This is a genomic window from Saccharopolyspora hordei (assembly GCF_013410345.1).
Taxonomy (GTDB): domain Bacteria; phylum Actinomycetota; class Actinomycetes; order Mycobacteriales; family Pseudonocardiaceae; genus Saccharopolyspora; species Saccharopolyspora hordei.
On the sequence record NZ_JACCFJ010000001.1, the window covers coordinates 2,723,809 to 2,780,787 of the forward strand.

Genomic DNA, 56,979 nt, shown 5'->3' on the forward strand with positions numbered 1-56,979 from the left:
CTGATCTTGGCCCGGAGGATGAGCACCACGACGCCGATGATGGTGATCGCGGTGTTGGCGAAGACAACGATGTCCGACATACGAGCGTCCGATTCGTCGGGGCCGGCGCGCGGCCGGCTCCAGTTCTGCCGCGGACAGGGCTCGTGCCACCGGGATCGAGTTGTGCTCGCCCGGCGGGGACGGAGACGGACCGGCACAGCATACACAGCGCCCGGACGCGCTCGGGCCGTCGTCGCTGGGTGGCGGTGCGTGACCGCGCCGGTCCGCCGAGTAGTCGCCCCGCGGGAGCCGTGCGGCGGAGTCTTGTGCGGGCGGGGCCGGGCGGTTAGGTTCGCGGGGCCAGATTTGGGAGATGCTTCCCAAACTTTGGGAAACGGGCTCGCGGAGGCGGACACCTCGTGGCCCACGGGCGCCCACATCGCCCTCCACCCACCGCGCACGACAACAGGAGAGGACCCGATGACGTCCACGGGACACGGCCCGCTCACCGGCGTCCGGGTCGTCGAGCTGGGCAACTTCATCGCCGCGCCGACCGCCGGCCGGATCCTGGCCGAGTTCGGCGCCGACGTGATCAAGGTCGAACGCCCCCGCACCGGCGACGAGTTGCGCAGCTGGCGGCTGCACGGCGGTGACGTCTCGCTGCTGTTCCGAGCCATGGCGCGCAACAAGCGCTCCATCACCCTGGACCTGCGCGCCGAGCGCGGGCAGGACATCGCGCGGCGGCTCATCGCCGGTGCCGACGTCGTCCTGGAGAACTTCCGGACCGGCACCCTCGAGAAGTGGGGCCTGGGCCCGGACGACATCCGCGCGGTCAACCCCGGGGCGGTGCTGGTGCGGATCTCCGGCTTCGGCCAGACCGGCCCGTACCGGGAACGCCCGGGCTTCGGCGGTGTCGCCGAAGCGTTCGGCGGGGTGCGGCACCTCACCGGCTACCCGGGCCTGCCGCCGGTGCGCACCGGGGTCAGCCTGGCCGACTCGGTGGCCGGCCTCTACGCCGTCATCGGTGCGCTCATGGGCCTGCTCCGGCGCCGCCAGGGAGAGCGGGGCGAGACCGTCGACGTCGCGCTCTACGAGGCGATCTACTCGCTCATGGAGTCCTCGGTCCCCGACTACGACGCCTTCGGCGTGACCCGCGAACCCACCGGGCCCACCATCCCCGGTGTCGTCCCGTCCAGCACCTACCAGTGCGCGGACGGCAAGTACGTCGTGGTGGGCGGCAACAACAACGCGATCTTCGGCCGGCTCATGCGGCTCATCGGCCGCCCGGACCTGGCCGAGGACCCGCAGCTGCAGACCAACGTCGGCCGCGTCGAGCGCGCCGAGGAGATCGACGCGGCGATCAGCGCCTGGACCGCGACGGCCGACAGCCCGCGGATCCTGGAACTGCTCGCCGACGCGTCCGTCCCCAGTGGACCCATCTACGACGTGCGCGACATCGTGGCCGACCCGCACTACGCGGCGCGCGGCATGCACGAGCGCCACCCGGTGCGCATCGAGCAGGACGAGGTCCGCGAGGTGCTGTTCCCCGGCATCGTGCCCAAGCTCGTCGAGGAACCGGGCCGCACCCGGTGGCTCGGCCCCGAGCTGGGCGAGCACACCGACGCGGTGCTCGACGAACTGGGCGTCCCGCCCGAGGAAGTGGCCGAACTGCGGGCCGAGGGAGTGATCTGATTTGGTGCTCATCACCGAGGTGTCGCTGCGCGACGGCCTGCAGATCGAACCGGTGGTGGTGCCCACCGCCGACAAGGTGCGGTTCGGCGAGATGCTGGTCGACGCCGGGTTCCGCCACCTGGAGGTCGGTTCGTTCGTCAACCCGGAGCGGGTGCCGACGATGGCCGACACCGCCGAGGTCGTCGCCGGGCTCGCCGGCCGGTCCGCGACGCTGCACACGCTGGTGCTCAACGAGCGCGGTGCGCACCGCGCGGTCGAGGCCGGGGCCACGCACGCGCGGCTGGTGATGTCGGCCAGCGAGGGGCACAGCAGGTCCAACTCCGGGGTCAGCACGGAGGAGGCGATGCAGCGGCTGGCCCGCGCGGCCGAGGTCCTGCACGACGCGGGCATCCGCACCGAGGGCTGCATCGCCACGGCGTTCGTCTGCCCCTTCGACGGGGACACGCCGGTCGAGCGGGTGGTGCGGGTCGCCCGGCACTACGAGCGCATCGGGGTCGACGTGCTGCACCTGGCCGACACCATCGGCGCCGCGTCGCCCAGTGACATCACCCGGGCGGTCACCGCGGTGCGCGACGTGTTCCCGGTCGAGCGGATCGGGCTGCACCTGCACAGCACCTACGGCATGGCCGACGCCAACGCCTGGGAGGCCTACCGACTCGGCGTGCGTCGCTTCGACGCCGCGCTCGGGGGCCTCGGCGGCTGCCCGTTCGCGCCCGGCGCCACCGGCAACATCGCCGCCGACGACCTGATCCACCTCTTCCACCGCGAGGGCGTCGACACCGGCATCGACGTGTCGAAGGTCGGCGAGCTGCGCGAGCACCTCGCCGGGCTGGTCGGGCACCCGCTGCCGTCGGCGCTGGCGAAGGTGCCTGCGGTGCCGGCCGAGGTGCGGCGCTAGCCGATGGCCGAACCGTTCACCACGGGAGTCGGGGTGCTGGACCGCTCGGTGGCGATCCTGGACTGCGTCGAGAGCACCCCGATGGGCGCCACGGAACTGGCCAGGACGCTGGGGCTGACCGTGTCCACCACGCACCGCCTGGCCAGCGCGCTGGTCGCGCACGGCCTGCTGCGGCGGGACAGCGCGGGCTGCCTCCACCTCGGCCCCCGGTTCGCGACCTCGGAACTGGCCGAGACCGCGCGACCGGTCCTGGCCGAGCTGTGCGCGACCGCGGGGGAGTCCGTGCAGCTGTGGGTGCGCCGCGCCGACCACCGCCGCTGCGTGGTGAGCTTCGAGTCGGCGGCGGAACTGCGCGCCAGCCAACCCGTGGGCAGCCTGCTGCCGCTGCCCCTCGGGTCCGCGGCGCGGGTGCTGCTCGGCGAGGAGGACCCGGACGGGCACGGGTGGATCGAGAGCGTGGCCGAGCGCGCCCCCGGCGTCGGGTCGGTCAGCGCCCCGGTCCGGCTGCACGGTGACACCGTCGCGGCGGTGTGCCTGTCGGCGCCGGTGCAGCGCCTCGAACCCAGTCCGGGCCGCCGGTTCGGCGCCGAGGTGGTCGCCGCGGCGGCCCGCATCGAGGCCGCGCTGGCGGACTGACCACGCCGGAGCGCGGTCCGGTCAGGGCTTCCCGGCCGCCGGGTTCGCCACCGCCGTCAGCGTGCAGAACCCGATCGGGCCCTCGACGTCGTGGAACGTGCAGCTGCCCGCCGCCACGCCGTCCTGGCTGACCTGTCCGGTCGCCTCGATGCCGATGTCCGCGCTCCGCGGCAGCCGGCTGAGGGTGAGCGTGTAGTCGGCGTTGATGAACTCCAGCACGCCGTCCTGGCCGAAGTTCACCAGCGGGCTGGCGAAGTCGCCGGCGATCGCGACCCGCACGAACGGCGACATCGACTCGCCCGCCACCAGGTCGCACCGATCCCGCACCCAGGCGCGGCGCGGCCCCTCCGCCTGCCAGTCCTCGGTGGGCTTGCCGGAGGCGTCCAGCATCCACACGTCGAACGGTGGGGGCCAGTCCCCGGTCTGGCTGCGGGGAGCGTCGAGCTGGTCCGGCGTCGGCGCGTCCCACGCGGACGTCGCCGGTACCGCGCCGCTGGGCTGCTCGCCGCGGCGCAGCAGCACCGCGCTCCCGCGCGCCACCGGCTGGTCGCCGGCGAACACCGTGGCGTCGGCGACCCGGATGCGGCGGCCGTCGCGGACGCGTCGGGTCTCCACCCGCACCGGGGCGAGCTTGGCGTGGCGGAACAGGTCGACGGTCAACCGGCTGAACTGCAGGTCCGGATCACCGTGCTCGCGCTCCAGCGCGCGGGCCAGCAGACCGCCGAACAGCCGCCCGTGCATCATGTCCGGCGCCCACGGGCTGTTCGCGTGCGGAGCCGGGACGAGGTGGTCCCCGTCCGGGGTGAAGAACGGTCCGGCAGCGGTCGCGTCGACCATCGATCCTCCTCTGCGACGTCCAGGACGGGTGGAACCCTACGGCACGGAACCGTTCCGGAAGTGCGACCCGAGATCGAGCGCACGTTCCCCTCGTCGGGGTGAGCGACAGGTCCCGTTGGCTCGTTCGGTCCGGACGGCGCTTGCGGCCGCGGTGACGGCGTGATCGACTCGATCGTCGATCACTGTCCGGAGCGAGGGGTGGTCCCATGGCGACGTTCTCCGGTCCCGGCCGCGCGCAGTGGCGGGCCGCCGCAGCCGCGCTGGCCCTGTCGCTGCCGCTGCTGGCGGTGCCACCGGCGGCCGCAGCACCTCCCTGCGACCCGTTCACCGAGCCCACCGTGGACGAGTCGGTCCCGACGGCGCGCGACGTGCTGGGCGTGGACCTCGGCGAGCGGGAGGTCACCACCGAGGAGTCCGACACCTACCTGCGGGCGCTCGCCGACGCGAGCCCGAAGGTCGTCGACGACGTGCTCGCCACGTCGGTGGAGGGGCGGCCGCTGCGCTACGCGGTGGTCGGCCAGGAGCGGTGGGTGCGACCGGGGGCGCTGCGCGAGATCGGCAGGCAGCTCAACCGGCTGCGCGACCCGCGCACCCCGGAACCGGTGGCGCAGCGGATCGTCCGCGAGACGCCCGCCGTGCTGTGGGTGGCGGGGAACGTGCACGGAGACGAGGAGAGCGGCACGGACGCGGCGCTGCGCGTGCTGTACGAGCTGGCCGCCCGCACCGACTGCACCGCGCGGACCGTCCTCGACCACGCCGTCGTCGTGGTGCTGCCGACGCAGAACCCCGACGGGCGCGAGGCCGACACCCGCCGCAACGCCAACGGGTTCGACATGAACCGCGACTGGTTCGCCCGCACCCAGCCCGAGACCGAGGGCAAGCTCGAGGCACTGCGCGCGTTGCCGCCGCAGGTGTTCGTCGACGCCCACGAGATGGGCAGCCCGGACTACTTCTTCCCGCCCAACGCCGACCCGGTCTACCACGACATCGGGGAGACCCCGCTGGACTGGGTGTACGACCTGTACGGCCCGGCGATGCAGCAGGCGTTCGAGCGCTTCGGCATCCCGTACTTCAACGGCGAGTCCTACGACCTGATGTACGTCGGCTACGGCGACACCGTGCCGCTGACCGGGTTCGGGGCGGCCGGGATGACCTTCGAGAAGAACTCGGCGGACCCCCTGCCGGAGCGGGTCGGCGAGCAGTACACCGCGATCTGGGCGACGCTCGTGGCGGCCGGGGCGCAGGACGAGCGGCTGCTCGCGGCGTGGCGCGGCGAGCACGTGGAGGCGCAGCGGCAGGGCGCGGCCGGAGAGCTGGAGCCGAACCAGCTCTACTGGAACGACGGGGAGATCACCAACCCGGTGCCCGACATCCGCGTCAAGCACTACTTCCTGCGCACCGACGACCCGGCGAAGGCCGAGGAGGTGCAGCGCCTGGCGCGGCGGCTGCAGCGGATGGACGTCGAGGTCTACCGGCTGACCGCGCCCCTGGAGGTCCCGGACTACACCGAGTACGGACGCGCCGAGCGGTCGACGACGCTGCCCGCCGGGACGCTGTGGGTCCCGATGGCGCAGGGGCAGAAGCACTGGGTGCAGGCGATGCTCCACGAGGACAGCTACGTGCCGTTCCCGTACTTCTACGACGTGACGGCCTGGAGCGGACCGCTGCTGGAGAACGTCAGCGGCGGGCGCTCGGGCGCCGACCTGCGGCCGCGCGCGATGCCGCTGCCGGAGCAACCGGAACCGGCCGCGCGCCCGGTGGCCGACGCACCGCGCACGGCGGTCTGGCAGATCTCCGACGACGGCGCGTCCACCGAGTCGGCGGGCTGGCTGCGCTGGTGGCTGGACGACCGGCGGCTGGCGGCCGACGACGTCACCGCCGAGGGGATCGCCGGCGGTGCGCTCGCGGACCACGACGTGCTGGTCGTCCCGAACGGGTCGGACCAGGAGGCCTTCGACGCGCTCGGCGAGCGGGGCCGGGCAGCGCTGACCGAGTGGGTGCGCGGCGGCGGGACGCTGATCGCGCTGCGGGACGCCTCCCGGCTGGCGGTGCGGCTCGGCCTCACGTCGGCGACCTACGTCGAGCCGACCTCGGACGTCCCCGGCGCGCTCGTCCGCGTCCAGCTCGACCCGGACAGCCCGCTGGCCGAGGGCGTGGGCCCGACCGCGTGGGCGATGTACGAGTACGAGGCGGTGTGGACGGCCCCGGCGGAGTCGACGGCCGCGCGCTTCCCCGCTGAGGGCGATCCGGACTGGTACGTCTCCGGCTTCGCCTCCGGCGCCGAGCAGCTGCACGGCCGGACCGCGGTCGTGGACGAGGCCTTCGGCGCCGGCCGGGTGGTGCTGTTCGGCTTCGACCCGAACTACCGCGCCTTCACCAACGGCACGGCGAAGGTGCTGTTCAACGCCATCACCGGGCCCCGGCCGGAAGACGCGCCACAGGCGGTGGCCGACGTCGCCCGAGCCCACCCCACCGCCGCGACGCCCGGACGGATGGTGCTGTCGGTGCGGCCCGCCGTCGCCGACCAGGTCCAGCGGTGGCTGGCCGAGCGGGGCGCGACCGCCGACGTGACGCGGAGCCCGGACGTGGTGCGGTTCAGGGTCGACCTCGGCGGGGTGAGCGCCGACGAGCACCCGTGGGCGCGGAAGCTGGCCGACCAGGTCGCCGGTCTCGGCCGGGACGTGGTGGCGATCAGCCTGCCGTAGTCACCCGCGCGGGGTGGCGAGGTCCAGCGTGGTGGCGGAGTCCTCGCCGACCTCGGCCCACGGCACGTCGACCCCGAGCACGGCGACCGCCGCGGTCTTGAGCTCGGCGGGCTGCCCGGTGAGGAGGTCGACCAGGTCCTCCAGGCCCGGGTTGTGCCCGACGACCGCGGCGGTCATCACCGCCGGCGGGATCTCGTGGACGACCGCCAGCAGCGCACGGGCGGAGGCGGCGTAGACCCGGTCGTCGTGCTTGACGTTCGGCTCGGCCGGGACCTCGGGGGCGGCCAGCTGCCAGGTGCGGCGGGTGCGCACGGCGGGGGAGCACAGCACCAGCTCGATCGCCGCGGCGTGCTCGCGCAGCCAGCGGCCGACCTCGGGTGCGTCGCGGCGTCCCCGTGCGCTCAGCGGGCGGTCGATGTCGTCGACGTCGTCCGGCCGGGCCGCCTTCGCGTGCCGGACCAGCACCAACTTCCGCCGCGCGTTGACCATGCCGTGCTCCACCCGCTCGCCGATGCCGCCCCTCCACCGTAGACGGCGTGCCGGGCCGGTGCCCGATCTCGGCGTGTCCTGTCTGGAGTGGACGGTGCGTCAGGTGCGGTGGAGGGTCCGGCGCCAGACGACCTCGCCGTCGTGGCTGTCCGCGGTCGGTTCCAGGCCGGCGGCCGCGGCGACGGCGGCCGAGGCGTGGTGGTCCGGGTGGATGTGCGCGAGGACGCCGCGCACCGGGACCTGGCGCAACCAGTCGACCAGGGCGCGGGCGGCCTCCGTCGCGATGCCGCGCCGCTGCCACGCGGTTCCCACCGTCCAAGCGATCAGCGCGGCGGGGCCCGGGTGTCCGGGCGTGATCGTCGCCTGCACCGCACCGACGAGCCGGTCCTCGGCGCGCAGCCGGACCACCCAGTTGCACCAGGAGGTCGCGGGGTCCGGTGGGCCCGCCAGCACCCGCTCGTAGCGGGCGCGCAGTTCCGGTGCGGTGAGCGGGGCACCACCGATGAACGCGTAGAGCTCGGGGGAGCCGAGCACCTCGGACATCTCGTCGGCGTGCTCGGTGCGCAGGGGTTCCAGGTCGAGCCGGTCGGTCCGGACCGGCCGCGCCACGACCCGCCCGGTCAGCACAGGACCTTCTCGAACCAGTGGTCGGCGTACGGCCCGTCGTTGTGGGCCGGGACCTCCCGGTACCCGTGCTCGGCGTAGAGGGCGCGCGCCTCCACGAGGTCGTCCCGGGTGTCCAGGCGGATCGCCCGGTTTCCCAGCAGGCGCGCGTGCCGCTCGGCCTCGGCCAGCAGCCGGGCGCCCACCCCGCGCCCGCGGACCCGCGGCACGACGTACATCCGCTTGAGCTCCCCGAGACCCGGCTCCAGCTCGCGGACTCCGACGCACCCCACCGGGGTGGTACCGTCAGCGGCCACCAGGAACACCCCGGTCGGCGGGCGCAACCCGACGTCGGGGTCCTCGGCCATCGCCGCGTCCACCTCGGCGTCGGTCGCCGGGCGTCCGTAGTACCGGCTCGCCACCTCGCCGGTGTACTCGCGGAGCAGCCGCGCGGCGGTCGGTCCCGCTACGTCGGTGGGTTCGATGCGCCATTCGCTCACGCCCCCATCCTCGCCCGCCTGTCCACCGGATATAGGACGGGCCTACGGATCCGTTCACGAACCGGACTTTGACCGGTTCCGCGCGACGTGCCTTGAATGAGCCGAACCTACCGGTGTGGAGAGGATCAGCGCATGCGTCTGGAAGGCATTTCGGCGGCGGTCACCGGCGGCGCGTCCGGTCTGGGCTTGGCGACGGCGCGGGAGTTGGTCGCGGCGGGGGCGACGGTCACCATCATCGACCTGCCCACCTCGAAGGGGGCCGAGGTCGCCGAGGAGCTCGGCGACGCCGCCCGGTTCGCCGCCGCCGACATCACCGACGTGGACCAGTTCGCGGCCGCGCTGGACACCGCCGACGAGGCCGGACCGCTGCGCGCGGTGGTGCACTGCGCGGGCCGCGGCGCCCGCATCCGCGTGGTGGAGAAGGACGGCGAACCCGGTGCGCTGGAACCCTTCGAAGACGTCATCCAGCTGAACCTGATCGGCTCCTACAACGCGCTGCGGCTCGGGGCCGCCCGCATGGCCAAGCACGACACCGTCGACGACGAGCGCGGGGCGATCGTCATGACCGCCTCGGTGGCTGCGTTCGAGGGCCAGATCGGCCAGATCGCCTACACCGCCTCGAAGGCGGGCATCGTCGGCATGACGCTGTGCGCGGCGCGCGACCTGGCGAGCAAGGCGATCCGGGTGAACACCATCGCCCCGGGGATCATGGACACCCCGCTGCTGGGCCTGCTCCGCGAGGACGTCCGCAAGGCCCTGGAGGACTCCGTGCCCAACCCCAAGCGCCTCGGCGACCCCGCCGAGTTCGGGGCGCTGGCCCGCCACCTCATCGAGAACCGCTACCTCAACGGCGAGACCGTCCGCCTCGACGGCGCCATCCGCATGGCCCCCGCTGACGGAGCCCCGCTCCGGAGACCAGGTGCGGGGCACCACCCGCCGACCCGGTTGGTGGGAGGTGCCCCGCACGCCGTTCCGCCGTGGGAGCCCGGCGCTCCGGAGAGGCTCAGTCGAAGGAGATGCCGAAGACGTTGAGCAGGCTGTAGACGCCCAGCAAGCTGATCGCGATGCTGCTGATCACCAGCAGCGTGTTGAAGGCGGTCGAGCCGTGCAGGCGCCGGTCGACCTGGGTGTTGCGCAGGTACCAGGTCGCCACCACCACCGCCGGCAGGAAGATGCCGGTCATGATGCCGCCGATCTGCACCATGACCACCGGGGAGTTGATGAACAGGTAGGCCGAACCCCACAGGATCGGCAGCGCCACGGTGAACCCGCGGACCCACTTCTGCCGGGACCGCGCGTCCGACCAGTCCAGCGCGCCCAGGGTGGCCAGCACGTTGACGTACATCCGGGACCAGCTGGGGATCGAGGCCCACAACGTCGAGCCGAGCACCGCGATCGCGCCGACGAGGAAGCCGACCGCAGCCCACTCGCCGATCACGTCGGTGTACATCTGCGACAGGGTGGTGATCATCTCGTTGCCCTCGAGCACCAGGCCCTGCGGGTGGAGCACCGCCGCACCCATCACGAAGAACGCCAGCGTGCTGACGGTGTAGATCACCCACGACAGGAAGACGTCCTTGTACATCACGCGGATCCAGCCCTGCGCCCGCCGGTGCCAGTCCTCGCTGCCGTCGTTCGGCCCCACCCAGCGGGCGTAGCCCTTCTCCACGCACCAGTAGGTGTAGAAGGTGATCTCGTCCGCGCCGACGCCGGTGATGCCGAACATCGCCACCGCGGCGCCGATCGCCCCGGCCGGGATGCTGAAGGTCAGACCGGACAGCAGGTCGTCGCCGCCGTAGCCGAACGGCGTGAACGGCAGCCCGAGGGCGATCACCACGGTGGCCACGGAGAAGACCACCACCAGGACGAACGCGCCCCGCTCGATGAGGCTGTAGCTGTTGGTGTACAGCAGCGCGATGCTGCCCGCGACCACGATGACCGTCCACACCGCCAGCGAGGTGAAGCCGAGCGGATCACCGCCCACCGGGACCAGCATGCTCAGCGCCACCACCGCGCCGCCGACGACCCCGCCGACCTGCAGCAGCTTGGACAGCGCCATGAGCATCCACAGCAGGTTGATCCAGCCGACCCGGCCGATCTTCGGCGGGACCTCGTTGAACCCGGTCAGGGCGGGCTTGCCGGTGATGATCGTCCACCGGGCGAGCTCGGCCTGCACGGCCACCTTGACCGCCGTCGACAGGATCACCATCCACAGCAGCGCGAAGCCGACCTCGGCCCCGAGCGCAGTGGTGGCGATCAGCTCTCCGGAACCGACGATGGAGGCGCTGACGATCAGCCCCGGCCCCAGGTAGCGCAGGCTGGCCTTCCAGCCCCGAGGTGGTTCCTTGACGCCGTCCTCGGTGAGGAGGTAGGGGTCGTCGCTGGTCGTTCTGGGTGCACCCATCGGGCACTCCTCCGTGCAGCAGGAAGTTTCACATCTGTGAAGGCCTTGTAGTGGGCGTGAAAACTACAGATGCGGACGGGGTGGGTCAACGGGGTGAACGGAGGTTCCGTTCCCGCTCTGCCCCGGCCCCCGTCGCGGCTCGGCCGCGGGAGCGCCGTCGCCGAGTTCCTCCCGCCCGGGCACGAACTTCGCTGCTTCGCGACCGCGCGGCGGATAAGGTTCCGCACATGGTGGGTTCATTGCTGGGGACCGAGGTCCAACGGGTCGAGGACCCGGAACTGCTCCGAGGCCGGGGCACCTACGTCGGCAACCTCGACGTCAAGGGCGCCCTGCACCTCGGCTTCGTCCGTTCGCCCGTGGCGCACGCCCGGGTCACCGGGGTCGACGTCGCGGCCGCCGCGGCAGCACCGGGCATCGTCGGTGCGTTCTCCGCGGCCGACCTCGAAGTCCCGATCCCTCCCCCGTTCGTCGAGCTCAACCCGAAGTGCGCGCGTCCGCCGCTGGCCACCGACCGGGTGCGCTTCGTCGGCGAGCCCGTCGCGGTGGTCGTGGGGGAGAGCGCCACGGCGGTGGCCGACGCGCTCGAGCTCGTCGACGTCGACTACGAACCGCTGGACGTGGTCGCGGACCCGGAGCAGGCGCTGGCGCCCGACGCCGAACTGCAGTTCCCGGAGCTGGGGTCGAACATCGCCGGCGGGTTCCGCGACCCGGCCGGTGACGAGGTGCTCGCCGACGCCGAGGTGGTGGTGCGCGCCCGCATCGAGAACCAGCGCGTCGCGGTGGTGCCGCTGGAGGGCAACGCCATCGCGGTGGAGCCGGGCGGCCCGGACCAGGAGCACGACGTCACGGTCCACGTGTCGACGCAGATGCCGCACGGCCTGCGCGACGGGCTGGCCAAGGCCTTCGGCTGGGAACCGCACCGGATCCGGGTGATCTCCCCGCACGTCGGCGGCGGGTTCGGTGGCAAGGCCGGGCTGATCTCCGAGCACGCCGTGGCCGTCGCGGTCGCGCTGCGCCTGGGCCGCCCGGTCCGCTGGGTCGAGACGCGCTCGGAGAACATGCAGGGCATGCCGCACGGCCGCGCGCAGGTGCAGTACGCGGAACTCGGCCTGCGCCGCGACGGCACGATCACCGGGCTGCGCTGCCGCGTGATCGGCGACTGCGGTGCCTACGCGGGGTTCGGTGGTTCGCTCGCGCTGAGCTCGACGCGGATGATGTCGCAGGGCGTCTACCGAATCCCCAAGATCAGCTACGACGGCGTGGCGGTGCTGACCAACACCACGCCGGTCGGCGCGTTCCGCGGCGCCGGGCGACCGGAGGCCGCCGCGATGCTGGAGCGGATGGTGGACCTGGCCGCCGCGGAGCTGGGCGTGGACCCGGCGGCGTTGCGGCGCAAGAACTTCCTCGTCCCGGAGTCCTTCCCGCACAAGACGCTGACCGGCGCCACCTACGACAGCGGTGACTACGCGCTGCCGTACGAGGAGGCGCTCCGGCTGGCCGACTACGACGCGCTGCGCGCCGAGCAGGCCCGTCGCATCGAAGCCGGGGAGAAGGTGCTGCTCGGCATCGGCACGAGCGCCTACGTGGAGATCACCGGTGGCGGTGCGGGCGAGTACGCCGAGGTCGAGGTGCACGAGGCGGGCGCCCGGATCAAGGTGGGCACCTCCGCGCACGGGCAGGGGCACGCCACCTCGTTCGCCATGATCGTCTCCGACACCCTGGGCATCCCGCTGGAGGACATCGAGTTCGTCCAGTCCGACACCGCCGAGGTGCCGCGCGGCAGCGGCACCGGCGGGTCGCGCTCGCTGCAGATCGCCGGCAGCGCGGTGCGGGAAGCCGGCGACCTGGTGCTGCGCAAGGCCAAGGAGCTGGCCGCGGCCCGGCTGGAGGCCTCCGTCGACGACATCGAGCTCACCGACGGCGGGCTCGGCGTGGCCGGCGTGCCCAGCACGGTCATCGCGTGGTCGGAACTGGCTCGCGCGGCGAGCGAGGACGGCGACCGGTTGGCGGCGAACATCGACTTCGCGCCCGGCGGTGCGACCTTCCCGTTCGGCGCGCACGTGTCGGTGGTCGAGGTGGACGTGGAGACCGGTTTCGTCCGGCCGGTGCGGCACATCGCGGTGGACGACTGCGGCCGGATCGTCAACCCGATGCTGGTGCGCGGCCAGCAGCACGGGGGCGCGGCGCAGGGCATCGCGCAGGCGCTGTGGGAGCAGGTCACCTTCGACGCGGAGGGCAACCCGGAGACCGGGACGCTCGCCGACTACACCATCCCGTCGGCGGCGGACCTGCCCTCGTTCGAGGTGACCAACACCGTGACCCCGAGCCCGCTGAACCCGTTGGGCGCCAAGGGGATCGGGGAGTCGGCGACGGTCGGGTCGACCCCCGCGGTGCAGAACGCGGTGATCGACGCGGTCAAGCACCTCGGTGTGCGGCACATCGACATGCCGGCCACGCCGGAGCGGGTCTGGCGGGCGATCCAGGAGGCCGCCTCGGCGACGTGCTGGCAGGAGCCGTCGGCCGCCTTCGCGGACCTCCCGGTCCGCGGCGACTCCGCCCCGGAGGACGCCGAAGAAGCGGTCGTCTGACCGCGGCGGGGCGTCTCCGGCGGAGTCCGGGGACGCCCCCCGCTCGGCGGGCGCGTTCCGGCCCGGCGAGCTCGACTCCCCCTCGCCCGACGGCGGTTCCGCTCGCGCGGGTTCTGCCGGGGAACGTCCTCCCGTCAGGAGTCCCGGCGGCGCGCGCGGTAGGCGCGCATCTTGTGGCGGGCGCCGCAGACGTCCATGCTGCACCACACGCTGTTGCCGCCGGGGGAGCGGTCGTAGTAGAGCCAGCGGCAGTCCTCGGCCTGGCAGACCTTGAGCCGCCCGGCCGTCCCGCTCAGGTCGGCCACCGCGAGCGCCGCCACGAGCTCGCCGACCATCCGCTCCGCCGCGGTGTGCCCGCGGACCGGGACCCCGACGCGGCCGCGCTGCCACTGCGGCACCCCGAGCAGGCGGCGGGCGTGCTCGTTGAGCTCCTCGGAGCCCGTTCCCGCGAGGTGCTCGCGGATCGCCTCCCGTGCCTGGACCAGCTCGCGCCGGGTGCGGTCGTCCAGCTCGTCGGCGACGTCGGGCCAGCCGTGCTCGCGCAACCACGCCCGGGCGTCCGCGAGGTCGGCCAACGCGTCCTCGTCGTGGAGGAACCGGGCGGAATTGCCGAACACCTCCACCGGTCGCAGCTCCTCCGGTGCGGGCGGTCGGTCGTACGCCATGCGCTCAGGTTACCGGCATGGCGGATTCGGTGGTAACGTTACTGGCATCGGATAGAAGGCGGTAACGGAGGTCGGGCGATGGGTGGGGAGCTGCCAGAGCGGTTCGAGTCGGCGCACGGGACGGTCCGCTGGGCCGCCTTCGGGCGGGGGGACCCGGTGGTGCTCATGCACGGCACCCCGTTCTCCTCCTACGTCTGGCGGGACGTCGCCGCGGCGCTGAGCGGTCGGTTCCAGGTGTTCGTCTGGGACATGCCCGGCTACGGGCGGTCGGAGATGCGTGCGGGGCAGGACGTCTCGCTGGCCGCCCAGCAGGAGGTGTTCGCGAGCCTGCTGGAGCACTGGGGGCTGGCGGAGCCCGCCGTGGTCGCCCACGACTTCGGTGGGGCGGTGGCGCTGCGGACCGCGCTGCTCAGCGGGGCGCGCTACGCGCGGCTGGCGCTGGTCGACGCGGTGAGCGTGCGGCCGTGGGGCTCGGAGTTCTTCCGGCTGGTGCACGACAACCCGGATGTCTTCGCCGCGTTGCCGCCGCTGCTGCACGAGGCCCTGGTCCGTCGCTACATCACCACCGCCGCCCACCGGGAACTGCGCGCCGAGGTGCTGGACGCGCTGGTCGCGCCGTGGCTCGGTGACGCCGGCCAACCGGCCTTCTACCGCCAGATCGCCCAGGCCGACGAGCGCTACACCCGCGAGGTCGAGGACCGGTACGCCGAGCTCGACCTCCCGGTGCTCATCGCGTGGGGCGACCAGGACCAGTGGCTCCCACCGGACCGCGCCCGAGCCCTCGCCGACCGCATCCCCCACGCCGACCTGACCTGGATCCCCGACAGCGGCCACCTCGTCCAGGAGGACAACCCCGCCCACCTGACCGCCCTCCTCACCGACTTCCTGACCGCACCCCGCTGACCCCACACCCCAGACAGGACCGCAGCAAGGGGGTCGTGAGTGCGAAAGCCGCCCCCAACCGGCTTTCCCACTCACGACCGGTGGCGCGCTGGGTGACAGCACTCGGGCTCGGGTCTGGTTGCGTGGGTGGGGTCGTGTGGGCGGGGTGGGTCGTGAGTGGTGAGACCGGCTCTGGCCGGTCTTCGCGCTCACGACTGGTGATGTGGCGGGAGCGGTGAGCGGGGGCCGGGGTGGTCAGAGCTCGACGTGGAGGGTCTGGCCTGCGGTGAGGGTGAGGGGTTCGGGGAAGGTGAAGAGCGGTCGTCCGGAGTCCTCGGCGCGCACCGGCACCTCGGTGCCGTCGAGCCACGCGCGCGGTCCGGTGCTGGGGGTGTCGAGGGCGAGAGTGCTCAGGTGCAGGCGGCCGTGGCGGAGTTCGACCGTGCTGGACCGCTCGGCGTCGGTGCGCCGCTGCCGGTAGAGGCCCCAGCCCTCGGCGGTGGTGAAGGCCGCCGCGAAGGCCTCGGGCGTGATCTTCGGGGCGAAGCCCAGGTGCCCGCGCGGGCCGTGGTGCTCGTAGCCCAGCAGGCTCGTGTACACCCCGAAGCTGGCCATGGAGCGCGCGTAGTGGTCGCTGCACTCGATCTCGTTGTACGGGTTGCGGCGCCGCGGGTGGTAGCGGTCGTGCACCGAGCGGGCGATCGCCAGGCCCTCGTCGACCATCCCCTCGGCGATCATGTGCGCGGCCACCTGGTACTCGATGCCGTGCCAGGCCTCGTTGAAGTAGCTCGTCGACCAGTTGTCGCCCACCTCGTCACCGCCGCCCGCCGGCCAGGTGCACATCACCAGCGCCGGGACGTCGGCGTCGTAGAAGATCCGGCCGCCCTCGATCGGGCTGCTCTCCCGGTGCTCCAGCGGGCGCGGCACGAAGTTGTGCCGCCAGATGCTGCGCAGCGCGGCACGGGTCTCGGCCTCTGGCAGGACGCGCGGCAGCCCCAGCTGCAACGCCCAGCTCTGGCCCAGCACCTGGTCGGCGAAGCAACCGCGGTTGGTGTTCACCGACCCCGGGTGCGCGGGATCGACCTCGTGCACGAAGTAGTCGCCGTTGAACAGGTCACGCACCACGACCTCGGCGCCGCGGTCGGCGATCTCCCGGCAGCGCCGCGCGAAGTCGTCGTCGCCCACCTCCGCGGCCATCGCGGCGGCCGCCCGCAGCGCGGCCAGGTACAGCCCGGAGAGCCAGCTGTTGCGGCCGAACCAGGTGGCGTCCTGGGTGTTGGGCTGCGGCCCGTCGAGCACCCCGTCCGGCTCGGCGTCCGAGGCGATCAGGTACTCCACCGCGCGCCGGGTGCGTGGCCAGACCCGCTGCAGCCATCCGGGGTCGGCCGACATCTGGTGCTCGCGGTAGATCCGCAGCACCGTCCCGGCTTGGCCGTCCACCGCCGGGGTGCGGTCGGCCTCGCCGCGCATGCTCAGCTGCCCGGTCGCGGCGTGGAAGCCGATGCCGAGGTCCACCCGCTCCCGGGTGTCGCGCTCCACCTCGGGGAACAGCCGTGCGAGGGCGTGGGCGTAGTGCCAGACGTGCGTGCAGGTGCCCGCGCAGCAGTAGGCGCCCTCCCAGCCGTAGAAGCGCCCGTCGTCGAACCGGTAGCAGGTCGAAGTGGACAGGGTGGTGGTGCCGGTCGCCACCCGTTCCAGCAGCCAGTGCGGCAGCGTCGACTCCTCGTACCAGGTGCGCACCCAGGTCGAGGTCCGCTCCAGCAGGTGCTCGTGCTCGGCGGCGAGGTGCGCCACGACCCCCGTCGCGCTGTCGAACCGGGTCGCGTAGTGGCGGAGCAGTTCGCGACTGCGCTCCAGGAAGGCCAGTCCTTCCCGGTCCGGCACGGGGAAGTACCACGCCAGCACGAACCGGACGGTCCGCTGCTCGCCGGGCCGCAGCGTCACCGCCGCGCGCACCACCCCCGCGGTGCGCTGCGCGATCCCGTCCACCTCGGCGGGCCCGGGGACGGGGTCGAGCACGTCCTCCGGCCGGTCCCACGCGGTTGCGGCGGGGCAGGTGCGGACCTGGTCGGCGCCGAGCACCGCCAGCGCGGCGCTGCCGTGGTCGGGCAGCTCCGGCAGCGGCGGGTGGCTCGGGGCGTGGTCGGTGAGCACCAGCTGGTCGACCCCGATGTGGCCCCACGGCCCGGTCTCCTCGTCGACGATCTCGATGACGGCCTCCCGGCCCTGCCACGGGCCGAGGTACAGGACCTGGTCGGACAGCCGGTCGCTGACCGACCCGGTGGCCGACCCGACGACCTGGCCGTCCACGACGACGTTGAGGCAGCAGGTCCCCGGGTAGTTGCCGCCGCTGATCCGGAACCGGAGGTAGGTGCGCTCGATGCGGAAGGGCGTGCTGCGCAGCGTCCCGGTGGCGCTGTCGCGGGTCCGGGCGTCCGTGCCCGGCGCGCTGGCGTGCGAGTCGACCATCCGCGTGCCGAAGGCGCCCGCCTCGCCCTGGTAGTCGGGGCGGTCGAGGGTGCGCACCGGCCCGGTGCCGAACGCGTTGCCGGTCACCGTCCAGCCGTCGTAGCCGGGACGTTCCCAGTCCTCCAGCACCAGGTCGGGGCGCATCGGGTTCGCCGCGGGGTCGTCGGAGGCGGAGAACCGCACGCCCGTCGCGCCGTCGACGGCGAACGCCTCGGCGCGCAGCCGCAGCGGCCGGGTGTGCCGGCTGCCCACGCACACCGGGTTCTCCAGGAACCCGGCGATCTCGACGTCCACTGTGGACTGAGAAGTGTTGGTCACGGTGTGGTCGAGGAACACCGCGGGGTAGGAGCTGTCGTCGATCGCGGTGGGGACGAACGGCGAGCACGCGCGCAACCGGACCGGCACCTGCGGGTCCGGGTAGTCGACCTCGGCCACCGGCGGGCGTCCGGTGAAGGCGGCGTCCGGGAACCCGCGCGCGTCCAGCCAGCGGGCGGGCCGCCCGCCCACCCGCACCGCGAACCCGTGCGCGAACGGGGAACTCGGGGTGAGCGGGCGGGTGTAGTGCAGGTCGTTGATGGTGGCGGGCGGAGTCCGGTTGTCGACGTCCCAGAGCCACAGCCGGCCGTCCCCGCCCAGGTAGAGCTGGCCGCAGCCGACGCCCCCGATCGGCAGCCCGACGTACCGCAGCTCGTCACCGCTCAGCCGGCGCGGTGCGCCGCGGGCGGACAGGTCCGGTTGCGCTGCTCGGGTCACGGCGCGCTCCTTCGGCACGGAGTGTGCGGAGAAGAACTCGGTGAGTGATCGAGTCTAGGGCGCCGCTGCGGCCGTCGGTCGCGCCTCGCCGTCGTGATCGACCGGTCGGACGAGCCCAGGTCCCCGCCCCGGGGCTCGAACTCAGGTGAGGGCGCCCACGATGCGGGAACCCTGTCTCGGCACGTGGTCGGGGTCGGATTAGAGTGCGGGAGTCCGATCGTGTTGACCTGGAGGTTGCGCCGCGATGGCTGTCGACCACGTCCCGGCACCGGAGGTGCGGGACACCGGAGCATCGGGGGATCCCACCCCGCGGAACTCGACCCGGAAGGTCGTCGTCGCCAGCCTCGTCGGCACGTCGATCGAGTTCTACGACTTCTACGTCTACGCGACCGCGGCCGTGCTGGTCTTCCCGCGGCTGTTCTTCCCGGCCGGTGACGCCACCGCCGCGACCCTGCAGTCGCTGGCCACCTTCGCGATCGCCTTCGTGGCCCGCCCGGTCGGTTCCGCGCTGTTCGGCCACTTCGGCGACCGCATCGGCCGCAAGTCCACGCTGGTCGCCTCGCTGCTGACCATGGGCATCTCCACCGTGGTGATCGGGCTGCTGCCCGGCTACGAGCAGATCGGCATCGTCGCGCCGCTGCTGCTGGCGCTGTGCCGGTTCGGGCAGGGGCTGGGCCTCGGCGGGGAGTGGGGCGGTGCCGCGCTGCTGGCCACCGAGAACGCCCCGCCGCGCAAGCGCGCCCTGTTCGGCACGTTCCCGCAGCTGGGCGCGCCGATCGGGTTCTTCTTCGCCAACGGCCTGTTCCTGCTGCTGTCCGAGCTGATGGACGACGAGGCGTTCCTGTCCTGGGGCTGGCGGGTGCCGTTCCTGGTGTCCGCGGCGCTGGTGGCCGTCGGCCTGTGGGTGCGGCTGAGCATGCACGAGACCCCGGCGTTCTCCAGGGTGGTGGCCCGCAACGAGCGGGCCAAGGTGCCGTTCGCGCAGGTCTTCCGCAGCGACCTCCGGGGCCTGGTGCTGGGCACCCTCATCATGCTGGCGACCTACGTGCTGTTCTACCTGATGACGGTGTTCTCGCTGTCCTACGGCACGGCCGAGGACGGGCTGGGCTACGAGCGCTCCTCGTTCCTCGTCCTGCTCATGATCGGCGTGGTGTTCTTCGGGCTGACCGTGCCGGTGGCGGGCCTGCTGGCCGACCGCTACGGGCGGCGGCCGACGCTGGTCGTCACCACCCTCGCGATCGTGGTGTTCGGCCTGCTGCTGGGCCCGTGGTTCGGCACGAACTCGGTGTTCGCGTCGCTGTCGTTCCTCGTCGTCGGGCTCGGGTTGATGGGCATGACGTTCGGCCCGATGGGCGCGGTGCTGCCGGAGCTGTTCCCCACCGCGGTGCGCTACACCGGCGCCTCGGTGTCCTACAACCTGGCCAGCCTGCTGGGCGCCTCGGTCGCGCCCTACGTCGCCACCTGGCTGGCCAGCTCCTACGGGCTGGGCTGGGTCGGTGTCTACCTGGCGGTGGTCGGCGTGATCACGCTGGTCGCGCTCCTGGCCAGCAAGGAGACCAAGGAGACCTCGATCGAGGACTGAGCCCGCGCCCAGCGGCCCCCAGTCGGGTGCGGGGCACGCGGTTCCGAGGGAGATCAGACGTCCGTTCTCCCTGGGAGTCGCGTCACCCGCAGCAGCCCGTGGTCAGGCGAGGCGGCCCGCGTCGCGCAGCAGGTCGAGGAGGCGGTCGACGAAGGCGGCCTGCGCCGGGTTGAGCTTCGCGCGCGCGGTGGCCGGGTCGAACCACTCGGCGCGGTCGACCTCCGGGAAGGACTGGCGGCGGCCCGACCGCGGCGGCCACTCCACCTCGAACTCGTTGCTGCGCACGGACGTCACGTCGACGTCGCCCTCCACCGCCCAGGCGGTGACGACCTTGCCGTTGCGCTGCTTCACCTCGCCGAGCGGCAGCAGGTCGCGGCCGGACAGCTCGGTGCCGGTCTCCTCGGCGAACTCCCGGACCGCGGCCGCCTGCGCGTCCTCGTCGGGGTCGTGCTCGCCCTTGGGCAGCGACCACGCGCCCGCGTCCTTGTTCTTCCAGAAGGGACCGCCCGGGTGGACCAGCAGGACCCGCGGCTCGCCCTCGACGACCCGGAACAGCAGGATCCCGGCGCTGCGCTTGCTCATGGGCGCCAGTGTCGCGCACCGCGCCTGGCGGAACCGGGGGAACCCGCCGATGCTGGCAGCGTGGAACGGGTGGTGCTGCACGTGGACCTCGACCAGTTCATCGTGGCCGTCGAGCTGCTGCGCCACCCCGAGCTGCGGGGACGGCCGGTGCTCGTCGGCGGCAGCGGCGACCCGACGCAGCGGGGCGTGGTCGCCGGGGCGTCCTACGAAGCCCGCGAGGCCGGGGTGCGCTCCGGCACCCCGCTGCGCACGGCGGCGGCCCGCTGCCCGGACGCGGTGTTCCTGCCCGCGGACAACGAGACCTACCTCGCCGCCTCGGCCGAGGTGATGGACGCGCTGCACGAGCTGGGCGGGATCCTCGAAGTGGCCGGGTGGGACGAGGCCTTCATGCTGGTCGACACCGACGACGCCGAGCAGACCGCGCGCGTGGTGCAGCGCCAGGTGCGCGAGCGCACCGCGCTGGCGTGCTCGGTGGGCATCGGGGACAACAAGCTGCGCGCCAAGCTCGCCTCGGGCTTCGCCAAACCGGCCGGGGTGTTCCGGCTGGACGCGACGAACTGGGTGGCGGTCATGGCCGAGCTGCCCACGGACGCGCTCTGGGGCGTCGGCGCCAAGACCGCGAAGAAGCTGGCCGCGCGCGGCATCGCGACCGTCGGCGACCTGGCCCGCGCCGAGATGGCCGACCTGGCCGGGGTGTTCGGCCCCAACATCGGTCCGTGGCTGGTGGCCCTCGCGCACGGCTACGACTCCACCCCGGTCACCGACGAGCCCTACCGGGCCCGGTCGCGCGGTCGGGAGGTGACCTTCCAGCGCGACCTGCGCGACGTCGAGCAGGTGCGCGCCGAGGTGCGGCGGCTGTCGCACGTGGTGGCCGCCGACCTCGCCGCGGAGGACGCGCTGGCCCGCCGCGTCGTGGTGAAGGTGCGCAACTCCAGCTTCGCCACGCACACGCACGGCGTGTCGCTGCCGAGCCCGACGCGGGACGCCGAGGTGCTCGAACGCGCGGCGCGGTCCGCGCTGGACCGCTTCCCGCTGGACCGGCCCGTCCGGCTGGTCGGTGTCCGCGCCGAGCTGGTCGCCGACTAGTCGCCCGTCGCGAACCCGGCCGCGATGGCCAGGAAGACCTCCGTGCAGTGGGCGACGAGCTCGTCCTCGTCGACCCGCAGCGTGCCGTCGAGCCACGCGGTGAGCGCCTGCGCCAGGCCGCCCACGATGAAGTGCGTGGTCAGCTCCAGGTGCGGGCTCTCGGTGATGCCGTAGTAGTCCTGCGCCTGACCGCCCAGCAGCGCGGCGAACAACCGCGAGGAGTCCATCCGCCGCCGGGCGAGCAGCGGGCTGTGCAGGCTGACCGAGAACAGCAGCCGACCGCGCCGCGGGTCGTCTGCGATGGTCCGCACGATGTTCTGCAGTCCCGCCCGGACCTTGGACCGCTCGTCCGGTCCGGCGCCGTTCACGGCCTCGAGGGTGGTGGTCGCCAGGCCGTCCACCACGTGGTCGTAGACCGCGGCGGCCAGCGCGTCCCGGTCGGCGAAGCTCTCGTAGAAGTAGCGCGTCGCCAACCCCGCCTTCTGGCACGCACCGCGCACCGTCAGGGCCGGGCCGTCGCCGGCGGCGCCGAGCAGGTCCAGCCCGGCTTCGAGCAACTGCGCCCGGCGCTCGGCCTTGCGGTCATCGCCCTGCACCCCGCCGTAGACCCGCAGTGGAGACGAGCTCATGGGCACATCTTGACAGATCGGCTGGACCGCTGGTTCGCTAACTGAAAACGGTCGTGTGCAGAATTGGGCGGAGGGGTGGCGGACGGTGACGGCATCGGTGAGCACGGCCACCCGGGTCAAGGACGCGGTGACCGGGGCCGGGCTCCTCGCGGGCAACGCGAACGTGATCATGCAGCTGGCTCGGCCCGGCGTCGGCTACGGCGTGGTGGAGAGCCGGGTGGAGAGCGGCCAGCTCTTCCGGCACCCGATCAAGCGGACCCGCACCACCCTGACCTACATCGCCGTGGCGGCGATGGGCACCGAGCGCGAGCGCACGCTGTACCGGCGCGCCGTCAACCGCTCCCACGCCCGGGTGCGCTCGACCGAGAGCAGCCCGGTCTCCTACAGCGCGTTCGACCCCGACCTGCAGCTGTGGGTCGCGGCGTGCCTGTACAAGGGCTTCGAGGACCTCTCCCTGATGTTCTTCGGCGAGCCCGACGAGGAGACCGCCGAGGCCTTCTACCGCGACGGCGCCGCGATGGGCACGACGCTGCAGGTGCCGCCGGAGGCGTGGCCGAGCGACCGGGCCGCGTTCGAGAAGTACTGGGACGAGCAGCTGGAGCAGATCTCCATCGACGACACGGTGCGCGAGTACCTGGTGGACCTCACGATGCTCCGCTGGTTGCCGCGCCCGGTGTCGCTGCTGTTCGGCGGTTTCAACAAGTTCGTCACCACGGGGTTCCTGCCCGAGCCGTTCCGGCGGGAGATGCGCCTGCCCTGGAGCGACCGGGACCAGCGCCGTTTCGACCGGATGGTGGCGGTCGTCGCCGCGGTGGTCCGGCGCCTGCCGCCGGCGCTGCGGCAGTTCCCGTTCAACGCGCTCCTGTGGGACCTCCGCCGCCGCATCCGGACCGGCCGCCCCCTGGTCTGACCGACGCGCGTCGGTCCCGAGCGTCGTCGCACCACTCCGTGCCGCCTCCGCGGTGTTGCCGACCGTTCGCGGTCCCGTCACCTGACCGGGGGTGGACTGCGCCCACGAAACATGAAAGATTTTCTGATCAGTTCGATGATCAGGGGCGCAGGAACTGGGGCGACATGGCAGGGATCGACAGGCGCGGCTTCCTCCGGGCCGCGGGCATCACCGGCGCTGTCCTCGGCAGCGGGCTGCTGGGCGCAGCACCGGCGTTCGCGCGGGGCGCGCGGCCGCAGCCGGCGCACGGCGAAGGCACCACGCTGCTCACCGCGGCCACGCCGGAACCCGGCGAGGGCTACCGGCGACTCGTGGCCGGCCCGGGCTGGCCGCAGGTGGTGCGCACCGACCTGGTGGTGGGCCGGGCGGACCGCGTCGACCGCCGGGTCCCGGTCAGCGCGTTCGTCCAGTTCACCGACCTGCACGTGGTGGACGCGCAGAGCCCGGCCCGCTTCGAGTACGTCCACCCGCTCGCCGGTGGGGCGTTCCGCCCGCAGGAGACGCTCAGCGCGCTCGGCGCGGCGCACCTCGTGCGCCGGGTGAACTCGCTGCCGGGAGCGCCGGTGACCGGGCGCCCGCTCGACTTCGCCATCACCACCGGCGACAGCACCGACAACCACGAACTCGCCGAGCTGGACTGGTACTTCGGCGTGCTCAACGGTGGGCGCATCACGCCGAACACCGGTGACCCGACCGCCTACGAGGGCGTGCAGGACTCCGGCGACCCGCTGTACTGGCACCCCGACGGGAGCGTCGACGACCGGTTCCGCGGCCGCGGGTTCCCGGTGCTGCCCGGCCTGCTCGGCGACGCCCTGCGGCCCTTCGACAGCCCGGGCCTGCGCCTGCCCTGGTACGCCGTGTTCGGCAACCACGACAACACCGTCGTCGGGACGGTGCCCGACCAGCTCGTCCCGCACCTGGCCGACTGGTACACCGGCTCCTGCAAGGTCATCGGCCGGGACGAGCGGGAGAAGCGCGAGATCGTCGCCCTGATGCAGGGGCGCAGCCGGCAGCGGACCGCCGACGTCCTGGACACCCGCACCGGGCTCGTCCGCACCGTCACGCCCGACGAGCGGCGTCGCCCGTTCACCACCGAGGAGTTCATCGAGGCGCACCGGGACCCGGCCCACACCGGCCCCGGCCCGGTCGGCCACGGCTTCGGCGACGACCACGACGAGCCCTACTACACCTTCCCGATCGCGCCCGGCGTGACCGGAATCAGCCTGGACAGCACCAACACCGCCGGGTTCGCCGAGGGCTCGCTCGGGCTGGCCCAGTTCCGCTGGCTGGAGCGGGTGCTCACCGCGGGCAGCTCGGTGTACTACGACGAGCTCGGGCGCAAGCAGCGGCAGCCGGTCACCGACGAGCTGTTCGTGGTGTTCAGCCACCACACCAGCGGCACCATGACCGCGCTGGTGCCGGACTTCCGCCGGCCCAGCGAGGTCCGCAAGAGCGGTGCCGCGGTGGTGCGGCTGCTCCAGCGCTTCCCGAACGTGGTGGCGTGGGTCAACGGCCACACGCACCGCAACGCGATCACCCCGCACCCCGCCGACGACCCGGCCTGCGGCTTCTGGGAGATCAACACCGCCTCGCACGTGGACTTCCCGCAGCTGGCCCGCGTCATCGAACTGGTGGACAACCAGGACGGCACGCTGTCGCTGTTCACCACGCTCATCGAGGCCGACAGCCCCTACCAGGCCGACTACGACGACCGGTCCCCGGCCGCGCTCGCCGCCCTGTACCGGGAGCTGTCGTTCAACGACCCGCACGCCGACCTGGCCAAGCTCGGCGAGCTCGGCGACCGCAACGTCGAGCTGCTCGTCCCCGGCCGCGTGCCGACCCGGTAGCGGCGCTCCCGACGAGCGGAGACCGGCGAACTCGCCCACCCTGGTGCTGTCGACCCGCGCAGTGCTGGGAGGCCCAGGATGAGCGACGCCGGACACGTGGTCACCGGGGTGGACGGTTCCGCGGTGGCGCTCAACGCCGCGCGGTGGGCGGCGCGCGAGGCGGTGCGGCGCCAGGCCCGGTTGCGGATCGTCTACGCCGACCGCACCGCCGGCCCGGTGCTGCCGGAGCTGCCCGGCCTGCACCTGCCACCGGAGCACCTCGACAAGGTGCGCGAGCAGGTCGCGCACTGGCTGGGCATCGCCGAGCGAGCGGTGCGGGAGCAAGAGCCCGATCTCGACGTGGAGGTGGAGGCCCTCGGCGGCACCCCGGAGCACGTGCTGATCGGGGAGTCCCGCACCGCGGCGCTGGTCGTCGTGGGCGACCGCGGGTTCGGCGGGTTCACCGGTCTGCTCGCGGGCGCGGTCGCGGTGAAGGTGGCCGCGCACGCGGAGTGCTCGGTCGCGGTCGTGCCGGACACCGGGGACCCGCTGACCTTCCCCGTGACCGGCCCGGTCGTGGCGGGCATCGACGACGACCGCTCCGCCGAGGCCGTGCTGGCGCAGGCGTTCGCCGTCGCGTCGGACTACGGCGTTCCGCTGCACGTGGTGCACACCTGGGACGTGGTCGGCATCGACCTGAAGTGGTTGCGGTCGCGGGTGCCCTCCGGTGTGGTCGCGGAGAGCGAGGAGCGGTTCGTCGCGGAAGCCCTCGCGGGGTGGGGAGAGCGCTACCCGGACGTCGAGGTGCTGCGGTTCGTCGGGCGGGGCTCGCCGACGGCGGAGCTGCTGTCGCGCGCCAAGGAGGCGCAGCTGGTGGTCGTGGGAGCACGCGGCCGCGGCCGGGTCGCCGGGGTGCACCTGGGTTCGACGAGCAGCAAACTGCTGCACCACTCGCCGTGCCCCGTCTTCATCGTCCGCCCGGCTGGGCAAGCCGCCACGTCGTGAGGCGACCGGTGCGCTCGGTGCGCGTCGCGCTGCGGTGTCCACGTGAGACGGACACCGGCGGTTCTCGTCCCCGTGCAACGCGTCCGATGCAGACGGTCGACTGTCCACTGAGGTCCGTTCAACGCGCTTGAGCGCGGTGTTCCCGATCTTGGGACCAGTCTCGGCACTGCTGCTCACACGATCCAGATCGGCGGACCGGGTAGCGCGGTCGCGGGCACAGGTTCGCTGAGGTGGCTCTTGACTGCGATCACCCGACTTCTCATCCTCAGGAAGCCATGCGTTCTTCGCCGCCCATTCGATGAGGAGTGGATATGAAGACAAAGGCCGCGCTGCTGCACGGTCCGGGCAAGGACTGGGAAGTCGATGAGATCGAACTGGGAGATCCCGTTGCCGGTGAGGTGCAGGTGCGGCTGGCAGCCTCCGGGCTGTGCCACTCCGACGAGCACGTGCGCACCGGCGCCAGCCCGGTGGCGTTCTACCCCGTCGTGGGCGGGCACGAGGGTGCCGGCGTGGTCACCAAGGTCGGCCCCGAGGTCTCGGGGATCAAGGAGGGCGACCACGTCGTCCTGGCGTTCATCCCGGGCTGCGGCACCTGCCGGCCGTGCGCCCGCGGCATGCAGAACCTCTGCGACGCGGGGGCCGGGCTGCTGACCGGCCAGGCGATCTCCGACGGCAGCTACCGGGTGACGCACCAGGGCAACCCGGTCGTGCCGATGTGCCTGCTGGGGACCTTCGCGCCGTACGTGACGGTCAACCAGGCCTCCGTGATCAAGATCGAGGACGACATCCCGCTGGACAAGGCCGCGCTGCTGGGCTGCGGCGTGTCCACCGGCTGGGGTTCGGCTACCGAGATCGGCGACACGCGCGCTGGGGACACCGTGGTCGTCGCCGGCATCGGCGGCGTCGGGATCAACTCCGTGCAGGGCGCCGCGGCGGCCGGGGCGCGGTACGTGGTCGCGGTCGACCCGGTCGAGTACAAGCGCGAGAAGGCCCTGGAACTGGGCGCCACGCACGCCTTCGCGTCGATGGAGGAGGCCGCCGGCCCGGTCAACGAGATGACCTGGGGGCAGAACGCCAACACGGTGATCATCACGATCGGCGAGACGACCGGTGAGCACCTGCAGCCCGCGCTGTCGATGACCGCGAAGGGCGGTCAGGTCGTCGTCACGGGCATGGGGCACTACGAGCAGATCGACGCCAAGGTCAACCTGTTCGAGCTGACCCTGCTGCAGAAGCGGGTCCAAGGCGCGATCTTCGGCGGGGTCAGCCCGCGCACCCAGATCCCGCGCCTGCTGGAGCTCTACCGGCACGGCACGCTGAAGCTCGACGAGCTGATCACCACCACCTACCGGCTGGAGGACATCAACACCGGCTACCAGGACATGCTCGAGGGCAAGAACCTGCGCGGCGTCATCGTCTACGACGAGTCCGACTACTGACCGGCCCGGGGACGGCGGCCGGCCCCCGTCCCCGCGGAGCCCGGACCAGGCCGCCCGCCGAGGACGCGGGCGGCCTCGGTGCGCGGGCTGGGCTCCCGGCGCTCACTCCGCGCGCGCGGCCGGGACCCCGGAGTCGGCGAACGCGTCGGCGAGCTCGCGCATCGCCGCGTCCAGCAGTTCGGTGAGCTCGGCGTCGGCGTCGTCGAGCCACCGCTCGTACGCGGCGAGCGCGACCCCCAGGACCGCGTGCGCGATCGTCTGCGGCGCCAGGGCGTCAGCGGATCGCCCGGTCCGCTCGCCGACGAACTCGGCGATGACCTGGCGCCAGGCCCGGAAGCGCAGCGTCGAGTGCGCCTGCAGCGCGGGCACACCCAGGATCAGCCGCATCCGGCGGCGGTGCGCCGGCACCTGCTCCGGCGGCACCCGGTTGAACTCGACCAGGCAGTGCCGGATGGTGTCCATCAGCGGGACCCCGGTGGGGGAGGCGCGCAGGTCGGCGCGCAGCCGGGCCAGCTCGGCGTCGAAATCACCCCACGGCACGTCGTTCTTCGACGGGAAGTAGTGGAAGAACGTGCGCCGCGCGATGCCCGCGGCGCGCGCGATGTCGCTGACCGTGGTGTTGTCGAAGCCCTGCTCGTCGAAGAGGTCGAAGGCCACCTGTTCCAGCTCGGCGGCGCTGGTCACCCTCCGCCGTCCGCCGGTCCGCGCGGTTGCTCCGGCAGTGTTGCGTCCCAAGAGTTCTCGCTCCAGGTCTTCCAAAGTGCACCGGGTGCAAATACGGTGACGGCGGTGGATGGGTCACCGTCGACAGGAGCATCCCATGGCTGAGGAACTGGACGGAGCGGGAACCACCGAGGCGGTCGTCGAGGAGGAACTCCTCGTCGAAGAGGTCTCGATCGACGGGATGTGCGGGGTCTACTGATGACCACCGCGGCGGAGTTCGACCCGAGCCTGGGCTACGAGTTGAACCCGCAGGTCGCGCTGCGCCCCGAGCCGTTCGGGGCGCTCGCGTACCACTTCGGCAACCGGAAGTTGTCGTTCTTGAAGGTCCCCGAGCTGGTGGAGCTGGTGCGCGGGCTGGGCGAGCACGCCAGCGTCGAGGACGCACTGCTGGCCGTGCCGCGGGAGCGGCGCGCGTCGTTCCGGCGGGCGCTGGCCTCGCTGGCCGCCTCGGACATGATCCGGCCCCGTTGACCGAGTGGAGGCGACGTGACTGCGGTGGAACCGGTGCCCTCGCTGGTCGAGCAGTTCAAGGGGGGCCTGGACGCCCCCATCTGCCTGACGTGGGAGTGGACCTACGCCTGCAACCTGACCTGCGAGCACTGCCTCTCGTCCTCCGGCAGGCGCGACCCGCGCGAGCTGAGCACCGCGGAGATGAAGGCGGTCATCGACGAGCTGCAGCGGATGCAGGTGTTCTACGTCAACGTCGGCGGCGGTGAACCGACGGTGCGCCCGGACTTCTGGGAGCTGCTGGACCACGCCGTCGAGCACCAGGTGGGCGTCAAGTTCTCCACCAACGGCCTGCGGATCGACGCGGAGCGGGCGCGCCGGCTGGCGGCCACCGACTACGTCGACGTGCAGGTCTCGCTGGACGGCGCCACGCGGGAGGTCAACGACGCGGTCCGCGGACCCGGCTCGTTCGACATGGCGGTGCGCGCGCTGCGCCACCTCGCCGACGCCGGTGTGCGGCAGCCGAAGATCTCCGTGGTGATGACCCGGCAGAACGTCGGGCAGCTCGACGACTTCCTGGCCATGGCCGACGAGTTCGGCGCGCAGCTGCGCATCACCCGGCTGCGGCCGTCCGGGCGCGGCGCGGACGTGTGGGACGAGCTGCACCCGACCGACGAGCAGCAGCACCAGATCTACGCCTGGCTGGTCGAGCACGGTGACCGGGTGCTCACCGGCGACTCGTTCTTCCACCTCAACGCGCTGGGGTCCAGCCCGCTGCCGGGGCTGAACCTGTGCGGCGCGGGCCGGGTGGTGTGCCTGATCGACCCGGTGGGTGACGTCTACGCCTGCCCGTTCGCCATCCACGACGCCTTCAAGGCCGGGAACGTGCGAGAGGAGGGCGGGTTCGCGCGGGTGTGGCGGTCCTCGGAGCTGTTCACCGAGCTGCGGCAGCCGCAGTCGGGCGGTGCCTGCCGGTCGTGCTCGGCCTACGACGCCTGCCAGGGCGGGTGCATGGCGGCGAAGTTCTTCACCGGCCTCCCGCTGGACGGGCCGGACCCGGAGTGCGTGAAGGGCCACGGCGCGGCGGCGCTGTCCCACGTGGACAGGTCGGGGTTGCCGAAGCCGTCGCAGGACCACTCGCGTTCGTCCCGGCGCGCGGTCGACCTGGGGCTGCCCGCCGTGCCGGCCAAGCCGTGCGACTCGAGCCCGCTGGCGGCCGGTGCATGAGCCTCGTGGACCGGGTGCGGCTCGGCGCCACCGAGGCGCCGTCCCGAGTGCTGTTCGGGCCGCACGAGACGAACCTCGGGCGCGGACGGGCGCTGTCGGACCGGCACGTCGCCTACTACCGGGCGCGCGCCGCGGGTGGTGCGGGCGTGGTCGTCACCGAGACGGCCAGCGTGCACGACTCGGACTGGCCCTACGAGCGGGCACCGCTGGCCGCCGAGTGCGGCCCGGGGTGGGCCGCGATCGCTGACGCCTGCCGCCCGCACGGCACGGTCGTGCTCGCCGGGCTCGGCCACGCCGGGTCGCAGGGTTCGTCGGCGTTCTCCCAGCGAGCGCTGTGGGCTCCCTCCCGGGTGCCGGACGTGGTCAGCCGCGAGCTGCCCGTGGAGGTCGAGCAGGACGAGATCGACGCGCTGGTGGCGGGTTTCGCCGCCGCCACCCGGTCGGCCGTGCGCGCCGGGTTGCACGGCGTGGAGCTCGAGGCCGGGCAGTTCTCCCTGCTGCGCCAGTTCCTCTCCGGGCTGACCAACCACCGCTCCGACGACTACGGCGAGGACCGGACGCGGTTGCTGCGCGAGGTGCTGTCCGCGGTCCGGGAGGCCGCCGGGGACGGCGTCGTGGGGCTGCGGCTGAGCTGCGACGAACTCGCCCCGTGGGCGGGCATCACCCCGGAGCGGGCGACCGGCGTCGCCCGCGCGGTGGCGGACCGCGTCGACTACCTCGCGGTGGTGCGCGGGTCGGCGATGGCGACCTCAGCGACCCGACCGGACCTGCACACCGAACCCGGTTTCAACGTCGAACTCTGCCGCCGGGTCCGCGACGCCGTGCACGGGTGCGAGCACCCGCCACTCGTGGTCCTGCAGGGCAGCGTCGTGGACCCGGCCCAGGCGCAGCGGGCCCTGGACGACGGGGTCGCGGACCTGGTCGAGATGACCCGCGCGCAGATCGCCGAACCCCGGCTGGTCGAGCTGGTCCGGTCCGGCCGCGCGGAGCAGGTCCGGCCGTGCCTGCTGTGCAACCAGAAGTGCCGGGTGCGGGACGACCGCAACCCGATCGTCTCCTGCGTCGTCGAGCCGTTCAGCGGCCACGAGGCCACCGAGGAGGTCGGCACCGCTGCGGCTCCGCGTGAGGTGCTCGTCGTCGGCGGTGGCCCGGCCGGGTTGGAAGCCGCGCGCGTGCTGGCGCAGCAGGGGCACGCGGTGGAGATCGTGGAACGCGCGGACCGGCTCGGCGGGGCGGTGCTGCTCGCGGCGGAGGTGGCGGGCCGGCAGCGGCTGCGCCGCATCACCGACTGGCTGGAGGCCGAGGTCCGCCGCCTCGGCGTGCGCGTCACCCTCGGCACGGAGGTCACCGACGCGGACCTCCTCGGCCGGGACGCGGTGGTCGCGACCGGGTCGGTGCCGGGGCCGCGTCCCTACCGCGAGCTCGGCGGCACCGTCCTCGACGTCACCGAGGTGCTGGCGGGCGAGGTGCTGCCGGAGGGGCCGGTCGTGGTGTTCGACCCGGTCGGTGACGCGGTGGGCGTCGGGGTCGCCGAGCTGTTCGCCGCGCGGGGCCGGGAGACCGCCCTCGTCACCCAGGACCAGGTCGTGGGCACCCAGCTCGCCCTGACCGGGGACCTGGCCGACGCCAACGCGCGGCTGCAGCGCGCGGGGGTGCGGCTGGAGAAGCGCTCCCTGCTGCGCGAGGTGCACCCCGACCACGTGGTGCTGGAGGACGTCTTCACCGCCGAGCGCCGGGACGCGCCCTGCGCCGTCGTTGTCCACTGTGGACACCGGTTGCCGAACGCGGAGCCGGCCGGTGCGGTGCGCGCCGGGGACTGCGTGGCGCCCCGCACGATCCACGAAGCCGTCCTGGAGGGCCGCCGCGCCGCGCACCGGGTCACCGCGCTGGAGGGGGTGCGATGAGCGAGTACCGCTACCTGTTCTCACCGCTGCGCCTCGGCCCGCTGACCCTGCGCAACCGGATCGTCTTCTCCGCGCACCTGACGAACTACGCCCACGACGGGCTCCCCACCGAGCAGCACGCCGCCTACTACGCGGCGCGCGCCGCGGGCGGTGCCGGGCTGGTCATCACCGAGGAGCACTCGACCCACCCGACCGACTGGCCCTACGAGAAGCTGATCCACGGCTTCCGGCCCGAGGTGGTGCCCGGCTACCGGCAGATCACCGAGGCCGTCCACGCCCACGACGTCCCGGTCCTCGCGCAGCTCAACCACAACGGCGGGCAGGCGTCCTCGATGTACTCGCGGCTGCCGGTGTGGGCGCCGTCGCCGGTGCCGGACCCGATGTTCCGCGAGGTGCCCAAGGCGATCGACGCGCACGAGATCGCCGAGGTCGTCGCCGGGTACGGCACCGTGGCCGGGCACTGCGCGGACGGCGGTTTCGACGGTGTCGAACTGCAGTGCTCGCACTCCTCGATCGTGCGCGGGTTCCTCTCCCCGGCGACGAACACCCGCACCGACGCCTACGGCGGTGCGCTGGCCAACCGGGCGCGGATCCTGCTGGAGATCATCGACGTGGTCCGGGAGGCGATCGGCCCGGAGCGGGCCCTCGGCGTCCGGTTGTGCGGTGACGAGCTGATCGAGGGAGGCACCACCATCGACGAGGCCGTCGAGGTCGCACGGATGGTGGAGGCCACCGGCAAGGTCGACTACATCAACACCTCGATCGGCGTGGCCACCGCCACGCTCCACATGATCGAGGCGTCCATGACCGTGCCGCCCGGGTACGCGCTGTTCATCGCCAACGCCCTCCGCCGCGCGGTGGACCTGCCGGTGGTGGGCGTGGGCCGGATCAAGGACCCCGCGCAGGCCGAACGCGCGCTGGAGGAGGGGCACTGCGACCTGGTCGGCGTGGTGCGCGGCCAGATCGCCGACCCGGACTTCGCCGCCAAGGCCCGCTCCGGGCACCGCAACGACATCCGGACCTGCCTGTCCTGCAACCAGGAGTGCGTCGGGCGGATGGGCCTCAACCGCTGGCTCGGGTGCATCGAGAACCCGCGCACCGGCAAGGAGGCCACCGCGCTGCCCGTGCCGGGCGTCCGCAAGCGGGTGCTCGTCGTCGGCGGGGGACCGGCCGGTCTGCAGGCGGCGGCGACCGCCGCCGAGCGCGGCCACCACGTCACCCTGTTCGAGCGCGCCCCCACCACCGGCGGCCAGGTGGCGGTCGCGGCGAGCGTGCCCAGCCGCGCGGAGTTCCTCGACGTGGTGCGCAACCTCCGCGCGGAATGCGAGCGCAACGGTGTCGACGTCAAGACCGGCGTGAGCGCCACCGCGGAGATGCTGCGCGAGGAGCACCCCGACGTGGTCGTGCTGGCCACCGGCGCCCGCCCGCAGCCGGTCCACTGGGCCGGCGGTGCGGACCGGGTCGTCGACGTCCGCGACGTGCTGGAGCGGCGCGCCGAGCCCACGGGCGACGTGCTGGTGGTCGACGAACTCGGTTTCCACCAGGCGGCGTCGGTCGCCGAGTGGCTGGCCGACCGCGGCTGCCGGGTGCAGATCACCACCCCGGGCATGGTGGTGTGCCAGGACCTGGGCGTGACCCTGGACATGGAGACCTTCCAGCTCCGCGCGCACGCCAAGGGCATCGGGCAGCGCACCGACGAGGTCGTGGTGTCCGCCGTCGGCGAGCCCGGCGGCGTGGTCCTGCAGGTCCTCAAGCACACCACGGGGGAGACGACCGAGGAGCGCTTCGACTGGGTCGTCTGCGCGGTGCACCAGGAGCCCGAGGACGAGCTGTGGCACGCGCTCAAGGGCTCGGCGTTCGCGGTCCACCGCGTCGGCGACTGCGTCACGCCGCGCCGCGCGCACGCGGCGGTGGTGGAGGGACATCGAGTGGCGGTGGGACTGTGAGCGAGCTCCCCGACGTGCTGGCCGTCGTGGTGGTCCGCGACGGCGCGCTGCCCAGCGGCGCGGACGAAGCCGCCGCCGAGTGCGGGGGAGCGGTGCTGCTGGCCGGCACCGGAACCCGGTCGGCGGCCCGTGCGCTGACCGCAGCGAGGACGGTGTGGACGAGCGAGGTGCCGCGGGTGGCGCTCGGCGCGCTGGCCGCGGCGCTCGCCCCGGTGCTGCGCGACGTCGGCGTCGTGCTGCTCCCCGCGTCCCCCGACGGCCGCGACCTCGCGCCCCGGCTGGCGTTCTGCGCGGACCGCCCGCTGTTCGCCGGTGCGACCCGGTGCACCCCGACGCACGTCGAACTGTCCAGGGTGGACGACCGATTGGCGGTGGAGGTGCGGATCGACGGCCCGGCCGTGGTGACGCTCGAGCCCGGTGCGCGCGGGGTACCCGCCCCGGTGCCGCCCCCGGAACCGCGGGACCTGCCCGTGGAGCTGCCCGAGGACGTCCTCGACGCCGAGACCGTCGCGGTCCTCGACCCCGACCCGGAGACGGTCGAGCTCACCGAGGCGTCACGGATCCTCGGCGCGGGCGCGGGCCTGGTGCGGCCGGGCGAGGACGGCACCGCGGTGATGCGCACCCTCACCGAGGTCGCCGCCGCGCTCGGGGCCTCCGCCGGGGCGACCCGGGTGGTCACCGACGCCGGGTGGGCCGACCACGACCGCCAGATCGGCACCACCGGGGTGCTGGTCGACCCCGACCTCTACGTGGCGTTCGGCGTCTCGGGCGCGCCCCAGCACGTCGGCGGGCTCGGTCGCCCCCAGCACGTGGTCAGCGTCAACACCGACCCGTCGTGCCCGATGACGGCGATGGCGGACCTCGGCATCGTCGCCGACGCGCCCGAGGTCCTGCGCGAACTCGCGCGCCGACTGGACGGAGCCGCCGATGAGCGTTGAGCGGGTGGACGCGGTGGTCGTCGGCGCCGGACCGGCCGGTTCGGCGGCCGCGCTGGAGCTGGCCCGCGCCGGGCGCAGCGTCGTCCTGCTGGAGCGCGGCCCGTTCCCCGGCAGCAAGAACGTCTACGGCGGCGTCGTCCACGGTCGCGTCCTCGACGAGGTCCTGCCGAACTGGTGGGAGGAGGTGCCGGTGCAGCGCTGGGTCACCCGCCGCAGCACGGTGGTGCTCACCGACACCCAAGCGCTCAGCGTCGACTTCCGCACCCAGGACTGGGCGCACGCGCCGCACAACGGCATGACGACCTACCGCGCCGACTTCGACTCCTGGCTCGCGGGCAAGGCCGTGGCGGCCGGGGCGCAGCTGGTGACGTCCACAGTGGCCACCGAGCTGCTGCGCGAAGGAGGGCGTGTCGTCGGGGTCCGCACCGACCGGCCGGACGGTGACATCCGCGCCGAGGTCGTCATCGCCTGCGACGGTGTCAACTCGTTCCTGGCCAAGCAAGCCGGTCTGCTGCCCACCACCGACCCCGAGCACCACACCCTCGGCGTCAAGGAGACCCTCGCGCTGCCGCGCCGCAGCATCGAGGAGCGGTTCGGGCTGCGCGGCGACGAGGGCGCGGACTTCGAGGTCCTCGGCTGCACCGGCGGCATCCCGGGCGGCGGGTTCCTCTACACCAACCGGGACACCGTCAGCATCGGCGTGGTGCTGTCGCTGACCGGGCTGGCCGAGTCGGGTCGCCGTCCCGAGGACGTGCTCGCCGACTTCAAGGCCCACCCCGCGATCGCGCCCTACCTGCGCGGCTCGGAACTCGAGGAGTACTCGGCGCACCTCATCCCGGAAGGCGGCTACCGCAGCATGCCGCCGCTGAGCACCGACGGCATGCTCATCGCCGGGGACGCGGCGGCGATGTGCCTGGCCGCCGGGATCTGGCTGGAGGGCGTCAACTTCGCCATCGGTTCCGGGCTGGCCGCCGGGCGCGCGGCCGCCGACGCGATCGCCGCGGGCAGCCGCGACCTGAGCGGCTACCGCACGCGGCTGGAGGACGGCTTCGTCCTCACCGACCACCAGAACCTGCAGCGCGCACCCCGCCTGGTGCTCTCCGACCGGGTCCAGCGGCAGTACCCGAAGCTGCTGTGCGACCTGGCGCAGGAGGTCTTCACGGTCCGCAACCCGGAACCGAAACCAGGGCTGCGCAAGCTGTTCCGCCGCACCATCGCCCGCCACGGCCTCCGCCTGCGCGACCTCGCCGCGGACGCCTGGGCGGGGTTCCGGACCTTCGGCTGAGGAGCACGCATGTACCACGAGACGTCCTTCGCGGACCGGATGTCCACTGTGGAGTTCGACGTCGGGGAGCGCCCGCACATCACGGTCGACACCGAGGTCTGCCGGTCCTGCACCACCAAGGCGTGCGTCCCGGCGTGCCCGGCGAAGCTGTTCGTGCCCACCGACGACGGCGGGATCCTGTTCAACTACGAGCAGTGCTTCGAGTGCGGCACCTGCTACCAGCTGTGCAACTCCGCGGGCGCCATCACCTGGACCTACCCCGACGGCGGGCACGGCGTCGTGTTCCGGAAGGGCTGACATGCACATCGTCGCAGCGCTGAGCTGGTCCTGGCAGCGGGTCCGCGTGGACCCGCTCACCGGTGACCTCGACGCCGACCACCGGGGCGCCGGGGCCGCCGAGCTCGCGGCGCTCGAGCACGCCCTCCGGCTCGCCGACGAGCTGGACGGCTCGGTGCTGGCGGTGGTGGTCGGGCCACCGGAGGCGGACGAGGTGCTGCAGACCGCGCTGGCCGCCGGAGCCGACGACGCGGTCCGCGTCGAGCGCGACACCCCGCTCGAGCCCCGCTGGCTGGCGGCGAACGGGGCGGACACGGCGCGCGCGATCGCCGGCGCGTTGCCCACGACCCCGGACCTGGTGCTGTGCGGCGACCGGTCGTCCGACGGGGCGACCGGTGCGACACCGGCGTTCCTGGCCGCCCGCCTCGGTGCCGCCCAGGCGCTGGGCGTGGTCGAGCTGCAGACCGACGGGCGCGCGGTGCTCGCCCACCGGAGGCTGGACGGCGGCCGTCGGGAGGTCCTCCGCCTGCCCACCCCGGCGGTCGTCTCCGTCGAGGGCGGTGTGCGCCTGCGCCGGGCGAGCCTGCCTGCGGTGCTCGCCGCGCAGCGCGCCCCGATCCGCTCGGTGCCGTTCCAGGCCCGGCCGCAGCCGGTGGTCTCCGCGCGCCCGCGCCGCCCGCGGCCGCGGGAGCTGCCGCCGCCGTCGGGAGCTGCCGCGCACGACCGGATCGTGGAGCTGACCGGCGCGCTCGTCGAGCGCACCCCGCCGACGGTCGTCGGTCCGCTCCCACCGGCGGAGGCCGCCGACGCGCTGCTGGAGTACCTGCAGCGCCACGGCTACCACGAAAGGCCCCGAGGAGAGGAGAGCGCACCATGAGCCGGGTCGCGGTCGTCACCGGTGCGGCGCGCGGGATCGGTGCGGCGGTGGTCCGGCAGCTCGCCGGCAGCGGCTGGCGGGTGGTCGCGGTCGACGTCTGCGCGGACCTGCCCGGCGCCGACTACTCGCTGGGCACCCGCGAGCAGCTGCGGGAGCTGGCGGAGCAGTGGCCCGACGCGGTGCGCGACGTCGTCGCCGACGTCCGCGACGAGGCCGCCGTCCGGCGGGCCGTCGAGGTGGCCGTGACCGAGTTCGGGGGCGTCGACGCCGCGGTCGCCGCGGCCGCGGTCATGGCGGGCGGCCGGCCGCTGTGGGAGACCACCGACGAGGAGTGGGACGCGCTGTTCGACGTCGGCGTGCGGGGCGTGGCGAACCTGGCCCGCGCCACCGTGCCGGTGATGCTGGAGAAGCCGCAGCCGCGCACCGGCCGGTTCGTCGCGCTGGCGTCCTCGGCCGCGCACCGCGGCCTCTACCACCTCGCCGGGTACAACGCCGCCAAGCACGCCGTGGTCGGCCTCGTCCGCGGGCTGGCCACCGACCTGCGCGGCACCGGGATCACCGCCACCGCGGTCTCCCCGGGGTCGACCCGCACCGACATGCTCACCGCCACCGCGGCCTGCTACGACCTGGCCGACGTCGAGGAGTTCAGCCGGCACCAGCTCGTCGAGCGGCTGCTGGAACCGGAGGAGGTCGCGGCGGCGGTGTGCTGGCTGTGCGCGGAGGAGTCCTCGGCGATCACCGGCACCGTGGTGCACGCCGACGGAGGGTTCACCGCATGACGCTCCGCTTGGTGCCCGACCCGGGACTCCGCCGCTTCGCCTCCGGCCGCACCCTCGCCGGTGGGTCCCCGTTCCGCGTGCTCCGGCTGAGCACGGCGGGCGCGCTGCTGGTCGACCGGTGGTTGGCGGGCGAGCCGGTGACCACCGGTGCCGACCTGGCGCACCGCCTGGTCCGGGCGGGCATGGTGCACCCCCGCTACGAGCGGTCGGGGTTCGGCCCCGAGGACGTGACGCTGGTGCTGCCAGTGCGCGACGACCACCCCCAGGCCCCGGAGGGGGCGATCGTCGTGGACGACGGCTCCCGGCGCCCGGTCCCGGGCGCGGCGGTGCGGCACGAGGTGCCCCGCGGCCCCGCAGCGGCCCGCAACGCCGGGTTGGCGCTGGTCACCACACCGCTGGTGGCGTTCCTCGACGCCGACGTCCGGACCGGGCCGGGCTGGCTCGACCCGCTGCTGCGGCACTTCGAGGACCCCGACGTGGCGGCGGTGGCGCCCCGCGTCCGCAGCACCCCCGGTGCCACCGCGCTCGCCCGCTACGAGTCGGTCCGCTCGCCGCTGGACCTCGGCGACCAGCCGGCCGCGGTGCACCCGGGCGGCCGGATCAGCTACGTGCCCACGGCGGCGCTGGTGGCCCGTACCGAGGTGCTCCGTGAGGTGGGTGGGTTCGACGAGGGCCTCCGCTTCGGCGAGGACGTCGACCTGGTCTGGCGGCTGGCCCAGCACCACCAGGTGCGCTACGAACCCGCCGTCGAGGTGCACCACCAGCCGCGCCGGTCCTGGCGAGCCCTGCTGCGCCAGCGCTACGCCTACGGCACGTCCGCCGGGCCGCTCGCCGCCCGCCACGGCACCGCGGTCGCCCCGCTGCGGACCTCGCTGTGGAGCGCGGCCGCCTGGGCCCTGCTCGGCGCGCGGCGGCCCGGCCTGGCCCTGGCGGTCACCGGCGGCGCGGCGGCCCTGCTGGCCCGCAAGCTGCACCGCACCGGCGTCACCCCGGCCGAGTCGCTGCGCCTGGTGGCGCACGGGACCCTCGGCACGGGCCGCGCCCTGGCCGACGCGATCGGCAGGCCCTGGGCCCCGGTCGCGGTGCCCCTGCTGGCCGCGAGCCGCCGCGGGCGACGGGTGCTGGCCGCGGTGGCGCTGCGGCACCTGCTGGACTGGAGCCGCGAGCGCCCACCGCTGGACCCGGTGAGCTGGACCCTGGCCCGCCTCGCCGACGACGCCGCCTACGGCTGCGGAGTGCTCCGCGGCGCGCTCGGCGACCGCACCGCGGCCCCGCTGCTGCCGGTGCTCACCGACGTCGGCCGCCGCAGCAGCGTCCCGGTCTCGGGGGAGCAGCGGTGACCGACCTGGCGGACCTGACCTGGCCCGACCTCGCCGCCCCGGCCCTGCTGGCGGTGCCGGTGGGGGCGACCGAGCAGCACGGGCCCCACCTGCCCCTCACCGTGGACACCGAGATCGCGGTGGCCCTGTGCCGGCGGCTGGCCAGGGCCCGCCCGGTCCTGGTGGCCCCGCCGGTGGCCTACGGGTCGAGCGGCGAGCACGCGGGCTTCCCCGGGACCCTGTCGATCGGCCGGCGCGCGGTGGAGCTGCTCCTGGTGGAGCTGGTGCGCTCCGCGGACGCCCACGCCGGGGTCGTGCTGGTCTCGGCCCACGGCGGCAACGCGGAGCCGGTGGGGCGGGCGGTGCGCACCCTGCGCGCGGAGGGCCGCCGGGTCCTCGCCTGGTCGCCCCCGGGCAGGCCCGACGACACCCACGCGGGCCGCACCGAGACCTCGGTGATGCTGGCCCTGCGCCCCGCAGCCGTGCACCTCGACCGAGCGGAGCCTGGCGTGACGGCCCCGCTGCCGGACCTGCTGCCCACCCTCCGCGCGGGAGGCCTGGCGGCGGTGACCCCCAACGGCGTCCTCGGCGACCCCCGGGGCGCGAGCCCGGAGGAGGGCGAGCGGACCCTCGCGGGCTGGACCACCGCCCTCACTGCCGCTGTCGACGCCTGGACCTGCGACAACGCCGAAGGAGGGGGGTAGATGATCGCCCGTTCGGCGGTGCGGTAAGCTGTCGGCACACCCCAAGAGGTGAGTCGGGATGTAGCGCAGCTTGGTAGCGCACTTGACTGGGGGTCAAGGGGTCGTGGGTTCGAATCCCGCCATCCCGACGGAGCGAGGAGCCCGCCGACCAGAGGTCGGCGGGCTCCTTCGCGTGGGGCACGTGACCACGTCCACCCGTCGTACCGCTGGCGGGGACAGCCGGGGGACCAGCGTTGCCACCGCGTCGCCACGTCGGTGATCGAGTGGAGCCGAGACCCGACGCCGGTGAGTCACCTCAGTTCAGTGTGACGCTCGATCAGGTGGTCGACCGGGCACGCCGCTGTGGCTCGTTGCGCTGCACCGCTGAGCCGTCGAGTCGGGTCCGGTAGCTCGGGTTCGCGACCGCCAGCCGCTCGGCGGCGCCGCGGGCGATGAGGGCCGCCACCTCGGGTTTGTCGACGTCGACGCTGCCGGAGCGGATCGCCAGGGCGAGTTCGGCTTCGTCGGTGAAGCCGTTGTCCCGCAGGGCGCGGGCGTGCTGGGTGCGGGCGGAGGTGCCGCGGCGCCACTCGCGCTGGGCGGTCGACAGCACGTTGGCGGCGATCTTGGCGCGGTAGCGGGTGACCGGGTCGGCGTCCCGCGTGGCCTCGGTGACGAAGTCCTCGACCGCGCCGAGGAGTTCGCCCAGGTGCGGGCGGCCGTACAGGTCTTCCGGTGGTTCGTCGTCCTCGACGTCCGGCACGTCGGAGCCGGGCCAGTCGAAGGCTTCGAGCAGGTCGTGCTCGCACTCGGCGACACGTCGGCCGATCGCGAGCAGTTCCAGCCGGTTCTCCGGGTTGCTGTCGGCGCGAGCGGCCTGGTCGCGGCAGATCACCGCCCACTTGAGGGAACCGAAGACCTCCCACCACCGCACTGTCGCGGGGTCCGGTTCGCGCCCGCCGCCGTCCCGGTAGCCGCGGAAGAGGTCCTCGCGGCTGCCGAAACCGCCTGCGGGCTCGGGAGAGCCGAAGCGCCAGCTGGGCGTGCACAACCACCCCAGGTCCTCCATCGGGTCGCCGAGGTGCACCAGCTCCCAGTCGAGGACCGCTGCGAGGCCTTCCGGGGTGACGAGCAGGTTGCCGGTGCGGAAGTCGCCGTGCACCACGGTGCGCTGCGCAAACCGGGGACGGTTGTCGAACAGCCAGCGGAAGGCCAGGTCCAGCGTCGGAACGGGCCTGCCCTGGCGGACGTACTTGTCGAAGCAGTCCTCCAGCGGCTCGGGCCGCGGCAGATCCGGGACCCGCTCCGGGGCCATGGTGTGGATGCGCGCGAGAGTCCGGCCCATCTGGTAGGCCATCCGTGCTCGCGCGTCGCGGTACCGGTCGTCGCGGAACAACCTCCGGGGCACGGCTTCTCCCGCGACGTGCCCCATGATCAGGTAGGAGCCGCCGATGTCGGTCCTCGGTGCCTCGCCGCTGGAGTCGACCACGTCGGGCACCGGCACGCCGGCGCGGGCCGCTTCGCGCAACGCCGCCGCTTCGAGGGCCATCCGGGCTGGGTTCTCCTCCGCCGGCGGGTCCCGGCGGAGCACCAGCCTGCGGGGCTGCCCGCCGGGAGTCGTGACCTCGAACTCCCAGGTGTCCCGGCTCGCTCCGCCGGTCAGCTTGCGGAGCCCCGAGACGACGACCTCGGTCCCGGACAGCCGTCCGAGCCGGTCGGCGAGTGCCCGTTCCAGGTCGGCGGTCATGTGGTCTCCCCTCGGTACCCCACGGTGTCGAGCGCGATCTGCTGGTACCGGCTCACCACGTCCTCGACACCGAGCCGGCCGGTCGGCCGGTACCACGTGGCCACCGCGGTGCACGCGGTGACGATGAACCGCGCGGCGTCGACGGGCGTGGCCGTGGTGAACGCGCCCGTCTCGACGCCGTGGAGCACGACGCGGTCGAACATCCGCTGCTGGGCGTCGCGCTTGCTGATGACCGGTTCGAGTGCCGTGGGTTCGAGGCTGCGCAGTTCGGTGTTGCCGAGCAGGCTCTCGAACGGGTACTGGGCGTGGGACCGGACGTGCACACCCACGATCGCGCGCAGGCGGTCCGCCGGATCGCTGCCTGCCCGGAACAGCGTGTCCTCGGTCGCGGTGACGAGGTCGTCCATCACGCGCTTGAGGATCAGCAGCAGCAGGTCGTGCTTGGAGCCGAAGTGCGTGTAGAGGGAACCGACGGCGAGGCCTGCCGCGGTCGTGATGTCACGCACCGAGCTGCCGTGGTAGCCCTTCTCGGCCATGACGTGGATCGCGGCGTCGATGAGGTCCGCCGCTGAGGGATCGTCGGTGTCCCGCACGACCGGACTGCGCGGACGGTGCGACGTCGTCCTCGCCGCGCCCACTCGTCGCTCCGACGGACTCACCGCGGACCCGCTCACCGCTTCCCGCCGATGAAGCCGAAGAGGTGCCCGGCGACCTTGCGCACCTGGATCTCCTCGGCCCCCTCGGTGATGCGGTAGCGCCGGTGGTGGCGGTAGATGTGCTCGAACGGCAGGTGCCGGCTGTACCCCATGCCGCCGTGGACCTGCATGGCCCGGTCGGCGGCCTCGCACACCAGGCGGTTGGCCCGGTAGTTGCACATCGACACGCGGTCCGAGACGGCCATGTGCGAGCGGGTGTCGAGGTCGTGCGCGGTGGCGCGGACGAACTGCCGCAGCATCGCGGCATCGGTGTGCAGTTCCACCAACGGCCACTGGATCGCCTGCCGCTGGGCGAGCGGCTGGCCGAACGTCACGCGCTGTCGTGCGTGCTCGACGGTCTGGTCGATGCAGTACTGCGCGGCACCGAGGCTGGACGCGGCCTGGCGGATGCGGTTCTCGTGCACGAACCGCTGCGCGATCTCCAGCCCTCGCCCCTCTTCACCGAGGATCGCGCTGTCGGGGACGCGGACGTCGTGCAGCGTCACGTCGGCGTGGTCGGTCGGCATGGTGAACGTCCACCGGAACAGGCCGACGGAGAAACCGGGGGAGTCGACCGGGACGATGAACGCGGTGATGCCGCGCGCATCACCAGGATTTCCGCTGGTGCGGGCGAAGACCAGGTCGTGCGTCGCCACGTGCATCCCGGTGTTCCAGCGCTTCGCCCCGTTGATGACCCAGTCGCCGCCCTGGCGCTCCGCGGTGGTCTCCATCCAGGTCGCGTCGGAGCCGTGGTCGGGTTCGGTGAGGCCGAACCCCATCCCGCGCTCACCGGTGATCATCGCTTCGCAGAACTCACTGCGCTGTTCGTCGGTGCCGAACTCCCACACCAGGTGCACCCCGGGGAAGTTGCCCACGACCGAGGACTCGTCCTGGAGGTCGTTGTGCAGGCCGAGACCGCGGTGGGCGAGGTGCTCGCGCACGACCGCCATCTCCAGGTTGCTGGCCTCGGCTCCGCCCAGCGCCGCGGGCAGATCGCGCCGCAGGAAACCGGCCCGGTCCGCCCGCCGCCGCATCTCACCGAGCAGCTCGTGCCACTCCTCGCGGGGCAGGCCGCCGCGCTCGAAGTCGGTGCGCGCCCACTCCCGCCGGTGGTCGAAGAACCGCTCGTTGTCGTCGGACTCCTGCAGCGGCCGGATCTCCTCGTCGATGAAGCGGTCCAGGTCGTGGAGCAACTGCTCGAAGCCGGCGGGAACGTCCAGAGCCATGGAGAGCCCTCCTGGTGCGGAGTGAACGGTCGCTCACCGGCACCGTACTGTGACGTGCGTCGCAGATCAACGTCCCGCAGCCGCCAGGCCTGCTGGGTCGATGACGTGTGCCCGCGAGCGAGGAAACGCACTGAGTGCGTGTTCACCGCCGCAGTGCGGATCTTGGGTGATCGGTCCGGAGCTCCTGTCAACGCCGTCCCGCTGTGTTCCCCAGCGGGGACAACAGACGCTTTCAGGTATCGGGACGTAGGACGGCGACGTCCAACTCGGGCACGAACCGGTACGGGCGGTGGTCGAGCAAGTCGCCGAAGTTCCTGCGCAGGCGCGACATCTCCGCGCGGACCGTGACCGTGCGGCTGCGGTCGCCGAAGAGCTGGTCCGCGAGCTCGGCAGCGGTGCGGCCAGCTGGGTTCTCGGCGAGCGCCAGCAAGATGTCGCTGTGGCGGCGGCTGAGGCGGTAGGTCCAGCTGGCCGACGCCCGGTGCACAGTCAGGGAGGAACGTCCGGCCCGACGAACGTCGAGGACCACGCGGGTGGTCGTGGTCGGAGCGTCATCGTGGAGGCGCAGGAGCAATCCGCCCGGCAGGGGCTCGACCGAGCAGGCGCCGAACGCGGGCAGCCAGATCTTGGGCGTGTCGCGCAGGGCGGGCAGGTCGACGCGGTCGACCGGGGGCACCCCGGTGGACGCGGCGACCCAGCCGGATCGGTCGGTGACCAGCGCCTGCCCGCCCAGCTTCGCGAGCATCGGTGTGCCGACCGCACGGAGCCGGTCCAGGCTGGCGCGGTGCTCCTCGCGCAGGCGCGCCTCCGCGAGCCCCGCCACGGCGCGCACGAGCGCGAGGGTGGTCGGGTGGGCCGCCTCGGCCGGGCCGCTGACGTCGACCGCGCCGAGCAGGCGGCCGTCGCGCGGGTCGTGCACGGGGGCGGCCGCGCACGTCCAGGTGTGGTGTGAGCGGACGTAGTGCTCGGAGGAGTGGACCTGCATCGGCACGCCCTCGACGAGCGCGGTGCCGATCGCGTTGGTGCCGACTTCGGTCTCGCGCCACGACGCGCCCTCGACGAATCCGAGCCGGTCGGCCCGCCGGAACAGCTCGGCACGCCCCTCCCGCCACAGGACGCGCCCGTCCTCGTCGACGATGACGACGATGTGCCCGGCGCTCTCGGCGGCAGGCACGAGCCCAGCACGGAGTTCCTGCAACGCCTTCCCGGTGATACCGCACCGCGCACGCCGGCGTTCGAGCTCGCTGGGAGGAGCCGGGTGGCAGTCCGCGCCGCGGTCAGGGTCCACACCTTGCTGACGGACGCGTTCCCAGGACTGCACGATCAGGCGCCGCGCCGCGGCGGGAGGCCGCTGACCGGCCAGCACCGCCTCGCGGGCGCGGGCGAGCTGCCGCGGATGCGCTTGTGACGCGACCGCGGTCGCGTGATCTCGAGCCCGCATGTCGACTCCTCCCCGGCCGCCCTGGGGCGCTGCCGTTCTCCGGATCGTCACACGACGTGTAGTCCAGGTCACATCGCTACAGGAAAGTTCGCCCCACCGCTGAGCGCAAGAGTTGCACGAGGTTGCAGAACCCGGGTGCGCGACCGGTGCCTCACCGCTGGCGCGACCGCCCGCCTCTCGCGCGATCCGGACACCAGGAACGTTCTGCAACGCACTGCAACGCTTGTTCCACATCGGACAGATCCGTACGTTCGTCCGCCAAGGACCGCAGCAAGCACTCGGATCGGAGCCCCGGGCGCCGGGGCCGCGTTCGGACGAGAGCTCGAGAACCGTTGTGCGGACGAGGAGAAACATGGTGCTGAGCAAACGCGCACTACTCGGTGCGTACCGGAGGATGTCACGGATCCGGGCGTTCGAGGACCGCCTGCACGAGGAGAACGCCACCGGGGACATCCCGGGCTTCATCCACCTGTACTCGGGCCAGGAGGCGATCGCCGTCGGCGTCTGCGAGAACCTCCGCGACACCGACCACATCGGATCCACGCACCGTGGGCACGGCCACTGCATCGCCAAGGGCTGTGACATCCACGGCATGATGGCCGAGATCTTCGGCAAGGAAGACGGGCTCTGCCACGGCAAGGGCGGCTCGATGCACATCGCCGACCTCTCCGTGGGCATGCTCGGCGCCAACGCCATCGTCGGCGGCGCTCCTTCGTTGGCGATCGGCGCCGCGTTGAGCGCCAAGATCCTCGGCACCGACGGGGTCGCGGTGTCGTTCACCGGGGACGGCGGGTCGAACCAGGGCACGACGCTCGAGGCGATGAACATGGCCGTGGTGCTGAAGCTGCCGATCGTGTTCGTCATCGAGAACAACGGCTACGGCGAGGCCACCGGCACCGACTACGCGGTGGGCGCACCGGACATCGCGGCCCGGGCCGCGGCGTTCGGGATGCCGGCTGCGAAGGTCGACGGCACCGACTTCTTCGCCGTGCACGAGGCTGCCCGGGAGGCCGTGGAACGCGCCCGCGCAGGCGGTGGTCCGACCACGATCGAGGCCCGGGCCCACCGCTTCTACGGGCACTTCGAGGGTGACGCCCAGCTCTACCGCACACCCGAGCAGGTCGCCGAGCTGCGCCGGACGCAGGACCCGCTGGTGATCTTCCGCGCCAAGGTCGACCGGCGAAAGGTCTCCGTGAAGGAGCTGGACGAGATCGACGAAGAGTCGAGGGCACTCGTGGACGAGGCCGTCGGCCGGGCGCGCGCCGCCGCGTACCCGCCGATCGAGCACCTGCTGACCGACGTATACGTCTCGTACTGAGGGAGAGCGACCCGATGAGCACGTCGAAGAAGACGTACCGCGAGGCCGTGAAGGAGGCCCTCGCCCAGGAGATGCGCCGGGACCCCGCGGTGGTGCAGATCGGTGAGGACCTGCGTGGCGGCCACGCCGGGACCAACCCGGACCTGGAAGAGAAGAAGATCGAAGCGTTCGGCGGTGTTCTCGGCGTCACCAAGGGCCTGTGGGGTGAGTTCGGGTCCGACCGCGTGATCGACACGCCCATCACCGAATCCGCGATCGTCGGCATGGCCGCCGGTGCCGCGCTGACCGGTCTGCGTCCGGTGGCCGAGCTGATGTTCATGGACTTCTTCGGCGTCTGCTACGACGCGTTGTACAACCAGGCGGCGAAGTTCCGTTACATGTTCGGCGGCAAGGCCCGCACGCCGTTGGTGCTGCGCGGCATGATCGGCGCGGGTTTCTCCGCTGCCGCCCAGCACTCGCAGTCCCCGTACCACGTGTTCGCCTCCGTGCCGGGGCTCAAGGTCGTCGTGCCGTCCAACGCGCACGATGCCAAGGGACTGCTCATCCAGGCCGTCCGAGATGACGATCCGGTCGTGTTCTGCGAGCACAAGACCTTGTACGACACCACGGACGAAGTTCCGGACGAGCCGTACACGATCCCGTTCGGCGTCGCCAACTACACCCGCCAGGGCACCGACGTGACTGTTGTGGCTCTGTCAGCGATGGTCAACGCCGCCAACGAGGCGGCCGACAAGCTCGCTGCGGAGGGGATCTCCGTGGAGGTCGTGGACCCGCGGACGGTTTCGCCGCTGGACGAGGAGGGGATTCTCGAATCCGTGGCGGCCACCGGTCGGGTCGTCATCGTCGACGAGTCGGCCGCGCGCTGCGGGTTCGGGCACGACGTGGCCGCCCTCATCGCTGCGAAGGCTCTCGATTCCCTGCGAGCGCCGGTCGAGTTGGTGACTCCGCCGCACACCCCGGTCCCGTTCTCCCCCGTGCTCGAGAAGGCGTGGCTGCCCGACGCCGCCCGCATCGAGACGGCTGTCCGCAAGTTGGTGACCGCCTGACCATGAACGAGATCAACCTCATCGAAGTTCCGAAGTGGGGCCTCTCCATGGAGGAGGGAACCATCACCCGCTGGCTGATCGCGGAAGGAACGCGGTTCAGCAAGGGAGACCCGCTCTGCGAGATCGAGACCAGCAAGATCACCAACGAGATGGAGGCCCCGTTCGACGGCGTGTTGCGGCGTGTCGTCGCGCGGGAAGGGGAGACCTTGCCGGTTGGAGCCCCGATGGCGGTGTCCGCCAGGGAGGACGTACCGGACTCCGAGATCGACGCGTTCCTGTCGCAACGCGTGCCGGCGGTGGCCGACGACTCAGCGGGAGCACCGGCGCACGACGCCCCAGCGGCGGAGCCCGGCCCGGTACCACCTCCGGCCAACCCTGCTCCGACCCCGGCGCCTTCCGGCTCCACCATCGTCCCGGAATCCCTGCAGGGGCCCCTGAACGGTGACGTCTTCGCCACCCCGCGCGCGGTCCGATTCGCGACCGAACAAGGCATCGACCTGGCGAAGGTCCCGGGAAGCGGCCGCATGGGTCGGGTTTCACTGGCGGACGTCCACAACGCCGTCCGCGATGCCGGTGGCTCCGTGGCCGCACCACCTGCACCGCGACGGACGGTACTGCGGTCCGTGCAGGACGACAGCACCGTCGACGCCACACCGGTGGCCCGTCGGCTCGCGGCAGAGCTCAAGATCAACCTGCACGACTGCCGCGCGACAGGATCGCGCGGGCGGGTGTGCGTGGCTGATGTCCGGGAGGCCGAGCGGAAGTTCAACCCGGGCACCAGCGTCGCGACGCCCGACGGCAGGCTCGCCGAGGACTCCGGGAACGCCACGCCCGCGTTCGAGCCGGTGCCGCTGAGCTCGATGCGCAAGGCCATCGGACACCGGTTGCAGGAATCGAAGCGGAACTCCCCGCACTTCCGGCTGTCCGTGGACCTGGAGATCGACGATCTGCTCGCGCTGCGCGAGCAGGTCAACGCCACCGTTCCCGCGGTGAAGCTGTCGGTGAACGACTTCGTGGTGAAGGCGTGCGCCTCCGCGCTGCGGGCGGTGCCAGAGGTGAACGTGCAGTTCGACGAGGGGTCCCAGGCGGTGCTCCAGCACTCGGCTGCGGACGTCGCGGTGGCGGTGGCGCTGCCCTCGGGTCTCATCACCCCGATCGTCCGCGGGGCCGACACCCGGAGCCTCGCCGAGATCTCCGAATCGGTGCGCACTCTGGTGACCAAGGCGAAGGCGGGCACGTTGAGGCCCGAGGAGTTCCAAGGCGGCACGTTCACCGTCTCCAACCTCGGCATGTACGGCGTGCGCGACTTCGACGCGATCATCAACCCGCCGCAGGCGGCGATCCTCGCTGTCGGTGCAGGGGAGCAGCGCGCGGTGGTCCGGGACGGCCAGCTCGTGGCGCGGACGTTGGTGACCGCGACGCTCTCCTGCGATCACCGCGTCATCGACGGGGCACTCGGCGCGACGTTCTTGCAGGCGCTCAAGCGATTCGTCGAGTCGCCCGCGCTGATGCTGGTCTAGGAGGACCTGATGACCGACAAGTACGACGTCCTCGTCGTGGGCAGCGGTCCCGGCGGTTACGTCGCCGCCATCCGGGCCGCGCAGCTGGGGCTGCGAACCGCCGTCGTGGAACGCGATCAGCTCGGCGGCATCTGCCTGAACTGGGGCTGCATCCCGACCAAGGCGTTGCTGCACGGAGCGGACGTGGCGCACGTGCTGGCGAACCTCGAGCCGCTGGGCTTCCGCGCGACCGGCGTGGAGTTCGACATGGCACAACTGGTCGAGTTCAGCCGCTCGGTGTCGAAGCGCCTGTCTGGCGGTGTCGCCCACCTGATGCGCAAGAACGGCGTCGACGTCCTCAACGGCTCCGCACGACTGGTGGACAAGGGCGTGGTCTCGGTCGTCTCCGACAACGCGGACGGGAAGCGGAGCGAGACCGAGCACCGTGCCGACCACATCGTGCTGGCCACCGGTGCCCGACCGCGGCCGGTGCCGGGCCTGGTGCCTGACGGCGACCGGATCTGGACCCACTTCGACGCTCTGGGCGCGCCGGAGCTTCCGAAGTCGCTGCTGGTCGTCGGGTCCGGCGCGGTTGGCGTGGAGTTCGCCAGCCTGTACCGCGACCTGGGCAGCGAGGTCACGCTCGTCGAGGTGGCACCGCGCATCATGCCCGCTGAGGACGCGGCGGTCTCCGAGCACGTCCGAAAGGCGTTCGCGGAGCGCGGGATCCGCGTCCACACCGGTGCTTCGGTCTCCGAAGTCGTGGTGGGCGTGGATGCCGTGACGGCTCAGGTGGGTGCGCCAGGCGGTCCTTCGGAACCGGTCACGGCGGAGCGGGTGCTCGTCGCGGCGGGCATCCAGGGCAACGTCGAAGACCTGGGGCTGGAAGCCGTCGGGGCCGAGACCGAAGGTGGGTTCATCCGGGTCGACGAGTGGTGCCGGACGACGGCGTTCGGAGTCTACGCGATCGGCGACGTGGCGGGCGGCCCTTGCTTGGCTCACAAGGCCAGCCACGAGGCCGTGGTGTGCGTGGAGAAGCTCGCCGGGCTCGACCGCGTCTCGCCGCTGGACCGCGACCACGTCCCCGGCTGCACCTACGCCCGACCGCAGGTCGCGCGGCTCGGCCTGACCGAGGAGCAGGCCCGCGCCACCGGGCGACCGTTGCGGATCGGCACTTTCGACCTGCGGGCGTCCGGCAAGGCACTCACCCTCGGCGAGGCCGGGGGATTCGTGAAGACCATCTTCGACGAGTCCACCGGGGAACTGCTCGGTGCCCACATGGTCGGCCCGGAGGTCACCGAGCAGATCCAGGGCTTCGGCATCGCCCATGCGGTGGAGGCCACCGAAGAAGACCTCGCGAAGGTCGTGTTCCCGCACCCGACGCTGTCCGAGGCGATGCACGAGTCGGTGCTCGCGGCCCTGAGGAGACCCCTCAACGCCTGACCAGGTGCGCGGCCTGCCACCCCAACGGCAGGCCGCGCACACCACACCCCTGAGGAGGCGAACCTGACTGTGGCGCCGGAGGGTCGCAAGCTGCTGCGGTTGGAGGCCCGCAACAGCCAGACCCCGATCGAGAAGAAGCCGTCGTGGATCAAGACCCGCGCGCGGATGGGGCCCGAGTACCAGGAGCTCAAGGGCCTGGTCCGCCGCGAGGGGCTGCACACCGTCTGCGAGGAGGCGGGCTGCCCCAACATCTTCGAGTGCTGGGAGGACCGCGAAGCGACGTTCCTCATCGGCGGGGACCAGTGCACCCGCCGCTGCGACTTCTGCCAGATCGACACCGGCAAGCCCGCCGCGCTGGACGTCGAGGAGCCGCGCCGGGTCGCCGAGTCGGTGCAGGCCATGGGCCTGCGCTACTCGACCGTCACCGGTGTCGCCCGTGACGACCTGCCCGACGGCGGCGCGTGGCTGTACGCCGAGACGGTGCGGCAGATCCACGAGCTCAACCCGGGCACGGGTGTGGAGCTGCTGATCCCGGACTTCAACGCCGACCCGGACCAGCTGGCCGAGGTCTTCAGCTCCCGCCCGGAGGTGCTCGCGCACAACCTGGAGACCGTGCCGCGCGTGTTCCGCCGGATCCGGCCGGGCTTCCGCTACGAGCGGTCGCTGAAGGTCATCAGCGAGGCGCGGGACGCGGGTCTGGTGACCAAGTCGAACCTCATCCTCGGCATGGGCGAGACCCCGGAGGAGGTGCGGCCGGCGCTGCAGGACCTGCGCGACGCCGGCTGCGACATCATCACCATCACCCAGTACCTGCGCCCCAGCCCGCGGCACCACCCGGTGGACCGGTGGGTCAAGCCGGAGGAGTTCGTCGAGCACACCAAGGCGGCCGAGGAGATCGGCTTCCCCGGCGTGATGGCCGGACCGCTGGTGCGCTCCAGCTACCGCGCGGGTCGGCTGTACGCGAAGGCGACCGTGCACCGCGGCATGCCCCTCCCGGAGAACCTGGCCCACCTGGCCAAGGAGGGCACCGCGGCCCAGGAGGCCACCAGCCTCCTCTCCCGCTGACGCCGTCCACCAACCGCACGACATCGGCAACAGCAGCAGTACTCACGGAGGGAGCGCTCCCGGCGCTTCACGACGCTGGGAGGAACCCAGTCGCGACGTGGTGAGGCGGTGCGATCTCACGCCGGACCCGATGCACGACTCCTGGTGGCGGTGCCCGCGACGTCACCCGCGTCTCCGCCGCGTTCCTGCAGCCCACCCCGCAGCTGCAGAGCACGGTGCTGGCCGCGGGCGAGGACCGCGCGCTGCAACGGCGGCTCGCCCGGGTGCTGGAGACCGGAACCGACCCCGACGGGCTGCTGCCGGGCCCCTAGTCGAGCAGGCCCATCACGCCCGGCAGTCCCAGGCTCAGCGCGGGGACGAAGGTGACCGCGAGGAGCAGCAGGACCAGGCCGACGAAGTACGGCAGCAGCTTCGGCACGACCCGCTCGATCGACACCCCGCTCACCCCGGTCCCGACGAACAGGACCGACCCGACCGGCGGCGTCATGGTGCCGATGCACATCGCGAGGATGAGCACCATGCCGAACTGGACCGGGTCCATGCCGAGCTCCTCGGCGATGGGCAGCAGGATCGGCGTGAAGATGAGGATCGCCGGGGTGATGTCCATGAACGTGCCCACCACCAGCAGCAGGACGAGCATGAGCACGAGGATGACCACGGACGAGTCCGCCACCGACAGCAGCGCTTGCGTGATCGCCGCCGGGATGCCGGTGTAGGCCATCACCCAGGACATGCCCGCGGACGCCGCGATGAGGAACATGACGATGCCGGTCGCGACGACCGTGCGCGTGACGACGTCCTTGAGCGCGGCCCAGGACAGGCTCCGGTAGGCCAGCGACAGCACCAGCGTGTACAGCACGGCGACCGCGGCGCCTTCGGTCGCGGTGAAGACGCCGAACACGATGCCGCCGACCACGACCACGATGAGCAGCAGGCCCGGGACCGCCCGGAGCAGGACCCGGAACGCCTCGGCAGCGCCGACCCGCTCGACCTTCGGGTACCGCTCGCGCCGGGCGGACGCGAAGGCGATCACCATGATCACCACGCCCAAGAGGACCCCCGGCACGTACCCCGCCATGAACAGCGCCGAGACCGACACCCCGCCGGCGACGGTCGAGTAGACGATCGCGGCCGTCGTCGGCGGGATGAGCAGCCCGGTCGGGGCCGAGGCGACGTTGACCGCGGCGCCGAAAGCCGGGTCGTAGCCGGCCTTCTGCTGCCGCTCGTGCAGCGTGCTGCCGATCGCCGCGGCCGCCGCCACGGCCGAACCGGACAGCGCGCCGAACAGCATGTTGGCCAGCACGTTGGTGTGCGCCAACGCGCCGGGGACCCGGCCCACCGCCACCAGGGCGAGGTCGACGAGCCGGCGCGCGATGCCGCCGGTGTTCATGAGGTTGCCCGCGAGGATGAACAACGGCACGGCCAGCAGCGAGAAGCTCTCGATGCCGACGTTCATCTGCTGCCCGATGACGTAGGTGGCGTCGTCCCACGGCAGGAACGCCAGCGCGGTGGCGAACGAGGCGATCCCGAGCGACACCGAGATCGGCACGCCCGCGAACAGCAGCACGAAGAACGCGCCGAACAGGACGGCGACCGCGGTCAGCGCACCCATCAGTCCGTCCCCTCCGTCTCGATCGCGACCTCGGTGACGAGGTCCTCCCAGACGTTCAGCAGCTGCGCGACCGTGATCGCGAGACCGGCGACCGGTCCGATCGCGTAGACCAGGCCCCGGGAGATCCCCAGCAGTGCCGAGTGGTCGGTGGCCGCGCTGACCGCCAGCATCGTGCCGCCGACCACCAGCACCACCACGGCGAAGGCCAGCACGAGGACGTCCGAGCCGAGCACCAGCGCGCGCCGCGCCGCGGGCGAGAACCGGTCCCGAAGCACGAGGAGCGCCATGTGCTTGCGGTGCAAGAACGCGTGGGCGGCGCTGACCATCGACGTCCAGATGAGCGCGTAGCGCACCAGTTCCTCGGTGAAGGCCGCGGGCGAGCCCAGCACGTAGCGGGTGAACACCTGGTACAGCACCAGCAGCGTCATGAGGACGAGCAGGGCACCGGCGAAGGCCGCCAGCACGCGGCCGAGCACCTGTCGCGTCCGGTGGATGCGGTCGAGCGCGGTCATGGCGTGTCCGCCCTCCCAGCCGAGTCGATGAGGGACAACAGCTCCGCGACCTCCGGGTACTGGCGGGCGTAGTCGTCCACCACCGGCCTGGTGGCCTCGCGGAAGGCCGCGGTGTCGACGTCGGTGATGAACTGGACGCCCATCGCCTTCGCCTCGGCGATGGCCTGCTGCGTGGTCTCCGCCCAGTCCACCTTCTGCCGCTCGGTCGACGCGCGCGCCGCGTCGAGCAGCAGCTGCTCGTCGGCCGGGTCGAGCCGTTCCCAGGTCTCGGTGCTGATCACCAGGATGTCGGGGATCCGGGTGTGCTCGGTCATCGAGAACGCGTGGGACACCTCGCCGTGCGCGCTGTCGGTGAGCACCGTCTCGTTGCTCTCGGCGCCGTCGATGAGCCCGGTCTGCAGCGCGGTGTAGGTGTCGCCGAACGCCATCACGACCGGCGCGGCGCCCAGCGCGGCGACGAAGTCGGTCTGCGAGCGCATGTCCTGCACGCGGATCTTCTTGCCGCGCAGGTCTTCCGGGGTGCGCACCGGGGTGTTCCCGGTGTAGAAGGACCGCGCCCCGGAGTTGTAGTAGGTGAGGCCGATGAAGCCGTCGTCGGCGGTCGAGCGGAAGTGCTCGGCCATCTGCGGCGAGTCCATCACCGCGTAGAACTCCCGCTCGGAGTCGAAGACGTAGGGCAGGCCGAAGGTGTGGTAGCCGGGGTCGTAGGTGGCCAGGCCCGGAGCGCTGACCCGGGTCATGTCGACGATGCCCTGGTGCAGCTGGCCGAGCACGTCGGGTTCGGCGCCGAGCTGGCCGTTGCCGTAGATCCTCACCACGATCCGGCCGCCGCTGCGCCGCTCGACGTCCTCGGCGAACGAGGCGAGTGCCTTCGAGGTGACGTGGTCGTCGCCGAGGTTGTTGGCCAGGGACAGCACCAGGGGGTTGTCCGGCGTCGCCTCGGCGCTCGTCCGCGCACCGGACGCCGGCGCGCACGCGGCGAGGACCGTCACGAGGACCAGGGCGACGATGCCGCTGATCGATCGTCTCCTCATGCCTGCCTCTCTCACATGCCGATCATGTCGACGGGCTCGAACGAGATCGTGACGGCGAGGTCGCCGCCCGGGTCGGGGGTCTTGACCAGCACGGACCCGCGCGCGATGTCGTAGTGCCAGCCCACTTCCGCGGCGTCGAAGCGGCCGCGGTGCAGGTGCTGCGGGAGGCGCTCGCCGTCGAGGGCGACCCAGTGCGGGCACTGGCCGGGCCGGACCACGTCGAACAGCAACCGTTCGACGGTGCTGCGGTAGGTGCCGCGCCGGGTCAGCGCGATGCGCACCTGCTCACCGGCGGTCATCCGGACGTCGGTCGTGCGGAACGCGCCGTCCTCGTGAGCGCGGGTGAGGCCGTCGTCCTCGTAGAGGGTGAACTCCGCGTCGCGGTCGGGAACGCAGACCAGGCGCAGGTGCGTCACCGCGTCGCGGGTGAGGCTGGTCAGCTCGTCCTCCGCGACCGGGAGGACGCTGCCGCCGCGCAGGAACAGCGGGATCGAACCGAGGTCCACCGGCAGTTCCACGACCTGCCCGCCCTCGTAGCGCTGCCGGGTCCAGGCGTCGTAGAACACCTCGCCCTCCGGCAGCCGGACCGCGCGGGTGCGCGCCCCCGGGGTGAGCACGGTGGCGACGAGCAGCGCGTCACCGAGCATGAACTCCTCGGACGTGGCGTCGAGGGCCGGGTCGTGCTGGAACGCGCTCACCAGCGGTTCCACGATCGGCAAGCCGGTGGCGGTGGCGCGTGCCGCGAGCGAGTACAGGTAGGGGAACAGCCGGTAGCGCAGCTTGATGGCGTCCCGGACGAGCGGTGTGTGCTCGGGGTACATCCACGGCTCGGTCACCGTGCCGTCGTAGTTGACCGAGTGGATGGAGAACCGCGGCTGGAAGATGCCGTGCTGCACCCACCGCACCAGCAGCTCGGGGTCGGGGGCGGGGCCGTGGAAACCGCCGATGTCGCAGCCGTGGTGCGCCACCCCGGACAGGCCCATCCCGAGGATCGTGGCGATGTTGTGCCGCAACGACTCCCACGAGGTGGAGTTGTCGCCCGCCCACGTCTGCGCGTAGCGCTGGATGCCCGCGTGACCGGAGCGGCACACGACGTAGGGGCGGGCCGACGGGTTCACCGCGGTGATGCTGTCGCGGGTCACCCGGCACATCAGGTTCGGCATGACGGTGCGCAGGCGGCCGATGGTCGCGCCCGCGCCGTCGAAGTCGACGCGGGAGTCGGTGTCGATGATGCCGTCGTACTCGCAGTTGTCGTTCCACACCGACGTCGTCCCCTTGTCCAGGACGGCGTCGGTGAGCCAGCGCTGCCACGCCTCGCGGGCGGCGGGCTTGGTGAAGTCGACGAACCGGCCCGGCCCACCCCACCAGGCACCGACGGCGGGACCGTCACCGCCCGCGTCGGCGCTGCGGGTGACGAAGACGTCGGCGGCCTCGAACTCCGCGAGGCGGGGGTGGACGTCGAGCACCCCGGGCTTGACGTTGGGGGACACGGTGATGCCGCGCTCGGCCATGGCGGCGAAGAAGCCCTCGGGGTCGGGGAAGCGGCGCTCGTTCCAGGTGAACACGCACCGCTTCGCCCCGGCCTCGGTCTCCTGCGTCGTGTACCCCGAGGAGAGCTGGAAACCGTCGACGGGGACGTCCTCGGCCCGGGCGGTGTCGATGAACTCGGTGATCGCGCGGTCGCAGTCGGCGTCCAGCTCGGCGTAGTACATCGACGACGCCAGGTAGCCCAGCGCGTGCTTGGGCAGCAGCGGCGGCCTGCCGGTGAGCGTGGTGTAGCGCTGCACGACGTCGCGGATGCGGGGGCCGGCGATGAGGAAGAGGTCGATGTCGCCACCGTCGGCGCGGTAGCGGCTGTGCGGCGGCCAGTAGTTGCTCCGCTGCCGGCCGAGGTCGAAGTCGCAGTCGTGGGTGTTGTGGTAGAAGTACCCGACCGCCTTCCGGTTCCGCCGGTTCATCTTGACGTAGAACGGGATGTGCTTGTACAGCGGGTCGGTCTCGCGCGGGTCGTAGCCGAGGGCGTCCTTCGGGCTCATCGTGATGAGCTTCTGCGCCTTGTCCAGCGGCCCCGTGGTCTCGCCGAAGCCGTAGAAGGCGTCGTCGCGGGAGATCTCGCTGGTGTGGATGCGGCGACCGTTCGCGTCCTCCAGGTACCCGAGCCCGACGACGTCCGAGTGCAGCAGGGTGCCGTCCTCGTCGTGGACGCGGATCCGGAACGGGTCCTTCGCCACGTCGACGCGGAGGTTCCCGCCGGTGACCCGGACGCGATCACCCAGGTCCTCGACGTCGAACGGCAGCGGGGCCACCCGCGTCCGCTCGGCCCCCAGGAACCCGTCGAGCCGGTCCGGCCACGCCGTCGTGGTGAGCGTGTAGGACTCCTCGGCGAAGTCGCCCTCGAACCCGGCCCGGATGCGCAGGATGCCGTCGGCCAGGAACAGCAGCCGGACCTCGACACCGTCGGTGTGGACGTGGAGCCGGTCACCGGACCGTTCCACTCGCTCGACTCGTGATGTGACGCGCACGTGCTCTTCCTCGATGAGGCGGGGGTTCCGCTGCCCGGTCGCCGGGTCCGCCGTGCTCCGGCGGTCGGGGCGGTGACCTGCGGTCTCGCGGTCGCCTCAAGGTAGGAACCCGCGCACGCCCTGGCAACCGGTTGCCGTTTGTTGCCGCCCGCTGCTCTCGGAGTGCCTCCTGGTGCTGCGCAGCGGATCCGCCCGGGCACTCTCCGGAGCGGCACGA

Annotated in this window: 48 protein-coding genes, 1 tRNA gene and 1 pseudogene (1 of these 50 only partly in view); 31 read left to right on the forward strand and 19 right to left on the reverse strand. The window is 72.7% G+C overall.

The features are described from left to right. A protein-coding gene (locus HNR68_RS12715) for a GntP family permease (protein ID WP_179720709.1) crosses the window boundary here: on the reverse strand, window positions 1-80 show its 5' end (the start). It extends 1,252 nt beyond the left edge of the window; the window shows 80 of its 1,332 coding nt (coding positions 1-80); its start codon is at window positions 78-80; the stop codon falls past the left edge of the window. 379 nt (window positions 81-459) lie between these two features. Here HNR68_RS12715 and HNR68_RS12720 point away from each other — a divergent pair, with 379 nt between their 5' ends. From HNR68_RS12720 to HNR68_RS12730, 3 genes are read left to right on the forward strand one after another with little or no spacing between them, the layout of a single operon-like run. Continuing rightward, window positions 460-1,671 (forward strand): CaiB/BaiF CoA transferase family protein, encoded by a 1,212-nt coding sequence (locus HNR68_RS12720; RefSeq protein WP_179720711.1) that lies wholly within the window; start codon window positions 460-462, stop codon window positions 1,669-1,671. Window positions 1,672-1,675: 4 nt separating this feature from the next. Further along, complete coding sequence (locus tag HNR68_RS12725) at window positions 1,676-2,569, forward strand: hydroxymethylglutaryl-CoA lyase (protein ID WP_343050104.1); 894 nt, start codon at window positions 1,676-1,678, stop codon at window positions 2,567-2,569. Window positions 2,570-2,572: 3 nt separating this feature from the next. Next, the gene (locus tag HNR68_RS12730) at window positions 2,573-3,205 is read left to right on the forward strand and encodes an IclR family transcriptional regulator (protein ID WP_179720715.1); all 633 of its coding nucleotides are present in this window, start codon (window positions 2,573-2,575) and stop codon (window positions 3,203-3,205) included. Between the two features lie 21 nt (window positions 3,206-3,226). Here the strand turns inward: HNR68_RS12730 and HNR68_RS12735 are convergent, their stop codons facing one another. Further along, complete coding sequence (locus HNR68_RS12735; protein ID WP_179720717.1) at window positions 3,227-4,042, reverse strand: acyl-CoA thioesterase domain-containing protein; 816 nt, start codon at window positions 4,040-4,042, stop codon at window positions 3,227-3,229. A gap of 206 nt (window positions 4,043-4,248) precedes the next feature. Here HNR68_RS12735 and HNR68_RS12740 point away from each other — a divergent pair, with 206 nt between their 5' ends. Beyond that, on the forward strand, window positions 4,249-6,747 hold the full coding sequence (locus HNR68_RS12740; RefSeq protein WP_179720719.1) for a M14 family zinc carboxypeptidase: 2,499 nt from the start codon (window positions 4,249-4,251) through the stop codon (window positions 6,745-6,747). Here the strand turns inward: HNR68_RS12740 and HNR68_RS12745 are convergent, their stop codons facing one another. From HNR68_RS12745 to HNR68_RS12755, 3 genes are all read right to left on the reverse strand, one after another. After that, complete coding sequence (locus HNR68_RS12745) at window positions 6,748-7,236, reverse strand: SixA phosphatase family protein (RefSeq protein ID WP_179720721.1); 489 nt, start codon at window positions 7,234-7,236, stop codon at window positions 6,748-6,750. Between the two features lie 99 nt (window positions 7,237-7,335). Continuing rightward, window positions 7,336-7,863 (reverse strand): GNAT family N-acetyltransferase, encoded by a 528-nt coding sequence (locus tag HNR68_RS12750; RefSeq protein WP_343050108.1) that lies wholly within the window; start codon window positions 7,861-7,863, stop codon window positions 7,336-7,338. After that, the gene (locus HNR68_RS12755; RefSeq protein WP_179720723.1) at window positions 7,857-8,339 is read right to left on the reverse strand and encodes a GNAT family N-acetyltransferase; all 483 of its coding nucleotides are present in this window, start codon (window positions 8,337-8,339) and stop codon (window positions 7,857-7,859) included. The genes HNR68_RS12750 and HNR68_RS12755 overlap by 7 nt, the downstream gene beginning before the upstream one ends. 132 nt (window positions 8,340-8,471) lie before the next feature. Here HNR68_RS12755 and HNR68_RS12760 point away from each other — a divergent pair. Next, window positions 8,472-9,230: pseudogene (locus tag HNR68_RS12760) on the forward strand (SDR family NAD(P)-dependent oxidoreductase); the annotation flags it as partial. A gap of 112 nt (window positions 9,231-9,342) precedes the next feature. On the opposite strand, the gene HNR68_RS12765 reads toward HNR68_RS12760, so the two are convergent. Continuing rightward, window positions 9,343-10,743 carry an Nramp family divalent metal transporter gene (locus HNR68_RS12765; RefSeq protein WP_179720726.1) on the reverse strand — a complete coding sequence of 467 codons (1,401 nt, stop codon included), beginning with the start codon at window positions 10,741-10,743 and terminating at the stop codon, window positions 9,343-9,345. 227 nt (window positions 10,744-10,970) lie between these two features. On the opposite strand from HNR68_RS12765, the gene HNR68_RS12770 reads away from it, so the two are divergent. After that, entirely contained in the window at window positions 10,971-13,331 is a 2,361-nt protein-coding gene (locus HNR68_RS12770; RefSeq protein ID WP_179720727.1) for a xanthine dehydrogenase family protein molybdopterin-binding subunit, read from the forward strand. Window positions 13,332-13,465: 134 nt separating this feature from the next. On the opposite strand, the gene HNR68_RS12775 is transcribed toward HNR68_RS12770, so the two are convergent. Next, window positions 13,466-13,996, reverse strand: coding sequence for a CGNR zinc finger domain-containing protein (locus HNR68_RS12775; protein WP_179720729.1), 531 nt, complete (start codon window positions 13,994-13,996; stop codon window positions 13,466-13,468). Window positions 13,997-14,074: 78 nt separating this feature from the next. Between HNR68_RS12775 and HNR68_RS12780 the strand changes: the two genes are divergently transcribed. Further along, window positions 14,075-14,899 (forward strand): alpha/beta fold hydrolase, encoded by an 825-nt coding sequence (locus HNR68_RS12780; protein WP_179720731.1) that lies wholly within the window; start codon window positions 14,075-14,077, stop codon window positions 14,897-14,899. 234 nt (window positions 14,900-15,133) lie between these two features. On the opposite strand, the gene HNR68_RS12785 is transcribed toward HNR68_RS12780, so the two are convergent. Beyond that, complete coding sequence (locus tag HNR68_RS12785) at window positions 15,134-18,100, reverse strand: GH116 family glycosyl hydrolase (protein WP_179720733.1); 2,967 nt, start codon at window positions 18,098-18,100, stop codon at window positions 15,134-15,136. 244 nt (window positions 18,101-18,344) lie between these two features. Between HNR68_RS12785 and HNR68_RS12790 the strand changes: the two genes are divergently transcribed. After that, complete coding sequence (locus tag HNR68_RS12790) at window positions 18,345-19,682, forward strand: MFS transporter (RefSeq protein WP_179720735.1); 1,338 nt, start codon at window positions 18,345-18,347, stop codon at window positions 19,680-19,682. Between the two features lie 102 nt (window positions 19,683-19,784). Here HNR68_RS12790 and HNR68_RS12795 read toward each other — a convergent pair whose 3' ends face one another. Beyond that, window positions 19,785-20,264: an NUDIX hydrolase gene (locus HNR68_RS12795; RefSeq protein WP_179720737.1), complete on the reverse strand. Its 480-nt coding sequence runs from the start codon at window positions 20,262-20,264 to the stop codon at window positions 19,785-19,787. Window positions 20,265-20,324: 60 nt separating this feature from the next. Here HNR68_RS12795 and HNR68_RS12800 point away from each other — a divergent pair, with 60 nt between their 5' ends. Continuing rightward, complete coding sequence (locus tag HNR68_RS12800) at window positions 20,325-21,350, forward strand: DNA polymerase IV (protein ID WP_179720739.1); 1,026 nt, start codon at window positions 20,325-20,327, stop codon at window positions 21,348-21,350. Here the strand turns inward: HNR68_RS12800 and HNR68_RS12805 are convergent. Continuing rightward, window positions 21,347-21,979, reverse strand: coding sequence for a TetR/AcrR family transcriptional regulator (locus tag HNR68_RS12805; RefSeq protein WP_179720741.1), 633 nt, complete (start codon window positions 21,977-21,979; stop codon window positions 21,347-21,349). The two genes, HNR68_RS12800 and HNR68_RS12805, sit on opposite strands and share 4 nt — an antisense overlap. 85 nt (window positions 21,980-22,064) lie before the next feature. Here HNR68_RS12805 and HNR68_RS12810 point away from each other — a divergent pair, with 85 nt between their 5' ends. The 4 genes from HNR68_RS12810 to HNR68_RS12825 all read left to right on the forward strand — a co-directional run bounded on the left by HNR68_RS12810 (window position 22,065) and on the right by HNR68_RS12825 (window position 27,198). Then, the gene (locus tag HNR68_RS12810) at window positions 22,065-22,889 is read left to right on the forward strand and encodes an oxygenase MpaB family protein (RefSeq protein WP_179720743.1); all 825 of its coding nucleotides are present in this window, start codon (window positions 22,065-22,067) and stop codon (window positions 22,887-22,889) included. Window positions 22,890-23,053: 164 nt separating this feature from the next. Further along, entirely contained in the window at window positions 23,054-24,775 is a 1,722-nt protein-coding gene (locus HNR68_RS12815) for a TIGR03767 family metallophosphoesterase (protein WP_179720745.1), read from the forward strand. A gap of 78 nt (window positions 24,776-24,853) precedes the next feature. Next, the gene (locus HNR68_RS12820; protein WP_179720747.1) at window positions 24,854-25,759 is read left to right on the forward strand and encodes a universal stress protein; all 906 of its coding nucleotides are present in this window, start codon (window positions 24,854-24,856) and stop codon (window positions 25,757-25,759) included. Window positions 25,760-26,070: 311 nt separating this feature from the next. Next, the gene (locus tag HNR68_RS12825) at window positions 26,071-27,198 is read left to right on the forward strand and encodes an NDMA-dependent alcohol dehydrogenase (protein ID WP_179720749.1); all 1,128 of its coding nucleotides are present in this window, start codon (window positions 26,071-26,073) and stop codon (window positions 27,196-27,198) included. 102 nt (window positions 27,199-27,300) lie between these two features. On the opposite strand, the gene mftR is transcribed toward HNR68_RS12825, so the two are convergent. Continuing rightward, entirely contained in the window at window positions 27,301-27,957 is a 657-nt protein-coding gene (mftR, locus tag HNR68_RS12830) for a mycofactocin system transcriptional regulator (RefSeq protein WP_446692584.1), read from the reverse strand. 61 nt (window positions 27,958-28,018) lie between these two features. Between mftR and mftA the strand changes: the two genes are divergently transcribed. The 13 genes from mftA (at window position 28,019) to HNR68_RS12895 (ending at window position 39,751) form a co-directional block, all read left to right on the forward strand. Beyond that, window positions 28,019-28,120, forward strand: coding sequence for a mycofactocin precursor MftA (gene mftA / locus HNR68_RS12835; protein WP_179720754.1), 102 nt, complete (start codon window positions 28,019-28,021; stop codon window positions 28,118-28,120). Next, window positions 28,120-28,392: a mycofactocin biosynthesis chaperone MftB gene (gene mftB, locus HNR68_RS12840; protein WP_179720756.1), complete on the forward strand. Its 273-nt coding sequence runs from the start codon at window positions 28,120-28,122 to the stop codon at window positions 28,390-28,392. Before mftA ends, mftB begins: the two co-directional genes overlap by 1 nt. Before the next feature lie 15 nt (window positions 28,393-28,407). After that, window positions 28,408-29,595 carry a mycofactocin radical SAM maturase gene (mftC, locus tag HNR68_RS12845; protein ID WP_179720758.1) on the forward strand — a complete coding sequence of 396 codons (1,188 nt, stop codon included), beginning with the start codon at window positions 28,408-28,410 and terminating at the stop codon, window positions 29,593-29,595. After that, window positions 29,592-31,499: a mycofactocin system FadH/OYE family oxidoreductase 1 gene (locus tag HNR68_RS12850; RefSeq protein ID WP_179720760.1), complete on the forward strand. Its 1,908-nt coding sequence runs from the start codon at window positions 29,592-29,594 to the stop codon at window positions 31,497-31,499. The genes mftC and HNR68_RS12850 overlap by 4 nt, the downstream gene beginning before the upstream one ends. Then, complete coding sequence (locus HNR68_RS12855) at window positions 31,496-33,445, forward strand: mycofactocin system FadH/OYE family oxidoreductase 2 (protein ID WP_179720762.1); 1,950 nt, start codon at window positions 31,496-31,498, stop codon at window positions 33,443-33,445. The genes HNR68_RS12850 and HNR68_RS12855 overlap by 4 nt, the downstream gene beginning before the upstream one ends. Next, on the forward strand, window positions 33,442-34,383 hold the full coding sequence (locus HNR68_RS12860) for a mycofactocin-associated electron transfer flavoprotein alpha subunit (RefSeq protein ID WP_179720764.1): 942 nt from the start codon (window positions 33,442-33,444) through the stop codon (window positions 34,381-34,383). Before HNR68_RS12855 ends, HNR68_RS12860 begins: the two co-directional genes overlap by 4 nt. Continuing rightward, window positions 34,373-35,668: an FAD-dependent oxidoreductase gene (locus HNR68_RS12865; RefSeq protein WP_179720766.1), complete on the forward strand. Its 1,296-nt coding sequence runs from the start codon at window positions 34,373-34,375 to the stop codon at window positions 35,666-35,668. Before HNR68_RS12860 ends, HNR68_RS12865 begins: the two co-directional genes overlap by 11 nt. A gap of 9 nt (window positions 35,669-35,677) precedes the next feature. Then, complete coding sequence (locus HNR68_RS12870) at window positions 35,678-35,965, forward strand: ferredoxin family protein (RefSeq protein WP_179720768.1); 288 nt, start codon at window positions 35,678-35,680, stop codon at window positions 35,963-35,965. 1 nt (window position 35,966) lies between these two features. Then, window positions 35,967-36,821, forward strand: a complete 855-nt coding sequence (locus HNR68_RS12875) for a mycofactocin-associated electron transfer flavoprotein beta subunit (protein ID WP_179720770.1) — start codon at window positions 35,967-35,969, stop codon at window positions 36,819-36,821. Further along, window positions 36,818-37,600: a mycofactocin-coupled SDR family oxidoreductase gene (locus tag HNR68_RS12880; protein WP_179720772.1), complete on the forward strand. Its 783-nt coding sequence runs from the start codon at window positions 36,818-36,820 to the stop codon at window positions 37,598-37,600. The genes HNR68_RS12875 and HNR68_RS12880 overlap by 4 nt, the downstream gene beginning before the upstream one ends. Beyond that, the gene (mftF, locus tag HNR68_RS12885) at window positions 37,597-38,940 is read left to right on the forward strand and encodes a mycofactocin biosynthesis glycosyltransferase MftF (RefSeq protein WP_179720774.1); all 1,344 of its coding nucleotides are present in this window, start codon (window positions 37,597-37,599) and stop codon (window positions 38,938-38,940) included. The genes HNR68_RS12880 and mftF overlap by 4 nt, the downstream gene beginning before the upstream one ends. After that, window positions 38,937-39,623, forward strand: coding sequence for a mycofactocin biosynthesis peptidyl-dipeptidase MftE (gene mftE / locus HNR68_RS12890; protein ID WP_179720776.1), 687 nt, complete (start codon window positions 38,937-38,939; stop codon window positions 39,621-39,623). Before mftF ends, mftE begins: the two co-directional genes overlap by 4 nt. A 54-nt stretch (window positions 39,624-39,677) precedes the next feature. After that, window positions 39,678-39,751, forward strand: a tRNA-Pro gene (locus tag HNR68_RS12895). Between the two features lie 188 nt (window positions 39,752-39,939). Here the strand turns inward: HNR68_RS12895 and HNR68_RS12900 are convergent. The 4 genes from HNR68_RS12900 to HNR68_RS12915 all read right to left on the reverse strand — a co-directional run bounded on the left by HNR68_RS12900 (window position 39,940) and on the right by HNR68_RS12915 (window position 44,945). Beyond that, on the reverse strand, window positions 39,940-41,349 hold the full coding sequence (locus HNR68_RS12900) for a phosphotransferase family protein (protein WP_179720778.1): 1,410 nt from the start codon (window positions 41,347-41,349) through the stop codon (window positions 39,940-39,942). After that, window positions 41,346-41,942 carry a TetR-type transcription factor C-terminal domain-containing protein gene (locus HNR68_RS12905; protein ID WP_218888287.1) on the reverse strand — a complete coding sequence of 199 codons (597 nt, stop codon included), beginning with the start codon at window positions 41,940-41,942 and terminating at the stop codon, window positions 41,346-41,348. Before HNR68_RS12905 ends, HNR68_RS12900 begins: the two co-directional genes overlap by 4 nt. Before the next feature lie 77 nt (window positions 41,943-42,019). Next, window positions 42,020-43,270, reverse strand: coding sequence for an acyl-CoA dehydrogenase family protein (locus tag HNR68_RS12910; RefSeq protein ID WP_179720780.1), 1,251 nt, complete (start codon window positions 43,268-43,270; stop codon window positions 42,020-42,022). Between the two features lie 232 nt (window positions 43,271-43,502). Beyond that, window positions 43,503-44,945, reverse strand: coding sequence for a helix-turn-helix domain-containing protein (locus HNR68_RS12915; protein WP_343050111.1), 1,443 nt, complete (start codon window positions 44,943-44,945; stop codon window positions 43,503-43,505). Between the two features lie 160 nt (window positions 44,946-45,105). Here HNR68_RS12915 and HNR68_RS12920 point away from each other — a divergent pair, with 160 nt between their 5' ends. The 5 genes from HNR68_RS12920 (at window position 45,106) to lipA (ending at window position 51,082) form a co-directional block, all read left to right on the forward strand. Then, window positions 45,106-46,029, forward strand: a complete 924-nt coding sequence (locus tag HNR68_RS12920) for a thiamine pyrophosphate-dependent dehydrogenase E1 component subunit alpha (protein WP_218888288.1) — start codon at window positions 45,106-45,108, stop codon at window positions 46,027-46,029. A 14-nt stretch (window positions 46,030-46,043) separates the two neighbouring features. Beyond that, window positions 46,044-47,075: an alpha-ketoacid dehydrogenase subunit beta gene (locus HNR68_RS12925; RefSeq protein ID WP_179720784.1), complete on the forward strand. Its 1,032-nt coding sequence runs from the start codon at window positions 46,044-46,046 to the stop codon at window positions 47,073-47,075. 2 nt (window positions 47,076-47,077) lie between these two features. After that, window positions 47,078-48,595, forward strand: a complete 1,518-nt coding sequence (locus HNR68_RS12930) for a 2-oxo acid dehydrogenase subunit E2 (protein WP_179720786.1) — start codon at window positions 47,078-47,080, stop codon at window positions 48,593-48,595. A 9-nt stretch (window positions 48,596-48,604) separates the two neighbouring features. Further along, window positions 48,605-50,017, forward strand: a complete 1,413-nt coding sequence (gene lpdA, locus HNR68_RS12935; protein ID WP_179720788.1) for a dihydrolipoyl dehydrogenase — start codon at window positions 48,605-48,607, stop codon at window positions 50,015-50,017. Between the two features lie 63 nt (window positions 50,018-50,080). Further along, entirely contained in the window at window positions 50,081-51,082 is a 1,002-nt protein-coding gene (lipA, locus tag HNR68_RS12940) for a lipoyl synthase (RefSeq protein WP_179723756.1), read from the forward strand. A 307-nt stretch (window positions 51,083-51,389) separates the two neighbouring features. Here the strand turns inward: lipA and HNR68_RS12945 are convergent, their stop codons facing one another. From HNR68_RS12945 to HNR68_RS12960, 4 genes are read right to left on the reverse strand one after another with little or no spacing between them, the layout of a single operon-like run. Then, window positions 51,390-52,694 carry a TRAP transporter large permease gene (locus HNR68_RS12945; RefSeq protein ID WP_179720790.1) on the reverse strand — a complete coding sequence of 435 codons (1,305 nt, stop codon included), beginning with the start codon at window positions 52,692-52,694 and terminating at the stop codon, window positions 51,390-51,392. Beyond that, entirely contained in the window at window positions 52,694-53,206 is a 513-nt protein-coding gene (locus tag HNR68_RS12950) for a TRAP transporter small permease (protein WP_179720792.1), read from the reverse strand. Before HNR68_RS12950 ends, HNR68_RS12945 begins: the two co-directional genes overlap by 1 nt. Next, window positions 53,203-54,240 (reverse strand): TRAP transporter substrate-binding protein, encoded by a 1,038-nt coding sequence (locus tag HNR68_RS12955; RefSeq protein WP_179720794.1) that lies wholly within the window; start codon window positions 54,238-54,240, stop codon window positions 53,203-53,205. The genes HNR68_RS12950 and HNR68_RS12955 overlap by 4 nt, the downstream gene beginning before the upstream one ends. A gap of 11 nt (window positions 54,241-54,251) precedes the next feature. Continuing rightward, window positions 54,252-56,735 carry a TIM-barrel domain-containing protein gene (locus HNR68_RS12960; RefSeq protein ID WP_179720796.1) on the reverse strand — a complete coding sequence of 828 codons (2,484 nt, stop codon included), beginning with the start codon at window positions 56,733-56,735 and terminating at the stop codon, window positions 54,252-54,254. Window positions 56,736-56,979 lie beyond the last annotated feature (244 nt).

Bases quoted from the DNA above. Each gene is read 5' to 3' on its own strand.
- HNR68_RS12720 (WP_179720711.1), top strand. From the start codon at position 460: ATGACGTCCACGGGACACGGCCCGCTCACCGGCGTCCGGGTCGTCGAG.
- HNR68_RS12730 (WP_179720715.1), top strand. From the start codon at position 2,573: ATGGCCGAACCGTTCACCACGGGAGTCGGGGTGCTGGACCGCTCGGTG.
- HNR68_RS12735 (WP_179720717.1), bottom strand. From the start codon at position 4,042: ATGGTCGACGCGACCGCTGCCGGACCGTTCTTCACCCCGGACGGGGAC.
- HNR68_RS12740 (WP_179720719.1), top strand. From the start codon at position 4,249: ATGGCGACGTTCTCCGGTCCCGGCCGCGCGCAGTGGCGGGCCGCCGCA.
- HNR68_RS12745 (WP_179720721.1), bottom strand. From the start codon at position 7,236: ATGGTCAACGCGCGGCGGAAGTTGGTGCTGGTCCGGCACGCGAAGGCG.
- HNR68_RS12765 (WP_179720726.1), bottom strand. From the start codon at position 10,743: ATGGGTGCACCCAGAACGACCAGCGACGACCCCTACCTCCTCACCGAG.
- HNR68_RS12770 (WP_179720727.1), top strand. From the start codon at position 10,971: ATGGTGGGTTCATTGCTGGGGACCGAGGTCCAACGGGTCGAGGACCCG.
- HNR68_RS12775 (WP_179720729.1), bottom strand. From the start codon at position 13,996: ATGGCGTACGACCGACCGCCCGCACCGGAGGAGCTGCGACCGGTGGAG.
- HNR68_RS12780 (WP_179720731.1), top strand. From the start codon at position 14,075: ATGGGTGGGGAGCTGCCAGAGCGGTTCGAGTCGGCGCACGGGACGGTC.
- HNR68_RS12790 (WP_179720735.1), top strand. From the start codon at position 18,345: ATGGCTGTCGACCACGTCCCGGCACCGGAGGTGCGGGACACCGGAGCA.
- HNR68_RS12795 (WP_179720737.1), bottom strand. From the start codon at position 20,264: ATGAGCAAGCGCAGCGCCGGGATCCTGCTGTTCCGGGTCGTCGAGGGC.
- HNR68_RS12805 (WP_179720741.1), bottom strand. From the start codon at position 21,979: ATGAGCTCGTCTCCACTGCGGGTCTACGGCGGGGTGCAGGGCGATGAC.
- HNR68_RS12815 (WP_179720745.1), top strand. From the start codon at position 23,054: ATGGCAGGGATCGACAGGCGCGGCTTCCTCCGGGCCGCGGGCATCACC.
- HNR68_RS12820 (WP_179720747.1), top strand. From the start codon at position 24,854: ATGAGCGACGCCGGACACGTGGTCACCGGGGTGGACGGTTCCGCGGTG.
- HNR68_RS12825 (WP_179720749.1), top strand. From the start codon at position 26,071: ATGAAGACAAAGGCCGCGCTGCTGCACGGTCCGGGCAAGGACTGGGAA.
- mftA (WP_179720754.1), top strand. From the start codon at position 28,019: ATGGCTGAGGAACTGGACGGAGCGGGAACCACCGAGGCGGTCGTCGAG.
- mftB (WP_179720756.1), top strand. From the start codon at position 28,120: ATGACCACCGCGGCGGAGTTCGACCCGAGCCTGGGCTACGAGTTGAAC.
- HNR68_RS12850 (WP_179720760.1), top strand. From the start codon at position 29,592: ATGAGCCTCGTGGACCGGGTGCGGCTCGGCGCCACCGAGGCGCCGTCC.
- HNR68_RS12855 (WP_179720762.1), top strand. From the start codon at position 31,496: ATGAGCGAGTACCGCTACCTGTTCTCACCGCTGCGCCTCGGCCCGCTG.
- HNR68_RS12865 (WP_179720766.1), top strand. From the start codon at position 34,373: ATGAGCGTTGAGCGGGTGGACGCGGTGGTCGTCGGCGCCGGACCGGCC.
- HNR68_RS12870 (WP_179720768.1), top strand. From the start codon at position 35,678: ATGTACCACGAGACGTCCTTCGCGGACCGGATGTCCACTGTGGAGTTC.
- HNR68_RS12875 (WP_179720770.1), top strand. From the start codon at position 35,967: ATGCACATCGTCGCAGCGCTGAGCTGGTCCTGGCAGCGGGTCCGCGTG.
- HNR68_RS12880 (WP_179720772.1), top strand. From the start codon at position 36,818: ATGAGCCGGGTCGCGGTCGTCACCGGTGCGGCGCGCGGGATCGGTGCG.
- mftF (WP_179720774.1), top strand. From the start codon at position 37,597: ATGACGCTCCGCTTGGTGCCCGACCCGGGACTCCGCCGCTTCGCCTCC.
- HNR68_RS12900 (WP_179720778.1), bottom strand. From the start codon at position 41,349: ATGACCGCCGACCTGGAACGGGCACTCGCCGACCGGCTCGGACGGCTG.
- HNR68_RS12910 (WP_179720780.1), bottom strand. From the start codon at position 43,270: ATGGCTCTGGACGTTCCCGCCGGCTTCGAGCAGTTGCTCCACGACCTG.
- HNR68_RS12915 (WP_343050111.1), bottom strand. From the start codon at position 44,945: ATGTGGAACAAGCGTTGCAGTGCGTTGCAGAACGTTCCTGGTGTCCGG.
- HNR68_RS12920 (WP_218888288.1), top strand. From the start codon at position 45,106: ATGTCACGGATCCGGGCGTTCGAGGACCGCCTGCACGAGGAGAACGCC.
- HNR68_RS12925 (WP_179720784.1), top strand. From the start codon at position 46,044: ATGAGCACGTCGAAGAAGACGTACCGCGAGGCCGTGAAGGAGGCCCTC.
- HNR68_RS12930 (WP_179720786.1), top strand. From the start codon at position 47,078: ATGAACGAGATCAACCTCATCGAAGTTCCGAAGTGGGGCCTCTCCATG.
- lpdA (WP_179720788.1), top strand. From the start codon at position 48,605: ATGACCGACAAGTACGACGTCCTCGTCGTGGGCAGCGGTCCCGGCGGT.
- HNR68_RS12945 (WP_179720790.1), bottom strand. From the start codon at position 52,694: ATGGGTGCGCTGACCGCGGTCGCCGTCCTGTTCGGCGCGTTCTTCGTG.
- HNR68_RS12950 (WP_179720792.1), bottom strand. From the start codon at position 53,206: ATGACCGCGCTCGACCGCATCCACCGGACGCGACAGGTGCTCGGCCGC.
- HNR68_RS12955 (WP_179720794.1), bottom strand. From the start codon at position 54,240: ATGAGGAGACGATCGATCAGCGGCATCGTCGCCCTGGTCCTCGTGACG.